Source organism: Microcoleus sp. N9_A1 (genome assembly GCF_036701795.1).
Classification (GTDB): domain Bacteria; phylum Cyanobacteriota; class Cyanobacteriia; order Cyanobacteriales; family Microcoleaceae; genus Microcoleus.
Genome location: NZ_JAUBRI010000001.1, coordinates 122,200 through 179,870 on the forward strand (window position 1 = coordinate 122,200; position 57,671 = coordinate 179,870).

General features: G+C 45.8%; 51 protein-coding genes and 1 pseudogene. 30 read left to right on the forward strand and 22 right to left on the reverse strand.

Annotated elements, in window-relative coordinates; genetic code table 11:
• The first annotated feature begins 295 nt into the window (after window positions 1-295).
• The 3 genes and pseudogenes from tatC (at window position 296) to QUA58_RS00445 (ending at window position 3,196) form a co-directional block, all read left to right on the forward strand.
• A complete protein-coding gene (gene tatC / locus QUA58_RS00435) occupies window positions 296-1,039 on the forward strand; it encodes a twin-arginine translocase subunit TatC (RefSeq protein ID WP_333392662.1) in 744 nt (247 codons plus the stop codon).
• Between the two features lie 669 nt (window positions 1,040-1,708).
• Window positions 1,709-2,266 (forward strand): annotated as a pseudogene (locus QUA58_RS00440) (calcium-binding protein); the annotation flags it as partial.
• A gap of 99 nt (window positions 2,267-2,365) precedes the next feature.
• Window positions 2,366-3,196 (forward strand): calcium-binding protein, encoded by an 831-nt coding sequence (locus QUA58_RS00445; protein ID WP_333392620.1) that lies wholly within the window; start codon window positions 2,366-2,368, stop codon window positions 3,194-3,196.
• Window positions 3,197-3,400: 204 nt separating this feature from the next.
• Here the strand turns inward: QUA58_RS00445 and QUA58_RS00450 are convergent, their stop codons facing one another.
• Together QUA58_RS00450 and QUA58_RS00455 are read right to left on the reverse strand one after the other, a co-directional pair.
• On the reverse strand, window positions 3,401-3,709 hold the full coding sequence (locus QUA58_RS00450; RefSeq protein WP_333252174.1) for a carbon dioxide-concentrating mechanism protein CcmK: 309 nt from the start codon (window positions 3,707-3,709) through the stop codon (window positions 3,401-3,403).
• Window positions 3,710-4,098: 389 nt separating this feature from the next.
• Window positions 4,099-4,416, reverse strand: a complete 318-nt coding sequence (locus tag QUA58_RS00455; protein WP_333252173.1) for a DUF3067 family protein — start codon at window positions 4,414-4,416, stop codon at window positions 4,099-4,101.
• A gap of 213 nt (window positions 4,417-4,629) precedes the next feature.
• Here QUA58_RS00455 and petC point away from each other — a divergent pair, with 213 nt between their 5' ends.
• The 6 genes from petC to QUA58_RS00485 all read left to right on the forward strand — a co-directional run bounded on the left by petC (window position 4,630) and on the right by QUA58_RS00485 (window position 9,930).
• Window positions 4,630-5,172 carry a cytochrome b6-f complex iron-sulfur subunit gene (petC, locus tag QUA58_RS00460; protein WP_333252172.1) on the forward strand — a complete coding sequence of 181 codons (543 nt, stop codon included), beginning with the start codon at window positions 4,630-4,632 and terminating at the stop codon, window positions 5,170-5,172.
• Between the two features lie 264 nt (window positions 5,173-5,436).
• Complete coding sequence (gene petA / locus QUA58_RS00465) at window positions 5,437-6,426, forward strand: cytochrome f (RefSeq protein WP_333252171.1); 990 nt, start codon at window positions 5,437-5,439, stop codon at window positions 6,424-6,426.
• A gap of 311 nt (window positions 6,427-6,737) precedes the next feature.
• Window positions 6,738-7,589, forward strand: coding sequence for an alpha/beta fold hydrolase (locus QUA58_RS00470; protein ID WP_333392621.1), 852 nt, complete (start codon window positions 6,738-6,740; stop codon window positions 7,587-7,589).
• A gap of 111 nt (window positions 7,590-7,700) precedes the next feature.
• Window positions 7,701-8,144, forward strand: a complete 444-nt coding sequence (psbQ, locus tag QUA58_RS00475; protein WP_333252169.1) for a photosystem II protein PsbQ — start codon at window positions 7,701-7,703, stop codon at window positions 8,142-8,144.
• 198 nt (window positions 8,145-8,342) lie between these two features.
• On the forward strand, window positions 8,343-9,395 hold the full coding sequence (locus QUA58_RS00480) for an FAD-dependent oxidoreductase (RefSeq protein ID WP_333392622.1): 1,053 nt from the start codon (window positions 8,343-8,345) through the stop codon (window positions 9,393-9,395).
• A 52-nt stretch (window positions 9,396-9,447) separates the two neighbouring features.
• Window positions 9,448-9,930, forward strand: coding sequence for a hypothetical protein (locus tag QUA58_RS00485; RefSeq protein WP_333392623.1), 483 nt, complete (start codon window positions 9,448-9,450; stop codon window positions 9,928-9,930).
• 66 nt (window positions 9,931-9,996) lie between these two features.
• Here the strand turns inward: QUA58_RS00485 and QUA58_RS00490 are convergent, their stop codons facing one another.
• From QUA58_RS00490 to QUA58_RS00500, 3 genes are all read right to left on the reverse strand, one after another.
• A complete protein-coding gene (locus QUA58_RS00490) occupies window positions 9,997-10,161 on the reverse strand; it encodes a hypothetical protein (protein ID WP_333392624.1) in 165 nt (54 codons plus the stop codon).
• Window positions 10,162-10,284: 123 nt separating this feature from the next.
• Window positions 10,285-10,698 carry an NUDIX hydrolase gene (locus QUA58_RS00495; protein ID WP_333392625.1) on the reverse strand — a complete coding sequence of 138 codons (414 nt, stop codon included), beginning with the start codon at window positions 10,696-10,698 and terminating at the stop codon, window positions 10,285-10,287.
• A 480-nt stretch (window positions 10,699-11,178) separates the two neighbouring features.
• The gene (locus QUA58_RS00500) at window positions 11,179-13,797 is read right to left on the reverse strand and encodes a M1 family metallopeptidase (protein WP_333392626.1); all 2,619 of its coding nucleotides are present in this window, start codon (window positions 13,795-13,797) and stop codon (window positions 11,179-11,181) included.
• Between the two features lie 224 nt (window positions 13,798-14,021).
• Here QUA58_RS00500 and QUA58_RS00505 point away from each other — a divergent pair, with 224 nt between their 5' ends.
• Together QUA58_RS00505 and cas6 are read left to right on the forward strand one after the other, a co-directional pair.
• On the forward strand, window positions 14,022-15,104 hold the full coding sequence (locus QUA58_RS00505) for a class I fructose-bisphosphate aldolase (protein WP_333252163.1): 1,083 nt from the start codon (window positions 14,022-14,024) through the stop codon (window positions 15,102-15,104).
• Window positions 15,105-15,319: 215 nt separating this feature from the next.
• Complete coding sequence (gene cas6, locus QUA58_RS00510; protein WP_333252162.1) at window positions 15,320-16,201, forward strand: CRISPR-associated endoribonuclease Cas6; 882 nt, start codon at window positions 15,320-15,322, stop codon at window positions 16,199-16,201.
• Here cas6 and QUA58_RS00515 read toward each other — a convergent pair whose 3' ends face one another.
• Window positions 16,202-16,528, reverse strand: coding sequence for an antibiotic biosynthesis monooxygenase (locus QUA58_RS00515; protein ID WP_106333591.1), 327 nt, complete (start codon window positions 16,526-16,528; stop codon window positions 16,202-16,204).
• A gap of 250 nt (window positions 16,529-16,778) precedes the next feature.
• On the opposite strand from QUA58_RS00515, the gene QUA58_RS00520 reads away from it, so the two are divergent.
• On the forward strand, window positions 16,779-17,249 hold the full coding sequence (locus tag QUA58_RS00520; RefSeq protein ID WP_333252161.1) for a response regulator: 471 nt from the start codon (window positions 16,779-16,781) through the stop codon (window positions 17,247-17,249).
• Window positions 17,250-17,349: 100 nt separating this feature from the next.
• Complete coding sequence (locus QUA58_RS00525) at window positions 17,350-17,643, forward strand: DUF2103 domain-containing protein (protein ID WP_333252160.1); 294 nt, start codon at window positions 17,350-17,352, stop codon at window positions 17,641-17,643.
• Here QUA58_RS00525 and QUA58_RS00530 read toward each other — a convergent pair.
• The 8 genes from QUA58_RS00530 to QUA58_RS00565 form a co-directional block, all read right to left on the reverse strand.
• Window positions 17,632-18,258 (reverse strand): HEAT repeat domain-containing protein, encoded by a 627-nt coding sequence (locus QUA58_RS00530; protein WP_333392663.1) that lies wholly within the window; start codon window positions 18,256-18,258, stop codon window positions 17,632-17,634. The two genes, QUA58_RS00525 and QUA58_RS00530, sit on opposite strands and share 12 nt — an antisense overlap.
• A 174-nt stretch (window positions 18,259-18,432) precedes the next feature.
• A complete protein-coding gene (locus tag QUA58_RS00535; RefSeq protein WP_333392627.1) occupies window positions 18,433-20,601 on the reverse strand; it encodes a hypothetical protein in 2,169 nt (722 codons plus the stop codon).
• A gap of 257 nt (window positions 20,602-20,858) precedes the next feature.
• A complete protein-coding gene (locus QUA58_RS00540) occupies window positions 20,859-21,698 on the reverse strand; it encodes a HEAT repeat domain-containing protein (RefSeq protein ID WP_333392628.1) in 840 nt (279 codons plus the stop codon).
• Between the two features lie 282 nt (window positions 21,699-21,980).
• A complete protein-coding gene (locus QUA58_RS00545) occupies window positions 21,981-22,253 on the reverse strand; it encodes a phycobilisome linker polypeptide (protein WP_333392629.1) in 273 nt (90 codons plus the stop codon).
• 115 nt (window positions 22,254-22,368) lie between these two features.
• Window positions 22,369-23,238 (reverse strand): phycobilisome linker polypeptide, encoded by an 870-nt coding sequence (locus QUA58_RS00550; RefSeq protein WP_333252155.1) that lies wholly within the window; start codon window positions 23,236-23,238, stop codon window positions 22,369-22,371.
• A 190-nt stretch (window positions 23,239-23,428) separates the two neighbouring features.
• Window positions 23,429-24,244 (reverse strand): phycobilisome linker polypeptide, encoded by an 816-nt coding sequence (locus QUA58_RS00555; protein WP_333252154.1) that lies wholly within the window; start codon window positions 24,242-24,244, stop codon window positions 23,429-23,431.
• A 148-nt stretch (window positions 24,245-24,392) separates the two neighbouring features.
• Window positions 24,393-24,881, reverse strand: a complete 489-nt coding sequence (gene cpcA / locus QUA58_RS00560; protein ID WP_333252153.1) for a phycocyanin subunit alpha — start codon at window positions 24,879-24,881, stop codon at window positions 24,393-24,395.
• Window positions 24,882-24,983: 102 nt separating this feature from the next.
• Entirely contained in the window at window positions 24,984-25,502 is a 519-nt protein-coding gene (locus QUA58_RS00565) for a phycocyanin subunit beta (RefSeq protein ID WP_333252152.1), read from the reverse strand.
• Window positions 25,503-26,851: 1,349 nt separating this feature from the next.
• Between QUA58_RS00565 and QUA58_RS00570 the strand changes: the two genes are divergently transcribed.
• From QUA58_RS00570 to QUA58_RS00630, 13 genes are all read left to right on the forward strand, one after another.
• Window positions 26,852-29,674, forward strand: a complete 2,823-nt coding sequence (locus QUA58_RS00570) for a cation-translocating P-type ATPase (RefSeq protein ID WP_333392630.1) — start codon at window positions 26,852-26,854, stop codon at window positions 29,672-29,674.
• A gap of 264 nt (window positions 29,675-29,938) precedes the next feature.
• Window positions 29,939-31,216, forward strand: a complete 1,278-nt coding sequence (locus QUA58_RS00575; protein ID WP_333392664.1) for a DNA replication/repair protein RecF — start codon at window positions 29,939-29,941, stop codon at window positions 31,214-31,216.
• A gap of 139 nt (window positions 31,217-31,355) precedes the next feature.
• On the forward strand, window positions 31,356-31,754 hold the full coding sequence (psb27, locus tag QUA58_RS00580) for a photosystem II protein Psb27 (RefSeq protein ID WP_006631261.1): 399 nt from the start codon (window positions 31,356-31,358) through the stop codon (window positions 31,752-31,754).
• A 466-nt stretch (window positions 31,755-32,220) separates the two neighbouring features.
• Complete coding sequence (locus QUA58_RS00585; RefSeq protein WP_333392631.1) at window positions 32,221-33,864, forward strand: family 10 glycosylhydrolase; 1,644 nt, start codon at window positions 32,221-32,223, stop codon at window positions 33,862-33,864.
• 265 nt (window positions 33,865-34,129) lie between these two features.
• Entirely contained in the window at window positions 34,130-35,026 is an 897-nt protein-coding gene (locus tag QUA58_RS00590; protein ID WP_333392632.1) for a polysaccharide deacetylase family protein, read from the forward strand.
• Window positions 35,027-35,131: 105 nt separating this feature from the next.
• Window positions 35,132-35,755 (forward strand): restriction endonuclease subunit R, encoded by a 624-nt coding sequence (locus QUA58_RS00595; protein WP_333392633.1) that lies wholly within the window; start codon window positions 35,132-35,134, stop codon window positions 35,753-35,755.
• 23 nt (window positions 35,756-35,778) lie between these two features.
• Entirely contained in the window at window positions 35,779-36,405 is a 627-nt protein-coding gene (locus QUA58_RS00600; RefSeq protein ID WP_333392634.1) for a restriction endonuclease subunit R, read from the forward strand.
• A gap of 74 nt (window positions 36,406-36,479) precedes the next feature.
• A complete protein-coding gene (locus QUA58_RS00605) occupies window positions 36,480-37,757 on the forward strand; it encodes a bifunctional sterol desaturase/short chain dehydrogenase (RefSeq protein ID WP_333392635.1) in 1,278 nt (425 codons plus the stop codon).
• Between the two features lie 654 nt (window positions 37,758-38,411).
• Window positions 38,412-38,552, forward strand: coding sequence for a hypothetical protein (locus tag QUA58_RS00610; RefSeq protein ID WP_333392636.1), 141 nt, complete (start codon window positions 38,412-38,414; stop codon window positions 38,550-38,552).
• Window positions 38,536-40,671, forward strand: coding sequence for a caspase family protein (locus tag QUA58_RS00615; RefSeq protein ID WP_333392637.1), 2,136 nt, complete (start codon window positions 38,536-38,538; stop codon window positions 40,669-40,671). Before QUA58_RS00610 ends, QUA58_RS00615 begins: the two co-directional genes overlap by 17 nt.
• A gap of 185 nt (window positions 40,672-40,856) precedes the next feature.
• Window positions 40,857-42,455 carry a penicillin-insensitive murein endopeptidase gene (locus QUA58_RS00620; protein WP_333392638.1) on the forward strand — a complete coding sequence of 533 codons (1,599 nt, stop codon included), beginning with the start codon at window positions 40,857-40,859 and terminating at the stop codon, window positions 42,453-42,455.
• A 152-nt stretch (window positions 42,456-42,607) separates the two neighbouring features.
• Window positions 42,608-44,995 (forward strand): CHAT domain-containing tetratricopeptide repeat protein, encoded by a 2,388-nt coding sequence (locus QUA58_RS00625; RefSeq protein WP_333392639.1) that lies wholly within the window; start codon window positions 42,608-42,610, stop codon window positions 44,993-44,995.
• Between the two features lie 38 nt (window positions 44,996-45,033).
• Window positions 45,034-45,186 (forward strand): hypothetical protein, encoded by a 153-nt coding sequence (locus QUA58_RS00630; protein WP_333392640.1) that lies wholly within the window; start codon window positions 45,034-45,036, stop codon window positions 45,184-45,186.
• A 165-nt stretch (window positions 45,187-45,351) separates the two neighbouring features.
• On the opposite strand, the gene QUA58_RS00635 is transcribed toward QUA58_RS00630, so the two are convergent.
• On the reverse strand, window positions 45,352-45,951 hold the full coding sequence (locus QUA58_RS00635) for a glyoxalase-like domain protein (RefSeq protein ID WP_333392641.1): 600 nt from the start codon (window positions 45,949-45,951) through the stop codon (window positions 45,352-45,354).
• A 120-nt stretch (window positions 45,952-46,071) separates the two neighbouring features.
• Here QUA58_RS00635 and QUA58_RS00640 point away from each other — a divergent pair, with 120 nt between their 5' ends.
• A complete protein-coding gene (locus QUA58_RS00640) occupies window positions 46,072-46,476 on the forward strand; it encodes a gamma-glutamylcyclotransferase (RefSeq protein ID WP_333392642.1) in 405 nt (134 codons plus the stop codon).
• 4 nt (window positions 46,477-46,480) lie between these two features.
• Here QUA58_RS00640 and QUA58_RS00645 read toward each other — a convergent pair whose 3' ends face one another.
• Both QUA58_RS00645 and QUA58_RS00650 read right to left on the reverse strand, forming a co-directional pair.
• Window positions 46,481-47,215, reverse strand: coding sequence for a response regulator transcription factor (locus QUA58_RS00645; RefSeq protein ID WP_333392643.1), 735 nt, complete (start codon window positions 47,213-47,215; stop codon window positions 46,481-46,483).
• Window positions 47,216-47,263: 48 nt separating this feature from the next.
• The gene (locus QUA58_RS00650) at window positions 47,264-47,851 is read right to left on the reverse strand and encodes an ATP-binding protein (protein ID WP_333252135.1); all 588 of its coding nucleotides are present in this window, start codon (window positions 47,849-47,851) and stop codon (window positions 47,264-47,266) included.
• Between the two features lie 222 nt (window positions 47,852-48,073).
• On the opposite strand from QUA58_RS00650, the gene QUA58_RS00655 reads away from it, so the two are divergent.
• Complete coding sequence (locus tag QUA58_RS00655; RefSeq protein ID WP_333392644.1) at window positions 48,074-50,497, forward strand: NACHT domain-containing NTPase; 2,424 nt, start codon at window positions 48,074-48,076, stop codon at window positions 50,495-50,497.
• A gap of 211 nt (window positions 50,498-50,708) precedes the next feature.
• Here QUA58_RS00655 and QUA58_RS00660 read toward each other — a convergent pair whose 3' ends face one another.
• From QUA58_RS00660 to QUA58_RS00670, 3 genes are all read right to left on the reverse strand, one after another.
• Complete coding sequence (locus tag QUA58_RS00660; RefSeq protein ID WP_333248229.1) at window positions 50,709-51,314, reverse strand: zf-HC2 domain-containing protein; 606 nt, start codon at window positions 51,312-51,314, stop codon at window positions 50,709-50,711.
• A 140-nt stretch (window positions 51,315-51,454) separates the two neighbouring features.
• On the reverse strand, window positions 51,455-52,114 hold the full coding sequence (locus QUA58_RS00665) for a sigma-70 family RNA polymerase sigma factor (protein WP_333392665.1): 660 nt from the start codon (window positions 52,112-52,114) through the stop codon (window positions 51,455-51,457).
• A gap of 100 nt (window positions 52,115-52,214) precedes the next feature.
• Window positions 52,215-52,706 (reverse strand): molybdenum cofactor biosynthesis protein MoaE, encoded by a 492-nt coding sequence (locus QUA58_RS00670; RefSeq protein WP_333392666.1) that lies wholly within the window; start codon window positions 52,704-52,706, stop codon window positions 52,215-52,217.
• 632 nt (window positions 52,707-53,338) lie between these two features.
• Between QUA58_RS00670 and QUA58_RS00675 the strand changes: the two genes are divergently transcribed.
• On the forward strand, window positions 53,339-53,722 hold the full coding sequence (locus QUA58_RS00675) for an SH3 domain-containing protein (protein ID WP_333248232.1): 384 nt from the start codon (window positions 53,339-53,341) through the stop codon (window positions 53,720-53,722).
• A gap of 137 nt (window positions 53,723-53,859) precedes the next feature.
• On the opposite strand, the gene QUA58_RS00680 is transcribed toward QUA58_RS00675, so the two are convergent.
• Complete coding sequence (locus QUA58_RS00680) at window positions 53,860-54,840, reverse strand: aspartate carbamoyltransferase catalytic subunit (protein ID WP_333248234.1); 981 nt, start codon at window positions 54,838-54,840, stop codon at window positions 53,860-53,862.
• A gap of 644 nt (window positions 54,841-55,484) precedes the next feature.
• Here QUA58_RS00680 and QUA58_RS00685 point away from each other — a divergent pair.
• Window positions 55,485-55,703, forward strand: a complete 219-nt coding sequence (locus QUA58_RS00685; RefSeq protein WP_193973492.1) for a DUF4327 family protein — start codon at window positions 55,485-55,487, stop codon at window positions 55,701-55,703.
• Window positions 55,704-55,893: 190 nt separating this feature from the next.
• Here QUA58_RS00685 and QUA58_RS00690 read toward each other — a convergent pair whose 3' ends face one another.
• Window positions 55,894-57,135, reverse strand: coding sequence for a protein kinase domain-containing protein (locus tag QUA58_RS00690; protein ID WP_333248236.1), 1,242 nt, complete (start codon window positions 57,133-57,135; stop codon window positions 55,894-55,896).
• Between the last annotated feature and the right edge of the window lie 536 nt (window positions 57,136-57,671).

A 57,671-nucleotide genomic window follows, 5' to 3' on the forward strand; every position in this document is an offset into this window, starting at 1 on the left:
TGATTCTGTAGGTGTCAGCAACTTAGAAGGTGAAGAAGTTAGCCCGGAAAATAGCATTGCACCAATCGCCGATGATTCTGTAGGTGTCAGCAACTTAGAAGGTGAAGAAGTTAGCCCGGAAAATAGCATTGCACCAATCGCCGATGATTTCACGGATGTCAGCAACTTAGAAGACGAAAACTTAGAAGACGAAAAAGTTATCCGGGAAAATAGCATTGCACCAATCGCCGACGATAACTTAGAAGACGAAAAAGTTATCCCGGAAAATAGCATTGCATCAATCGCAGACAGTTTCATGGGTTCCCGCAACCTCGAAAACGAATTTCTAGACGAACTTCCTGACGAAGTTGAAATGTCTTTATTCGACCATTTAGAAGAATTGCGGCAGCGACTTTTCTACTCGCTAATTGCCGTAGCAATCGGTGTAGTTGGTTGCTTTTTGACAGTTAAGCCGATCGTACAATTGCTAGAAGTACCCGCCGGGCCAGTCAAGTTTTTGCAACTAGCTCCGGGCGAGTATTTCTTTGTTTCGATCGAAGTCGCCGGATACTGCGGTTTGCTAATTGCAAGTCCGTTTATTTTTTACCAAATAGCGCTATTTGTGCTACCAGGTTTGACTCGCAAAGAACGTGGGTTGCTCGGGCCCGTGTTTTTGGGTTCTAGTTTCCTCTTTTTGGGCGGGTTAGTATTTGCTTATATCGCTCTGATTCCGGCGGCGTTGAACTTCTTTGTTACCTACGGGGCGGATGTTGTAGAGCAATTATGGTCGATCGACAAATACTTTAAATTTGTGCTGTTGTTAATGTTCAGCACAGGCTTAGCTTTTCAAATCCCGATCGTCCAAGTATTGCTCGGCGTTTTGGGCATAGTTTCTTCTAACCAAATGCTCTCCGGCTGGCGGTATGTAGTCTTAGGAGCCGCAGTTTTGGGAGCGGTTTTAACGCCTTCTACTGACCCTTTAACGCAAAGTCTTTTAGGAGGTGCGGTGCTGAGCTTGTATTTTGGCGGCGTTGGTTTGGTGAAGCTTTTAGGACGATGAGAATTAAGAATAGCAGACAATGTAAAAGTTACCGAACATCGGAATTTTAAATTTGTCTGCTATTTTTAGCCGAGATTGGGATTGTTGTCAACTTATCTTAAAAACATTGCTTCAGCTATTTTGAGGGCGAATTCCCTATTTACTTAAGTAAGTTTATAAACATTGTATAAAGCTAAGGTTCTCAGCTATTTGAGTAAGTTGATTGTTTTATCTGATAATCTTTGCTGATTTAGTATCTGTTTGATAAGTATTTAATATAAAATATAAAATTCACATTAGCAAAGTTTAGTGTTAGATGTCTGGGGTCAAGGTTTTGTGCCTTAATTCACACTATTTTTTAGGCGATGGGCTGGCAATCATAAGTTATTTTAATAATGTAGTTTTTAAGGTTTACATGAAGATTTGACACGAGCCGATCCTGAGTATTCGATCGAGAGATAACATACCAACACAGTGAAATTACTGAACATGAACGTAAAACTTCAGCAAGAGAGTCAACCTGGCTCACTGAAGTCTAGCTATATCTTTTGAGTTTCCTGGCTGCCTAAGATAGGAGACTTGTTGGTTTTGTGGGTGGATTTTTTAGTAAGTTCACTGGAAAAATCCACAGTATAGATTTTGACCTTTTTGACGGTTTCAGTTTCTTAATCTCAATCGGAAATTAATTATATGGCAACAATAACTGGCACTTCGGGCCCTGACAACTTATTCCCCGTCCAGCTGCCCTTTTTTCCCCGCCCGGCTAATGACATCATCTATGGCCTGGCAGGAAATGACACTCTCTCTGGCTTGAAGGGCGATGACACTCTCTATGGCGGAGTTGGTCGTGACTGCCTTTATGGTGGGACTGGCAATGACTTGCTCTATGGCGCGACTGGCAGTGACTCACTTAATGGTGGGACTGGCAATGACTCACTTAATGGCGAGGATGGCAGTGACTATCTCGATGCCGGGGATGGCAATGACTATCTCGATGCCGGGGATGGCAATGACTATCTCGATGCCGGGGTTGGTGATGACTATCTCAATGGCGGGGTTGGTGATGACTATCTCAATGGCTGGGCTGGTGAGGACTATCTGGCTGGCGGGGTTGGCAATGACTATCTCAATGGCTGGGATGGCAATGACTATCTGGCTGGCGGGGATGGCAGTGATGATCTCGATGGCGGGGATGGCAATGGCAGTGACTCACTTGATGGCGGGGATGGCAGTGACTCACTTAATGGCAGGGATGGCAGTGACTCACTTGATGGCGGGAATGGCAGTGACTCACTTGATGGCGGGAATGGCAGTGACTCACTTGATGGCGGGAATGGCAGTGACTCTTTGTGGGGTGGTGGCGGCAATGACTTGCTCAATGGCGGCGATGGCATCGACACAGTATTTTACAGCGATCAGCACATAAGATCTATCAATCTTCAGTTAGGCGAAGTCGGCGACGGTTCTGGGTTAGGCAGGGCTACTGGGCGCTTTGATATCATTGTCGGCGGGCTACGTTCTAGTTCTCAATTATCAGACTTTGTAGACTCGCTTTCGGGCATTGAAGTCGTTATCGGTTCTAAGGGAGACGACACCTTAGTGGGTGGGAGCGACAATGAAACGCTCTTGGGCGGGCGCGGTAATGACTCTTTGTCGGGTCTTGCTGGCAATGACTTGCTCAATGGCGAGGATGGCATCGACACAGTATCTTACAGTTTTGGAGGAACTGGCGTCTATCTCCAGTTGGGGGCTGTCGGTGACGGGTCTGGGTTAGGTCGGGCTTCCGACGGGCAGGGCGGCATAGACTCGCTCTCCGGCATCGAAGTAGCGATAGGGTCTAGGTATAACGATACTCTCCTGGGTGGAGACGGCAGCGAAACGCTGATTGGGGGGGCGGGCGACGACTTATTATTTGGCTTGAGCGGTGATGACTATCTGGTTGGTGGCAGGGGGGCTGACAAGTTTAGGCTTTGGAGGGGTTTGGGAATTGATACTATTGCTGACTTCAAGCAAGGTGAAGATAAACTTTTGGTACGTTCTCGCGCTCCGTTTGCAGACATAATTTCTGAGTCTGTGATTAATGGTTCAGATACCGAGATTCGTCAGAATGGCCAAATCATCGGAATTTTGAAGGGAGTTCAGATCACAATAACTGCCAGTGATTTGATTACTGGGTGATTGTATAATCTGCGTCGAACTACGTTAATCTGCGGTTAATAATTCCAAATTATTCTGCCTGCTGCTTCGGCAAAATATACCGCAGATAAACACAGCACAAAAATATATCGACTCGCCATTAAAAAAATATAGAGATGCGATCGCCCGCGCCTCTATAATTACTAAAAGTTAAAATTCAACACCAAAGTTTTGTCAAAACTTTGACTACATTCGGAACTGTTCGACTTCAGGAGTGTAGCCGATCGGCAAAATGTAATCGAGATTCTCGTGGGGACGAGCAATTATGTGATACGATAGCAACTTTCCGCCATCGACCTTTTTAACTGATTCAATTCCAGCAGCCACTGCTGCTTGCACTTCAGAAACATCTCCTCGCACTATAATTGTCCAGTAGGCGCGGGTTATTTTCTCATAGCGAACTAAAGTAACACTGGCTGCTTTCACCATTGAGTCCGCAACTTCTACTGCAGCGGGAAATCCTAAGACTTCAACCATTCCCAGTGCAACACCCATTACAACATTCTCCTAAATTTCACAAGATATCTGAACCTCATTGTATGTGAAATTGTTGACAGAAATTGGTTCCGATGATTTTGGTAAGCTAGAAGTCCGATCGCCCTAAATTAAGCAGCCCCAAAGGTTGTTGTCGCACTTCCATCCTACGGTATGGTACGCCGGAAAGCCTGCAATACAAGAGTTTGAATCAAAAAAACTGCGGAAATTAGTTGGGCGATAGCTTGATTTTTTACCGCCTGTATCTCTGTTAACAGCTTCGCATCACGATGCTTGGGACTTTGAACCCGAAAAATTGAGTCCCGGTTAGACATAAAACTTTACACGCCACGAGATGAGCAACGGACAACGGACAACTATCAACGGACAACTGACAACGGACAACGGACTCAAAACTCGTCTAGCAACCACTCCGAGGCTCTTTCACCCAAATCTAGGGGAACGCTGACAGCTTTACCCAAGCGCGGGCGATCGCGAGTAGTTACGATAAATTCTCTCACCTGTGCCGTGCTGCCCCAGCCGTTAAGGTAATTGGCCACCGCATCCAAATGCTCGAAATAATCAGCCTCCGTCATCGGAAAAGACACCTGTTCTAGATATTTCCACATAACTTGCACAAAAATCTTGCCCCGCGTTCGCCGCAATCTGATATCGTAAGACTTTCCCCATTTTTCTAGCAGTAGCTGGTGTAAATCCTTGCCCGTCATGGTTGCTCCTGAGTTAATCCATTAAACAATAAAAGACAAAGTTCAAAAAATGTAATAATACTCTAATAAAGGCTGGAAGGCGCATTCTTAAAAGGAATTTTCGCGGCCTGAAATTTGTGCTAGCAGATTAACGGCAATTATCCCAGTTGTCTGCACGTACAGGTTCGCTAACAGCTAACAAACAAACGTAACTTAAAACCGTAAAGGCAGGTCATGGCTCAATCTTCTGCTGGAAATCCCGATGTTCCCGATATGGGGCGTCGCCAATTTATGAATTTGCTGACGTTCGGTACAGTCACAGGTGTGGCACTGGGCGCACTCTATCCCGTTGTCCAATATTTTGTTCCTCCGTCGAGTGGGGCAGTTGGCGGCGGAGTGACAGCTAAAGATGCTTTGGGTAACGACATCATCGTTAGCGAATATTTGACTTCGCACCCTGCGGGCGATCGTACCTTAGCCCAAGGCCTCAAAGGCGACCCCACCTATCTTGTGGTGAAAGAAGACTTATCTCTCGCCGACTACGGCATCAATGCAGTTTGCACTCACTTGGGTTGCGTCGTGCCTTGGAATGTTAGCGAAAACAAGTTTATCTGTCCTTGCCACGGTTCTCAATACAACAATGAGGGCAAAGTGGTACGCGGCCCCGCGCCTTTGTCTCTGGCCCTGGCCCACGCCACTGTCGCAGATGACAAGATCGCTTTTACAACTTGGAAAGAAACAGATTTCCGCACCGGCGAAGCACCTTGGTGGTCTTAGTTGTTCGTCATTAGTCAGCAGTCAGCAGTCAGCAGTCAGTAGTTAGTAGCCAGTCGTTACTCGTTACTCGTTACTCGTTAGTGGTTAGTAGTTAGTAGTTAGTTCCAATAACAAATAACCAATAACCAATAACAAATAACCAATAACCAATAACCAATAACTAATGATCAATGACCAATGACCAATGACCAATGACCAATAACTAATGACCAATGACTAATGACCAATGACTAAATTGTCTGACCTTTGAGATTGAATACTCTAATGCCACAAACTAATTTATCTGCGATATTTCGCCGCAGTGCCAGGACGATCGCGAAAACAGCCTTAATTGCGATCGCAGCCGCAGGATTTTTCCTCACCAGCGACATCGCACTTCCCCAAGCAGCATTTGCTTACCCTTTCTGGGCCCAGCAAACAGCACCCGCTACTCCCCGCGAAGCAACAGGTCGCATTGTTTGTGCTAACTGTCACCTCGGTGCAAAAGTGACTGAAGTTGAAGTACCGCAATCTATTTTGCCAGATACGGTGTTTGAAGCTATTGTCAAGATTCCCTACGATACTAACGTGCAGCAAGTTGTCGGCGACGGCAGCAAAGGCGGCTTGAATGTCGGCGCAGTCGTGATGTTGCCCGAAGGTTTCAAGATTGCTCCCGCTGACAGAATTCCTGAAGAAATGAAGGAAAAAGTCGGCGATCTTTACTTCCAACCTTACAGCGAAACCCAAGAAAATATTGTTTTAGTGGGCCCAGTACCGGGAGAACAGTACAAAGAATTGGTATTCCCAGTTTTGTCGCCGAATCCGGAAACTGACAAGTCGGTTCACTACGGCAAATACCAAATTTATGTTGGTGGCAACCGCGGCCGCGGTCAGGTTTATCCTACTGGCGAAAAGAGCAATAATACTGTTTACAATGCTTCGGTAGCTGGCAGCATTTCTAAGATTGCTCAACCGGAAGCTGGCGGTTATGAAGTGACAATTCAACCGGCAGAAGGTGCAGCGGTTGTTGATACGATTCCAGCAGGCCCAGAACTGATTGTTACCGAAGGACAAACCGTTGCAGCCGGCGAACTTTTGACGAGCAATCCTAATGTGGGTGGCTTTGGTCAAAAAGATGTGGAAATTGTGCTGCAAAGTGCAGGTAGAGTTAAAGGATTGATGGCTTTCGTGGCTATAACCATGCTGGCTCAAATCATGCTGGTTCTCAAGAAGAAACAGGTCGAAAAAGTTCAAGCTGCTGAAATGAATTTCTAAGCGGGACTTTGATTAGTTGGGTAAGGTGCTCTGTCATTAGTATCAACTTAACCTCTTATGTAGTGCCAGACTACGGTCTGACGATTAGGCCTCGATCCCCCTAACCCCCCTTAAGAAGGGGGGAACAAGAGTCTTATCAAAGTCCCCCTTTTTAAGGGGGATTTAGGGGGATCGAGACTTCGATACAAAGCTGAGATACAAAAGTTTGGAGGCTTAAGTTGATACTAATGTGTGCTCTGTGCACACCCAACTATTAGGTAAGTAGGGCGGGGAATACCCGCCTTATTCTTTGATAAATAACAAGTAAAATAATGTCAATTGATGAGAAAATAGTTGAAGTAGGCCCGCTGCAATGGTTTTATCGGGAAACAAATCCGGTTAACCAAACTGAGAAACCGCCCGTACTGCTGCTGCACGGTTTGCCGTCCCAGAGTTTTACCTGGACTGTAATGATGCCGGATTTGGCGGCACAGGGATTTAGATCGATCGCGCCGGATTGGGTGGGCTACGGGCGATCGACAAAACCAGACAAGCGCGACTTTGCCTACACTCCCGATGCTTTTGTTGATGCCCTCGCTGGCTTTATTCAAGCTATAGAATTAGACCGATTTTACCTCGTTGTCCAAGGATTTTTAGCTTCAGCCGGCATTCAATACGCTTTACGCAATCCCGATAAAATTGAGCGTCTAGCCATCATAAATACACCAGTTTCAGCAGATATAAAATTGCCTTGGAAAATGCAGCAGTTGGGGCTGCCTTTTATTGGCGACATGATGACGCAAGACCCGCTTTTGGTTGACAGAACTCTCGAAGGTGGCAGCCGCCAGACAATATCAGACAAGGATTTAGATGTTTACCGTCGCCCGTTTTTGAAGAGTTCGGATGCAGGTCGATCGCTGATGAATACAGTCCGCAATATTCAATTGCCGCAGTCAATGGCAGAAATTGAATCCGGCTTGAAAGGATGGACTCGACCAACTTTATTTGTCTGGGGTTTGACAGATCCTTGGCTGAGTGTTGAACCAGTTCAAAAGCTAGTCGGTTCCCTGCAAAATGCAGAGTTAGTCACACTGGAACAAGCGGGGCATTATCCTCAAGAACATTGGTCAGAAAAAGTTGGCAATGCTGTGATCACTTTTCTGCGCCGCCAGGAGGTAAAATAATATTTTGTACATAACCCTCGGTGCTAGGTCAGTGAACCAGCTCCTCGCCGAGCTGCATTCCCAGCCTCTTCCTGAGAACGAGAAATCTAAAATCTAAAATCTAAAATCGATATGACTCGTCCCCGTTCATTTTTTGCCTTGATGATGGCGTTTTTGATGGCATTTCTGGTTAGTTGCAGCAGTGTCGAAGCAAAAGTTCCAACGACTTACACAGCAGCCCAGACCCAGCAAATTCAGCGCTATGTTCCTAGCCTGACAGAGTTCCGATCGCGCATGGATAAACTGGGAACCCTAATTCAAAAACGGAATTGGATTGATACCAGAACTTACATTCACGGGCCTCTAGGCGACTTGCGGAACACCATGAAAACCGTCTCTGCGAGTTTGTTGCCTAGTTCTCAACAACAAGCTGTTGATTTAACTAAGAGTTTGTTTACCGAGTTGGTTAACATTGATCTTGCTGCTAAAGGGCTTGACTATGCAAAAGTCACGGCCAGCTATCAAAAAGCTGTCAATGATTTCGATACCTTCTTGCAGCTAATTCCTAAAGCTTAATCACTTTAGATAAGACGGCGGTTGAAACCGCACCTACAAAAACGAAGTCTGCCTTCGCGGACTGAAGAAAATAAAGTAAAACTTAATTTTTACTGCCCGTTCTTCAACCCGCGTCGGCGGGTTTTGTTTGTATAGACGTGGTTTCAACCGCCCGGTCTTCTTCTTTTATAAAATCTAAAATCTAAAATCTAAAATTGAATGATTCGCGTTGCAATTATTGGTTGCGGTATTATTGGGGCTTCCATCGCCTTTGAACTAAGTAAATCCCCCGAACTAAAAGTCACTGTATTCGACAAACAGCAGCCGGCACAAGGTTCTACTGGTGCAGCCCTCGGCGTTTTGATGGGAGTGATCAGTCACAAAACTAAGGGCAGAAGTTGGAAATTGAGGGAAACCAGCCTTCAGCGCTACGAAACTTTGATTCCTGAATTGGAAGCAGTTACGGGGCGGAAAATTCCGTTTAACAAACAGGGAATTTTAATGCTGTGTTCGGAGGGAGAGGATTTAAGTAAGTGGGAAAAGTTGATCGCAATTCGCGAGTCTCAAGGTTGGAAATTGGAACTTTGGGATGTGGAACGAGTGCGCGAGTTTTGCCCTCATCTTTATTTAAATGATCAGATTATTGCAGCAATTTATTCACCTCAAGACCGGCAAGTCGATCCGATCGCGCTAACTCTGGCTTTGGTGGATGCTGCGGAACGCAATGGAGTGATTTTTGAGTTTGGGGTGGAAGTTGAAGGGGCCGCGATTGCTGCTAGTGGCGAGTTCAATCGCCTAATTGTGTCGGCTGGTTTGGGTTCTGCTGCTGTCACTGCATCGTTAAATCAGTTGGTTGACATTCGCCCGGTGTTGGGACAAGCGCTGCATTTGCGGTCAAAAAATCCTCTAGGAAACCCTGATTTTGCGCCAGTAATTACTTGTGATGACGTTCACATTGTGCCTTTGGCAAATCAAGAATATTGGGTGGGGGCGACGGTGGAGTTTTCGGAAAATGGCGGGGAAGTTCAGGCGAATGCTGATATGTTGGATGAAGTGATGGCAAGGGCGATCGCACTTTGTCCGGCCTTAGCAGAAGCTGAAATTATCAAGCAATGGTCGGGATTGCGCCCGCGCCCGGAAGGGCGGCCCGCCCCAATTATCGAGGCGCTTCCCGGTAACAGCCACGTTCTGATCGCTAGCGGCCACTATCGCAACGGTGTGCTGCTGGCCCCTGCAACCGCGCGATCGATCAGAGAAGCAATTTTGCAATAATTAACAAATGTTAATATAATCAATAAAGCCATTCATATCTTACATCTAAAAAATGTCCGAAAAACTCTTAGGAAAGCCACGAATTTTGTGGCAAGTAATTTTGCGGTCGGGAGTCAGCTTGCTACTATATTACGGCTGGTACAAATGGATTATTCAAGAAGAATTGCGGAGTTATAACGGCAAGAGTTGGTCGGGGACACTTTGCTTATTGCCCTTTGTTTTAGGAGTAGCCATTCCCCAAGCTTTGCGGATATTCGATCCCGACGTTCCCGGATGGTTTGGTTGGTTTTCCTTCGTGGGAATTGCTTGGATTTACATCGTGCAGTTCAAACTTTACAACACAGTTAACGAATTGTATCGCCAAGAGGGAATCAAAGAACCGCTAACTGTTTGGTGGATGTTTGTACCAGGTTTAAATTTAATTGTCGGTTTGCGGCAAATTCACTTTTTGAGTCAGTTTTGGGCGAAAAAACAGGGCATTGAAGTTAAGGACAACTTAGCCGAAAGCATTCCTTTCCTCTCCGCTAACGCCTAAATAAATTAAGCTCCAATCGCTTGGCGCTGCGAGTAAATTTCTTCTATAAGCAGGTCACGCAGTTCATCAGCAATGAGAGTGTCCTCCATCGTCGAGACAAACGGCGGCTGCATCTGCACAGATGGCTCCGAAGGTGAGTGACCGGCCTAGACGTTCGGGCTTGTTGTCGCGCAAGTCATTGAGGGAAAGAATTTTAATCGGGTTAAGGTTGGTCATCTTAGGAGATGGCATGGCGATCGCATCTCCAGAATCTTACAGAATATAGTCTTCAGTCATGTTGTTCTTTTAGCGAGTTCACCCGAATTTATGGTTGAAAACCAAAGTATTGGTCAACCCGCCCTTACCCATGACTCTTCACCAGAACCGATGCGGCAAATCACCCAAAATGAGTTTGAGTTCCGGTTCATTAACCCGCTTAATTGCTTTAGGAATACTTACCCACTGCCGCTTTCTCTTGCTAGCTTCCGGCCAATTTTCTAGAACTGCTTGCACTTGCATTAAAAATACTTCTACCTGACAAGTATAGCCAGACTTTTGATATTCGTAAGTTCCCAGCAAATCCGGGAACACTTGACCCAACAAACCTGCTTCTTCCCAAGCTTCCTTGGCGGCGGAATCTTGGGGAGTCATGTCAGGTTCAATTAACCCTTTGGGAATCACCCAGCGCTTACCGGTTGAAGAAGTAATCACCATTACTTCAATTTGTCCGTCTTGAATGCGGTAGGGAATTACTCCCGATTGTTCTATCAATACAGCGGTTATACTCATAATTTTTGCAATATTTCTGGGTGCAAAAGCTCCTGCAACTAGATTAATATAGGACTGACGCATAGGACTAAAGAAACCGGATTATTTACCGAATCTCCGGGCTACAGCGCAGGATTTTCGTAAAAAAACCCAGTTTCTCACCACCCGTGCGTAACTCCGATTAACTAAAGAAACCGGGTTTTTTGCCGAATCTCCGGGCTACAGCGCAGGATTTTCGTAAAAAAACCCGGTTTCTCGCCACCCGTGCATAAGTCCGATTAATAGTTGCCAACTAAACAATAAAAACTGCACGCCTGATTCTAGATAATTCACCATTTGAGACAACAACATAGTAGAGAACAGACATATTTCGCTTTCCCTCTGTTGAAAGTAGCAAATGTAGATGCACTGCAGCTGGAAAATAATATTGTAATACTCGCGCGCAGATAAAAGCCGATCGCCCAAATCTGCCTCTATCTGCGCCGGTATGCGGTTTTTACTCTAATCTTTCTTCGCCTTAGCCTCCAAATTTTCCATCCGACTCCTCAAATCTTGATTCTCCTTCTTCACCTGGTCTAACTCCTCCCGCAACTGCTTCACCGCTGCATCGGAACCGACATTTTTCTGCACTCTTTGCACAGCTTCATCAGCCATCATACGGACGCGGCCGTCGGGAGTTTGGTCAGCTAAAGAACGCAAAATCCGAATGGCTTTGCGAGTTTCCATCTGTCCTAAAGCCACTACCACAGATACTTGAGTCAAGAAAAACGTCTCTTTAGATAATTCTGCCAATCGGTGCAAAATTCGTTCTAAATTAAGCTTAGTTTGACCTGTAGAAATTGTCCCCAAAGAACGAATTGCAGCTAATCGCAAAGCTTGCGGAGTACCGATGGCTGTATATTTCAAAATTAGATTCAGCGCATCTTCAGAAGTTTTCATTTGCGCCAAACCGGCAATAGCACCCGATCGCACAACCTCATTCCAGCCCTGACGCTCTTTCAAAACCAATTTTAACTCTTTGAGTACCTGTTCGTCCGTCGGTTTTTCGTCGGGATTCGCCCCTGCGATCGAGCCCATAGCACTAGCTGCGGCCGCTTCTACATAATAGCTGTCGTCGCCTTTTTCGACGATCGCCCTCAGCGCCTTATAAGTCTCATGAGTCTTGATTTTACCCAACGCATTCACCACAGCGCGGCGAACCCTAGCATCTTTATCCTTCAAACCAGTTGCTAAACCATCAAAAGCTTGGTCGAGTTTAATTTCAACTAACTCACCTGCAACTTCTGCCCGCACTGCCCAAAATTGCTCTTTTTTGAGAACATCTGACAACGTTTTAACAGCTTCTAATCCTCCCTTTTTCGCCAAAGCTTGGGCGGCATAAATCCGGGAAACCGGGTCTGGATCGAACTGCAACTGAGCTTTTAATTCGGCGACTCCATACTCTAAAACAACGGTTTTTAAGTATTTATTTCCGACATCAAAACTAACAAATGCGGGCTTCTCTTCGAGGGGGAAATAGAAACTTTGCTCACGTTCATAGACTCGGACGGTGAAAGTTTTTAGGTTTAGAGAACTTCGATCTTCTGCATCTTGTTCTGGCTTATAACCGAAGCCGATCGGAATTTTTAGGTCAAAGACATCTTTGCTGTTGCCATTGCCATTTTTGCTATCTTTTATCTGAGTTTGTGTTACAGTCACTTTGGCTAATTTGCTATCGCCGTCCCAGGAATAAGCAACCTTATAATCTGGATGACCGCCGCGATAAACGTACTGATCGAACAAAAACATTAAATTGCGGCCGGTCGCCTTTTCGATCGCCCTGAGCAAATCGATCGTTTCTACAGTTTGGTGAGCGTTATCCCGCACAAAAGTGTGAATTGCTTTGTAAAATAGCTCGTCGCCTAACTCGGCATGAATCATGTGATACACGCAAGCGCCTTTTTCGTACAAATGGCGATCGTACAATTCGATCGCTTCGCGGTAAACGTGAGTAACAATCGGGCGGCGGTAGCGAGAACTGTCTTCAGCTAAATAATTGCGGGCTTCACCTAACATATAATAAGCCGCGTCTTCTTTGCCGTATTCTTCGTTAGTCCATAGCACCTCGCAATAAGAAGCCATACCTTCTTTCAGCCAAGCATGAGACCAATGTTTAATTACTACTAAATCACCGAACCACTGGTGAGCTAATTCGTGAGCAACTAAGCTTTCTGTAGCGCGATTGTCGAGGCTAGCGCGTTCATCTATCAAGCACCTATCTGTTAGCAAAGTTGTCGAAGTATTTTCCATGCCGCCGAAGATGAAATCATCGACGCAGACTTGAGCATATTTAGGAAAAGGGTAAGGATAGCCAAATGCTTTAGAGAAAAATTCAATCATTTTGGGCGTTTTGCCCATGCTGCGCTTACCGTCGGCTTCGCGGCCTTTTTCGACGTAATAATTAACTGGTTTGCCGTTCCATTCGTCTTTGATTTCGGCAAAATCTCCGACGGCTAAGGTCATTAAATAAGTTGGGTGGATCTGGGTTTGCGACCAGTGATAAATCTTATCGTCGCCCTCATTTTTTGTGCTAATTAATTCGCCGTTAGATATTGCAAAAAGTTGTTTCGGAACTTGCACTCTAATTTCGGAAGTTGCAAGTTGTCCGGGATAGTCGAAACAGGGAAACCAGAAGCGGGAATCTTCGTCTTCGCCTTGAGTCCAAACTTGGGTTGGTTTGTCGGGATAGTGTTTGTCTGGGCCGACGAAATAGAGGCCGCGCTGGGGTTTTTCGACCGAGTATGCGATCGCAATTGTAATTGGTTCGTAAGCTACTGTTGGTTCGTGCAGTTGAATTTCCAGCACTTCGCCGTCGCTGTCGAAATTTTGCTCGGTTTCGCCAATTTTTACCGATTTAATATTGAGATTTACCGCATCTAAGGTTAATTTGTCAATACCGCTGCGGACTGGATTTATGCGGATGCTGCAAGTGCCGCGAAAACTTTGTTTGGGAATATCCAGCACTAAATCGAGGAAAATATGCTCTACTTGTCCGGGGCGATCGGGGTTGTAGTGGGGTCTGGCACCGGGCATCTCGAAGGATTTGTGAGCGTTTTCAGAATCAAAGTAAGTGTGTGACATTGTGATGGCAGAGTTGTGTGTCGATAGGCGATCGCTGGTGTTTTCGCTGCTGCGGAACTGCCAGCTTATTCTAGAGTAGCGCGTCCCGCTGCTGTTGTCTCTAATCTTATTAAAAACTTGGCTGATAATTGCCTGGATCGAAAATATGAATTATTTGCTACAATATCAGCAAGGCTAATATCTGCAATCATCAGCCTGCAATTGAAATTGAGAGGGAAATCTGCATGACAGCTACACTATCAGTTCCCAGTTCGATCGCATCTTTGCTGGGCGACGAAGCCGAAGACTTGCTCACCCATCAAGCGAAAGTTTCTAAAGATTTGTTGCACCTGCCAGGCCCGGATTGGGTCGATCGCATTTTTGCTCAAACCGATCGCTCTTCTCAAGTCTTGCGATCGCTCCAGCAACTTTATTCTAGCGGACGCTTGGCAAATACTGGCTATTTATCGATCCTACCAGTAGACCAAGGAATCGAACACTCGGCGGGCGCTTCTTTTGCACCAAATCCCATCTATTTTGACAGCGAAAACATCATCAGACTAGCACTCTCCGCAGGATGCAACGCCGTTGCGACAACCCTGGGAGTTTTGGGAAGCGTCTCTCGCAAATACGCGCACAAAATCCCTTTCATTCTCAAGCTCAATCACAACGAATTGCTGACTTATCCCAATCAATACGACCAAATAATGTTTGCATCAGTCGAACAAGCTTGGAATTTAGGAGCCGTTGCAGTCGGAGCCACAATTTATTTTGGTTCGCCGGAATCGACGCGGCAAATCCAAGAAGTTAGTCAAGCTTTTGCCCACGCTCACGAATACGGAATGGCAACAATTCTGTGGTGCTATCTCCGCAACGATATCTTCAAGCAAGACAAAGATTATCACTTAGCAGCGGATTTAACAGGTCAAGCAAATCACTTGGGGGTGACAATTCAAGCTGACATTATCAAGCAGAAATTGCCCGAATGTAACAACGGTTACGGAGCAGTTGCTAAAGCCGCCGGCGAGAGTTACGGCAAAACCAACAGCCGTGTGTATTCGGAATTGACAACGGATCATGCGATCGATCTAACACGCTATCAAGTGCTCAACTGTTATGCGGGAAGAATGGGTTTAATCAACTCTGGCGGTGCTTCAGGAAAAAACGATTTTGCCGAAGCCATTCGCACCGCAGTAATCAACAAACGCGCTGGTGGCTGCGGCTTAATTTCCGGCCGCAAAACTTTTCAGCGTCCCTTTGAAGAAGGTGTAAAATTGTTCCACGCCATTCAAGACGTTTATTTGTCGTCCGAAATTACGATCGCCTAATTCATTAATATCAGCCGTAGGGTGTGTCGCCTACAATAAATTTTTGCCAAAAAATGGACAATTTGATAGCGACGCACCAGCACGGATCAAGAACTCTTGTCAACAAGCCCAAAAATGTATTGTAGGAATAATCATTAGAAATATTATAAATTACAACTTAACTGTAATATTAATAGTAACCCAACAGATATACAGACAAAATATCTAATTTTAAAATGCCCCACAGCCTCGTTTTAAACTTGCTGCCCGTTGCGCCCATTCCATCCCAATTTTTAACGGGACGGCATCTTCACGCATTATTTCTCAACCTTGTGAGTGCTGTAGACAGCGATTTGAGCGCGTACCTGCACGACCAATCGAATGAAAAAGCTTTCACATTAAGCCCCTTCCAAGTAAGCAGAAAAGAGGTTGCCAAAAGCAGCACTGCGCCGACACAAAAGAGAGTTTTGCCTGCGGTTGCGCTCCCAACTTTCCCGGCGCTACAGTGGGAACAAAAGCAAGCAATTCGCGAAAATACAGCGATTTGGTGGCGAATTTCTCTGCTGGATGACGGTTTGTTCGATCGGCTAACTGAACTTTGGCAGCAACTAAATTTTGACCGCCATTGGCATCTGGGCCCTACAGACTTGTACATTACCAATATTTTGAGCGAACCGCAATCAAACCAGCCTTGGGTCAATTTTTGCAGTTACGCCGAATTGTTCGATCGCGCTTCGGAAACACAGCGCCAAATTGCTTTTAGTTTTTGCACTCCTACTAATTTTCGGCAAGGTGTTTACGACAGTGCTATGCCAACTAGAGAGAGTATTTTTGGCAGTTTGGCGAATCGCTGGAACAAGTACAGCAATAGGGCGATCGAACCTAATTTCATAGAATCTATTTTCCCTAGTTTCTTCGATATCTGCACAGAAGTTAGTACGGATTCTCGCAGTAAATTTATTGGCTGCGTCGGCGATATTACTTACCGAATTATGGGAGATGTTGATCCCGTTACTATCAAGCAAATTAATGCTTTAGCAGATTTTGCCCTTTACAGCGGAGTTGGGCGAAAAACGCCGATGGGAATGGGAATGACGCGCCGGTTGCATAATTTTTAATCATTCACTTTTCGGCTTAATTTCACTGACGATTTCATAAACATCAGTGTCGGGAATTTTAGCAAATAAAGGCGTCATCTGCTTCAATATTTCCTGATAAGCTTCGCTTTGATTGGCGGCCATTTCTTCCACGCTTTCCCAAAAAATGATCGCAATACCTTTGTCTGTATTGGGCAATTGCAGCAGGTATGCTCCCTTAAAACCTGTAGCATAAGTTGCCACGGCTTTGGCAAAAAGTTCTTCTGCTTCTTTGAATTTTCCTGGTTTAAATTCGCCAATGGCAATGTAAGCAAACTGATGTCTGAGAAAGTCTAAAAATTCCGACATAGGTCTCTCCTAACTTAATAGCGATACACTGAGCTGCATTTTACCCGATCGCCCAAAATTTGTGAATAGTAACTTTTGGAGTTGCGCGCTCAAGCTTTGCGGCGGATTTCTGAGATACTGCACGTAGTGGCGATCGCACGCTGACGCGTAAAAAGCGGTTTTTTGCAATAACCCTATTGAATTTATTAAAAGTTACCTGCCAAAATTATCACATAGAAATACAAACACAGTCAAGAGTCAACTAAAACAAATGCCAAAGATATTAGTAATTGAAGACAATAACTTAATCCGAGAAACTGTATTAGAACTTCTAGAATCACGAGGTTTTGAAGCTGTAGGCGCGGAAAACGGACAAGTCGGTATCGAAACCGCGATCGCCCAAATTCCCGATTTAATCTTGTCTGATGTGATGATGCCGGAACTCAACGGTTTGGAAGTTTTCGCGATTTTGCGATCATACCCTGCCACCGCCAGCATTCCGTTTATTTTTATGACAGGTTCAGAAATGGAAAAAGCCCTGGAACTCAAAGCAGACGGCTATCTCAAGAAACCTTGCAGCGTCAGAGAAATGCTCGGGGCGATCGCAACTCAACTAGAAAAACCGACAGTTACCAACCCAAAACATCAAAAAGTACAGGACAATTCTGCGCCATCAAATCTCAGCTTGCGCGCCTGGAATCAAAAATCTCGGTTTGAGATTGCGTCGCTTTGCTTGCAATGACACGTACAGTAAGGTTATTGATACATAAATTGAGGGAATTTCAAATTGGTTCGGCCAGAGGGTGGCTTAGACTGGGTATGTTGAATTTGGTTAAAAAGTAATGAACCCACAACCCAAAGGCCGCCTAGTTTGGAATCACTCTACCCACCTTCCCGGTTTGATACCAATTTTAGAGCGCCTCACCCTAAAAATGGGCATTCACACCGTTACCCCAGGTGTCATCAACAAAGTTAAAGGACACATCCCCCGCATGACATTAAGAGTGTCAGTACCCATCCGCGGGGGATTTAAAATAATTGCCAGACAGGGCAAAACCGTACAAGAAGTCTTTATATTAACCACTCTCAGTCAAGGGGACTTGGAAGAGATGATCGCCCAAACCCTAGCCCGGTGACAAATTTTTCTGAGCAAGCAAAGCCCGAGCCCTAACTACCAAAGTTTCATCGCTTTGGGCTATTTCCTCAAGTTTTGCCGAAATTTCGGCTAACCAATCCGGTTTAACAGTCGCAGCACCAGCCAAGGCTTGTAAACCCCCCGCCGCTGCGTAGCGAACCACCCATTCCGGGTCTTGGGACGCTTGCAGCAGCGTTTTTACTGCGCTTCTTTGAGCATCTAAAACTTGTTCTGCTGGCATCAGTTCCCAGCAAATCGTCCCCAAACCCCTAGCCGCCGCCCGCCGCACGCTCAAAGCAAAGTCATTCGCTGCAGCATCGAGCAAAATCTCTAAACCTCTGGGGTCGCCAATTCCCGCCAAAGCCCGAACAGCCCAAGCTCTCGCTCCGTAATTGTAGCCGTCAAGCTGTTCGAGAAGCGGCAGCACGGCGGGTTCTCCGAGTTGAATCAGCCCGTCAACGGCGGCCACAGCGGCGCCTGGGTTGTTGTAGCCGAGGACTGTAATTAAGGTAGGAATTGCTTCTTTTGACTCAGCCGCCGCCAGTGCTTTGACTGCGTTTAACAAGCCTTCGGAAGAATCTGCTTGTTCGACTGCGCGAATTAGTTCTAATGCCATTGATTTGTAAGCTCTACCGTGATCATTGTAATTGTAGGTTGGGTCGATCGCGCGATCGAACTTTTTGCAGCGTCGGTGAGGCGCGGCGATCGACTTGGAAAGCTTACCATACTCGAAATAGGACAATCTTCGTTAAAGAGTCGAATCCGCCAAAAACTCGACTCCATACCTGCGCTAGGAATTCTTGCGCTGTGCATCCTCACCGTCTTGGCGCTTCCTATAAGCCTTAGCCCAAGCATAGCGCTGCGGATCTTTTTTCAGCAAATATTCCACAACTTCCCGACGCTTCTCATCCTTAGCATTTTTGACAACCCGCTTCATTTCCGCATCCTGATCTCTGGGTGAAGCACCGCGTTTAATTGCCTCGTTAAACCAACGCTCACCCTCTAAAAATTGACCCCGCTCAAAACAAATAGCTCCCATCAAAGTGTAAGGATGATGACTCTGAGGCTGATACTCAATAGCTTTGATCGCGCACTTTTGTGCATCATCTAATTTATCAATATCTCGAAAAGCACCGCCCCTCGTTGTTAACAAAGCTGACTTGAGCTTATTTTCTTTTATTTTGTCGAACTCCAGATTTTCAGTCAGCTTCAATGCACTTCTCGGTTGCCCTGCCTTGCGCCAATGACTGCTAGCATTAGGCAACTTCCATTTATTTCCAGTATTCTTGTACTCCTGTTCATAGAAAAGTGCTTCGATTTTGTGGTAAGCTGTAAAAATCTTGCCAGAGAACAGTCTCTGCCCTTGATATCGGTGTTCTTCCTGCCACCCATAATAGCTATTGCTCGGTTGAGATGCTTCAAGTTTATTCTCCTCAAGCCAAGCAACATCTGTTGGTTCCAGTCGCTCTCCTTTATCCAGTTTTTGCAGAATTGCGTACAATGGATTAGAAGGTGTCTGATCTTTATAGTCCGAGACTTCATACTTAGACTTCAGAGCAGCAAATCTATTTTTTTCGGCAAAAGTAATTATGTCTTCACGTTTATTCTGTTTGATCCAATCAAAATCAGCCTCACTCAACGGCTCTCCAGATTGGATTTTGGATTTCAGACTAGCAACATAGTTTTCAATAGCAAAAGTAATTACATCATCACGTCCATGCTGTTTGATCCAATCAAAATCAGCCTCACTCAACGGCTCTCCAGATTTAATTTTGGACTTGAGACTAGCAGCAAATTTGTCAAGCGCCAGAGTAATTGTCTCAGTCAGTTTACGTTTTTTCAGAAAGTTAACATCATGCTCACCTAGCTGATTTTCTAAATCAATTTTTTTGAGAACTTTATAAAGATGGCTAGAGAGGGATGAATCCTCATAAGTAGTAGCTTTATACTTAACTTTCAGTTCGGAAAAGTGTCGTTTTTGTTCAATCTCCAAAACAATGCTAAGCGTTTCGCTAAGTTGATTCTCTTCTAGCCAGTTAAGTTCTGACTCACTCAACTGTATATCTGCATCCAGGTTTTTCAGGATTTTATAGAGTGGACTAGAGACAGATGTTTCTGCGTATTCACTAGCTTTATACTTATCCTTGAGTTGGGCAAATTCAGCTTCCCGTCCAGCTTTTTGTTGCCCAAAAATTTCTAAAGTATCAATCAGTTGGTTGTTGACAAGCCAGTTAGCCTCTACATCACTGAATATTTCTCCTGCATCGAGTTGCTTGAGGATTTGATACAAAGGGCTATCAAGCGAACAATCTGGATATTCAGTTGCTTGGTACTTAGCCTTTAGTAAAGCAAAGTGCTGTATTTGCCGATAAATCTTTATCGGTTCATAAAACCGCCTCGATTTCATCCATTCCATCTCTGAATCACTCAGTGGATTTCCACTGTCAATTTTGCAAATAAGGTCATAAAGAGAATTTATCGTTAAATCCGAGCTACTAACTCGGTATTTTCTCGCTAGTTCAGACAAATGCCTCTCTTGTTTTATTTGTTCTTGTTGCTTTCGTTGATGCTCTCGTTCCTCTCGTTGATGCTCTCGTTCCTCTCGTTGATGCTCTCGTTCCTCTCGTTGATGCTCTCGTTCCCCAATAATCTTTACTTGTTGTTGCTCTTGTTCCAAAACTATCCTTTCTTTTACACTCAGTTTCTCACCCGAGTCAAATTTATTAATGATTTGATAAAGAGGATTGGAGGGAGAAAGATCCATTGTCCATCCCCATTCTTTTAGAAAAAGATGTTCCTCTGAAGTCAGGTTCACTCCTTCAGTACGCATATTCAGAAGTCCTCTCAACGTACAACATATACTAGAAAGAGGGACTCCCCCATATTGCTTCGCTTTATGAGTTGCTTTATACTTAACCAGGAGAAATGCAAATTCTTCACAAAAATCTTGATGCTTCATAACAGGTACTACCCTCAATATTTTTACTCAAAACTCATGAAAATTAATACTTAAAGCCTCATCCCTCATTTTATCAAATCATCAGCCACCAGTTCACCCGGAGAAAAGCGAGAAAATAGCAGTTCTCAACTCCCTGAAATACAGATAGGCGGTAAGGACACAGCAGTGCTGTTTCCTGAATCTGCTGTGTCCTGAATATATGGCAGACAATTGAGAATCGCTAAAGCAATCCTATTGCAGTTGCGAACTAATTTTTGTTAAAGTAAACTATCCATTAAGTTCATCACTTGGATAGCTTCATCGGACAAAGATAGAGATGTTTGTTGATTTAGGTGATGCTCCAAAACTCCTTTGAGGGCAATCAATTTCATGCTATTTTCTGCTAAAGTTTCAGCAATAGCTGGTGCTGACGGCAAATAGCCGATCGCCCCCAAGTCCATCAAAGCCGATCGCCTCAACTGCAAATTATCCCCATTCAAAGCACTTACCAACCGCTCTCCGTAAACCCGCTCACCAGTTAACTGATACATCGCCCGCGCCGCAGCGTACTGCACCCGCTCCACAGAATGTTCTAAAAAAGGTGAAATTAGCGGTATTGCTTCTGTCGCTTCCAGCGTTCCCAAAGCTTCAATTACCGAGTCGTAAGGCTGCACTAGATGCGCTTTTCCAGGCACTCGCACCGCCGCAGCTACGCCCCCATCTAAGACTTTCATTAGCGGATCAATAGAATCGCGATCGCCCAGCATTTCGAGAGCTTGAGCCGCCGCTTCCCGCACGTAATAATCGGCGCATTCCAAACAGTGAGTCAGCGCTGGTAAGGCTTGTTTGTCGCCCAATTTACCCAGAGCCCGCGCCGCATTTCGTAATAGGGAATAGTCGCCGATTTTTGTTTGTTCTGACTCTTCTTGTAGGGCAGCAATTAAAGCTGCAATAGCTGCCGGTTCCTTGACTCGAAATCTGCCCACCCACCAAGCAGCATAATACCGGAGACTGTAATCTTGGGAGTGCAAATTTGCGATCGCCTGTTCTACTGTTAAAGACTCGCCCTCAGCTACACCCGCCGGCGGTGAGTCGGATTCGTAATAATCCATAGTCATTAGTTATTAGTTATTAGGAAACTCGGCGATTTCAATCGCTACTACACAGACGAAACCCGCTCTTAGGCGGGTTGGGGAAACTCGGCGATTGAAATCGCCCGTTCTAACTCACATCTTGCACCATTGTCAGCAACAGGCAAGATGCCTGTTCCACAAAGAATTAATTTCTTGTGGAACAGGCATCTTGCCTGTTCATAAAAGGCTTATTGAGCATCGTGCAAGATGTGAGTTCTAACGAACTTTGTTTGTGTAGGAGCGATTTTCATCGCCCCTGCAACCAAACTATTCGTGTTCACCCGATGATTCATGGGATGATTCTGCACTCGCACTTAAAGGCTGAATGCTCACAATTTTCCCGCCCATGCGAGTAATCCGCTGCATTTCTTGATTCATCCGATTGTACGGCACGGTGATAAATGTACTCGCGCTCGATCGAATCGAATAATCAATATTTTCTGTATCATCGCTTTGGCGCAAGCCAACAACTTCGTACCGAAAACAGCGACCTGCGGAAGCTGTATTGCCACTTTTTCCAGCTACAATTTGACCCAACATAAGCTTCTTGGTAATTGGTAATTCTGACTGTTGACTGTTGACTGTTGACTGTTGACTGTTGACTAAAAGCTAGTAACTGCCAACTGCCAACTGCCAACTGCCAACTGCCAACTTACTAAATTGGAGTAATGCTGGCGATTTTCGCGCCCATGCGTTGAAATTTCTGCATTTGCGAGGACAACTCCTCAACAGGTACGATGAAAGCCTTGCTGCTGCGGCGCACGCTGGGATAGCCGCCCGTGCGAATGCCCGAAACTTCCACGCGCACCAGCCGTCCTTCTTTGCCGTAAGCTGCAGCGCCGCCGAAAGTGCTGCTGGGAGTTACGTTTCTGGCAGAAGGCCGATAAGCCCAACCTTCGTTACCGCCAGAAGGCCCAACTACAGCCGTAGCGGTGTTAGTGCCGAGTTCGACAGCTAAGCGAGAGTTATTGCCTTCTAGTTGAGATGTATCGCTGTTTGCATAGCCACGATACAACCGGAACATCCGGGTAAAACCAACGGTTTTTTGACCACGCTGGGTGTTAAAGCCGCGGTAGTAAGGGACGGTACTATCGCCAAAGTTTTCTTGATACTCTACTGAATCGATGTAAGAATCAATATCAGCGTCGTAGCCTTGTGTTTGGTACAAATCTAAGTGCTCAACTACTTCAGATTCGTCGTAGGGAGCACGACCGAGCAAGTGTTTGTAGTTTAGTTCGATCGTCCTAGTTTGGAAACTGTTGTAAAAAAACTTGGTTTTGTACAGTTCTGACTTAGCTACAGCGCGTACAAATTCTCGTACACTCAAACTGCCGTCCCGCAGCAAAGACTCGGAACTTGTAAGTCGCTCGGATTTCATTAAATAGTCGTTGCCCAGCACCTGACGGTAAACGGCACGAATCACCGTTTCAACGTCGTCTTTGGTGTAGTTCGGGCGCAATTCTACCTTCGGCGCATCGCTCAATGCGGATGTTCCTAGTCTGGACGCTGCTGTTGTAATCGCCACCAGATTTTCTCCTAAATTATTAATGACAAAAGTTTAATGCTTGGTTGCACTTGAAATTTTTAGGACTAAGGATAATATGCCTCAAAGTAGGGTGTGCACTGCACACCTTACCTATACACATAAAATTGAAAATTTTTTAGCCTTAGTCCTAATTTGCTAAAGACGTTTCAAAAAAACGTCTTTACAAACTTTAAGCTGTGGTAATACTTACCACTTTGCCGCCACGTTTGTTGATTTGCTGCAAGCGGCTCGAAAGTTGCTCGTAAGGCACAAGATATTCGGTAGTAGTCCGCCGCACTTGGGGCGAAAAATTAGCCGACCCTTGCATTGCGGTGACTCGGTAGAGTTGACCACGAGAACCGCCGGATGTGCCGCCTAGGGCTTTTCCGATGGAGGCCGTGTATATCGGCGAAGCCATATTTCTCGCTACTTCCCAAGTCAGACGGGCTTGGGTTTGGTTTTGCGATCGATCGCTAGAAGCAAAACCCCGGTACAGTTGAAACATCCGGTTAAAACCGACGGTTTTTTGACCTCTTTGAGTCGCGAAACCGCGATAGTAAGGCACTATACTTTCGCCAAAATTTTCTTGATACTCAACTGAGTCAATGTAAGAATTGATTTCAGCTTCGTAGCCTTCTGCATTGTACAAATCAACGTGGAAAGCAATTTCCGACTCGTCGTAAGGAGCGCGGCCCAACAAATGCTTGTAATTAAGCTCAATTAACCGCGTTTGCGAGTTCGGATAAAAAAACTTTTTCCGATAAGTTTCGGAATGTGCAATTGACCGCACAAAATCTTTCACTGAAATCTGCCCTTGCAGCAGCAGAGATTCAGCACTGGTAAGTCGTTCGCTCGACATTAAATACTCGTTGCCGAAAACTTGGCTGTAAGCAGCGCGAATTACTGCTTTCGCATCGTCTTGCGTCCAGTGTGGACGCAGTTCTACCCGTCCCGCTTCTTCAAATGCTTTTATTCCCAAGCGTTCTGCTGCACCTAATCCCGCCATTTTCGCTTCTCCCTTTTTTGCTTTAAAAATTGAAAACTGCTTAAAAAAGTATTTGCAAAACTAGGCTTTGATCGCAGATGCCCGGAATTGTAAACAACCGCTAACACTTAAGCTAACAGCAGCTTACAATCCCGGGCATCACGCAAATCTAGCTCAGAGCGTTGATTGCGTAGTCGATGTAGGAAGTCGCTTCAGTTGCAGCGTCGCCACTCAGACCGTGGTTGGCTTTGATGTACTTGAGAGCTTCAACGTACCAGCTAGGAGACAATTCAAATGTCCGGTTGATTTCGTCAACACCTGCAATCAGGTACTCGTCCATCGGACCGGTGCCGCCTGCAACTAAGCAGTAGGTTACCATCCGCAGGTAGTAGCCGATGTCGCGAGAGCACTTGGCTTTACCTGTTGGGGTAGAAGCGTAGTTCGGGCCTTGCATTTGTTGGGTGTACGGGAATTTGTTGTACACAGCTTGAGCTGCACCGTCGATCAAGCGCTGAGAGTTGGCGGTCAAAGCCTTGGCTGCTTCCAAACCTGCTGCTGCTTGGCGGAAACGGCCGAAGGCAACTTGTAGTTCAGTGCTGCTCAGGAAACGACCTTGAGAATCGGCTGCTGTTACTGCTTCAGTCAAAGGGGTTTTCATTGTTCTGGTTTCTCCCTAATGTTGTGTTGTTTTTGTACAAAAATGATTGTTTGCAAAAATGCGATGCTCGCTTCTTTACAAGAAAGGTTCGCTTGGCTATTTTTAGCCGACTGCACTAGCTGCGCGGTCGAAGTAGCTGCCGATTTCAGACATTAGCGAGTTGCAATCACCACGGGTAACGCCGTTGGGGTCGTTAGCGATCGCGATTGCTGCTTCCTTCATTTTTTGCACGCCGGCTGCAACTGAGCCACCGGGAACTCCCAGAGCTTGGTATGTTTCGCGCAAACCGTTCAAGCAGCGATCGTCCAAAACGCTGGCGTCGCCTGCAAATGTTGCATAGGTGACATAGCGCAAGATGATTTCCATATCGCGCAAGCAAGCTGCCATGCGGCGGTTGGTGTATGCGTTGCCACCAGGAGCGATCAGTTGTGGCTGTTCGGCAAACAGGGTGCGAGCTGCATTGGCTACGATGCTGGATGCGTTGCCGGTGATGCGGTTTACTGCGTCAATCCGCTTGTTGGCGTCGGAAACCATGCTGCTGAGAGCATCGAGTTGACCCTGAGCTAGAAATTCGCCCCGAGCGTCAGATTGGGAAACCACTTTTGTAAATGCGTCAAACATGAAAGAACTCTCCTACTTGAGTTAATTGAGTTTGGTTGCGGTATAAAACCGTTAAGTTAAATTTGTTCAGGCTACGAGTGCCTGCAAGGGTTGAAATTTGATGCCAGCTAATCTGCTGGTCCGATCGAGTTTTCCCTTTCCGCTACCTGCACTATTGTTACATCGTAACGGACATTTAAGAAACCTTAGAATTTTTTACATCTTTTATGAGATGCGACAAACCTTGTCAATCAGTGTTTTTGTTAACTTTGGCCTGTCGTTTCAACCCTCTGATAATCTTTATACAACGCTCGCCCGTCTTTGTTTATTACAAATTATTACAGACAGTTATTTCTCTAAGAAGGTAAATAACGGGGAGGAGAAGTGCGGGCAAATCTCCTTCCTGCGGTAGATGCGGGGTTGCCCAAAAAATAAAACTTTGCTTCAATAGCCCCTGCAGGGGCGGTAGAACCGAGCCGAACATTCCCGTGGCCCGATCGCCTGTGTTGGCTTTCCCACGGAAAAGCGAATTGTTAAGAATAGTTAAGCAAATTAAAGTTTTGGTAAAAGAAGGCTGGGGGAATAGGGAAAAAAGCAAAAATTCTGCCCAATGTCAGGATGGCGGCAGAATTGGGTGTGGGCAAAATCCAAAAGATTGTGAACCCCCTCGCCACAGCCTCAGCTTTTGCCGGAAATATCAGCATTTAGCGACAAAACTCAGCCTTTGGAAGTTGAAAGACCGGGCCCGGTCTTTCATAACGCGGGAATTCTCTTGTATCATGGGGAGTCCTTGGACTTGACTCAAGACCAAGCATCTACTCTGTCCCCTGCAGCGGTTGCAAAAAAACTTTCTTAATATATATATTTTGCTTCCCACAGGCTAGTCCCACGCAAGCGTGTGGGAAGCTGAGCATTGTGGAGGGTGAGAAAACCAACATAGGCCCAGACCTGTCAACGCAGCGCCATTTTTTAAAAAATGGGGAATAGATGGGTTCGGATACGAGCGTTTTATTATGTTTTTTTTAAGGTAGCTTTTAACCTGCCGCGCACGCTTGCATCCGGGCACTAAAGTCACTTTTGCTTTCAGCTTCTTTTCTGTGTAATAGCCGAAATAATTGCTAATTTTTAGTAGTAAGGTGGATAAGTGCTATCAGCGGTAGGTCTACAAACGGCGCGATCGAGCCACCAGACGCATTGAAGTTAAAAGCTTTGTGCTTCCCCGGCATCGAACCGCCCAAAACCAGTCCCAAGTTAAACAGTTTTTTATTCAGAACTCAAAACTTAAAACTCTCTCACTGTAATCAGCCAGATGGATCGGCTGTAGCTGTCCGGCCGCAACCACCTTTATGCCCCATGCTCGATCGTAATTTATGTCTTCAACTTCTCCCTCTTCTTGGCACACCGTAGCAATTGACCAAACTCTCAAGCAGCTAAGCAGCAACAAAGACGCTGGCTTGAGCAGCCAACAGGTGTCAGAACGCTTGCAGCAATACGGCCCCAACGAACTCGAAGAAACAGGAGGCCGCAGTCCGTGGTCGATTTTTGTCGATCAGTTCACCAACATCATGTTGTTGATGCTGATGGGTGTGGCCGTGATTTCGGGTTTTTTGGACATTCGGTCGAATACTTTTCCCAAAGATGCGATCGCCATTTTTGCGATCGTCATACTCAACGGCATTCTCGGCTATTTCCAAGAGCAAAGTGCTGAAAAAGCCCTCGCAGCCCTCAAAAACCTCGCTTCCCCCCTAGTCAGAGTCCTGCGGGACGGCAAAACTTCGGAAATAGCAGCCAAGGAACTCGTACCCGGAGATGTAATGCTGTTGGAGGCTGGGGTAAAAATAGCAGCAGACGCACGCTTGATCGAAACATCAAATCTGCAAGTCAGAGAATCTGCTTTGACGGGAGAAGCGATCGCAGCTACAAAGCAAGCTGATCTAGAACTGACCGAAGATGCTTCCTTGGGCGATCGACTCAACCTGATTTTTCAGGGCACAGAAGTTGTTCAGGGACGAGCAAAGGCGATCGTCACCAACACCGGAATGAAAACTGAACTGGGCAAAATTGCCACCATGCTTCAGTCAGTAGAAACCGAACCGACTCCCCTGCAACAGCGGATGAGCCAGTTGGGAAATGTTCTAGTCTCCGGATCCCTAGCCTTAGTCGCAATTGTCGTCATCGGCGGCATGATTACCTTCCAAAACGGCGGCATCGGGTTCGATACCAGCAGGTTTGAAGAGTTGTTAGAAGTTTCTCTCAGCATGGCTGTGGCTGTGGTTCCCGAAGGACTCGCAGCAGTCGTGACAGTTACTCTGGCACTCGGAACTAGGCGGATGGTGAAGCGAAACGCCCTGATTCGCAAACTGCCGGCCGTAGAAACTTTGGGATCGGTTACTACCATTTGTTCTGACAAAACAGGTACCCTGACTCAAAATAAAATGGTAGTTCAGCTAGTCTCTACGGGCGACTGCACAGTCGCCGTCGCAGGATCCGGTTATGCCCCGATCGGAGATTTTACCGATCGCCTGACATCGGCCAAAATTAATAATTTAGAGGAATATCCAGAACTCGAATCTTTATTAATTGCCTGTGCCGTTTGCAACGACGCAGTATTGCAGCACGAACAGCAAGAATGGAAGATTTTGGGCGACCCCACAGAAGGAGCTCTGCTGTCTTTAGCGGGAAAAGCAGGCATTTATAAGGAAAAACAGTGTCAATTGCTGCAACGCACGGCGGAATTTCCTTTTTCTTCCGAACGCAAGCGGATGAGCGTGATTTGCGAAGTCCCCGGCCGATCTCCACATTCGGGATTTCCCTGCGAAAACGGACAGCAGTCGAATTATTTGATGTTTACCAAAGGTTCTCCAGAGTTGACTTTGGAGCGCTGCCAAGGCATTATAGTCGGCGATCGAGTACAACCTTTAACCCAGGAAATGCGCGATCGCATCCTCGTCGAAAACAACAACATGGCAAGCGCCGGTTTGCGAGTCCTCGGATTTGGGTACAAAATCTGGGAAAACCTGCCATCCGAAGGTTCTGAGGAAACCAGCGAACAAGACATGATTTGGCTGGGACTCGTCAGTATGCTCGACGCCCCACGCCCGGAAGTGCGGGAAGCAGTGGTGAAGTGCCGCGATGCGGGCATTCGGGTGGTGATGATTACAGGAGACCACCAGTTGACAGCAAAAGCGATCGCCTACGATTTAGGTATTGCTAAAGAAGGCGATCGAGTTCTCACCGGTCAAGAATTAGAAAAGCTCAGCCAAGAAGAACTCAAACAGCAAGTCGAACAAGTTAGCGTTTACGCCCGCGTTTCCCCCGAACACAAATTGCGGATTGTCCAAGCTTTGCAAAGTTGGGGCAAATTTGTCGCAATGACCGGCGACGGAGTTAACGACGCCCCCGCCTTGAAACAAGCCGATATCGGCATCGCAATGGGAATTACCGGCACCGATGTCAGCAAAGAAGCTAGCGATATGGTGCTCCTCGACGACAACTTCGCAACTATTGTCGCCGCCGCTGAAGAAGGGCGAGTGGTTTATAGCAATATTCGCCGCTTTATTAAATACATTTTGGGCAGTAACATCGGCGAAGTTTTGACAATTGCGGCCGCACCTTTAATGGGTTTGGGAGGAGTGCCACTGACGCCGCTCCAAATTTTGTGGATGAACTTAGTAACAGACGGCGTTCCCGCTTTGGCCTTGGCTGTGGAACCAGGGGAACCGAACGTGATGAAAAAGCCTCCTTTCAGTCCGCGAGAAAGTATTTTTGCGCGGGGTTTGGGTTCTTACATCATTCGCATCGGGATTATTTTTGCAATTTTGACGATCGCAATGATGTCCTGGGCTTACGGATATACCACCAACCCTAACCATGTTGGAGATCCCGAGGCTTGGAAAACAATGGTGTTTACAACTCTTTGTTTGGCACAAATGGGTCACGCGATCGCAATTCGGTCTAACACTCAGCTAACTATCGAGTTAAGCCCCTTCACTAATCTTTTTGTTTGGGGAGCTGTGATTGTTACTACTGCTTTACAATTGATGCTGATTTACGTTCCGCCGCTGAGAGCTTTTTTCGGTACTCACTATTTGTCGGCTTTTGAATTGCTGGTTTGCTTCGGTTTCAGCGCTCTGATGTTTGTGTGGATCGAGATGGAAAAACTGTTTGTGCGCTTTTACAAATCTCGAAAATAGTGTTAACGGCTGACGGATAATGAGCGTTGTTTCATTATTCATTAAATGGCTCTAATTCCGCCCTCTTCTAAACATCCGCAAGATATCCCGCAGGGGTTTTTAACCCCTACCTAAAAGCAAAAGTCCTCGCTATGAGGACTGAAAAAACTATGTTTTAAAAATAAAAAGAAAAATAAAGATTTTTCTGGCAGGGTGATTATCAATAACCCACGTCAACAGTCAACAGTCAACAGTCAACAGTCAACAGTCAACAGTCATTATATTATGTATTTGAAAACGCTGTACTTACGGCAGTTTCGGAACTACTTCGATCAAAAGGTGGCGTTTGACGCTCCCAAAACTATTTTAGTAGGAAATAATGCTCAAGGAAAATCTAACTTGTTAGAAGCGGTAGAGTTGCTTTCCACATTAAAAAGCCACAGAGTATCGCGCGATCGTGATTTAATACTCGACTCAAAGCCGATCGCCCAAATAGATGCTACACTCGAACGTCAAACCGGAGCGATCGACCTATCTTTAACTTTGCGATCCCAGGCGCGTCGAACACTAAAGCTCAACGGTGAACCGCTGCGCCGCCATTTAGACTTTTTGAGCGTCTTAAATGTAGTGCAATTTTCTTGTTTGGATTTGGACTTAGTGCGCGGCGGGCCCGAAGGAAGGCGCAATTGGATCGATCGCTTAGTCATCCAATTAGAACCGATTTACGCTCACATTTTGCAGCAGTACAACCAAATTTTGCGCCAGCGAAACGCTCTATTGAAACGTTCTAAAGCAACCAGGAAAGCCGAATTTTCCGACAGTTTTGACAAAATGCGATTTATCGGATCTGAAACTCCCGAAGACCAAAATATCGCAGAATTCCCAATGTCCAATGCCCAATGCCCACCCTTCGACTTCGCTCAGGGCAAGATGCCCAATGCCCAATCCCCCATTCCCAGTTCAGAATTAGCTTTGTGGGACGCGCAGTTGGCGACAGCGGGGGCTCGCGTCATCCGCAGGCGCGATCGAGTTTTGGAGCGTTTGATGCCTTTAGCTCGAAATTGGCACCGTTCAATTAGCGGTTCAGCAGAAGTTTTAGATGTGAAATACGATGCTAATATTGAAGTAGGCCCGGAATTAATCGCTAAAGATAATCTTGAAGGAGTGCGACAAGCATTTTTAGAGAAAATTCAAAAAAGGGCGATCGCAGAACAGTTTCAAGGAACCACTTTAGTCGGCCCCCACCGCGACGACATTACATTTACAATTAACAATACCCCAGCTCGTCAATACGCATCCCAAGGCCAGCAGCGAACTCTGGTATTAGCATTAAAATTAGCCGAATTGCAGCTTATTGAAGAAGTCGTCGGTGAAGCGCCTTTATTGTTGCTCGACGACGTACTTGCAGAACTCGATCTGAGCCGTCAAAATCAACTTTTAGAAACAATTCAAGAACGATTTCAAACTCTGATTACTACAACTCACCTAGGCGCTTTTGATGCTCAGTGGCTGCGACAAACCCAAATTCTCTCCGTCGTTGCTGGACAAATCAATCGATTTTAGATTTTAGATTTTAGATTGACAAATCTTCTGTTTCATGGTAAGGCTACAAAAAAATGATAAATTGGCATTATTAGCTCAATTCGAGATAGGATAAAGGTTAATTTTGATTGCCGCTTTCGCTTCCATTTTTCTAAACCTTATGAAGCATTACATTTCCCGTCTGTTAGCCCTGGTATTAGTTGTTGTCATCGGCGTAGCGGGCTGTACCAATGTTCCGGCCACTCTGAGTGGAGATTATGGCCAAGACACATTAGCATTAGTGAAGAGCTTGAGAACAGCGCTCACTTTGCCAGAGGGCGCGCCGGAAAAAGCAGCCGCCCAAGCCGCTGCTCGCACAAGTATCAACGATTTTTTTGCTGCCTACCGCCGCGATCCTGCTCTTACCAAGCTGGCCTCTTTCACGACAATGCGGACGGCATTAAACTCTTTGGCAGGACATTACAGTTCCTATCCAAACCGTCCCGTTCCTGAAAAATTGAAAAAGCGTCTTGAGTCAGAATTTCAGCAGATTGAAGCTGCTCTTAACAGAGGAGCTTAATCTCAAAATTTAGGATCAAGGATAAATTTTAAGAATTCATCTTTCATCCTTGATAGCTTTGAGTGTTAACAATTTTTAGTAGAAATATCAACTGCTTTTAGCGCCCACTGTACCCCGGCGCTTTTTTATGCAGGATTTAGTGAAAAAATACTGAAAAATCGAACTGGATATGATACTAAATCCGGGCTTTTTACCCCCTTTATTCTTTAGTCCGCGAAGGCGGACTTCGTTTGTCTAGTCGCGGTTTCAACCGCCGACTCTTATCTTGATCTTATCTTGCCCGATCGCCCTTATTCGATCGCAGATGATATAAATAGCCGCCAGATAGAATTTGCATTGTGCGATCGACTTGTGCCATAACTAAGTCAACCGAAAAAAGTAGAAAATTTGTAGCTGCTTGTTGAGCGCGATCGCAAAAATGCGATTGCCACCCAATTTAAACCAGAAAACCCCATTCAATTCTCCCATGAAAATTGCACCAACTCGCATCGCGAATTTTCAACACCAGCGACGCTTTTTAAGTGCGGTAACTGCTGTTTTAACCAGTAGCTTCATCAGCCAGCTTGTTTGGCCGTTTATCGAAACTCAACCAGCTTTTGCCGAAACATCAGCCTATTGCCAATTATCCCAAGAACAGGTCAATCAAAAAGAAGACTTGCGCCGCGCCGCGTTGTCAGGAAAACGGGAATCTCAGCAAGCATATTTTGCTGTTTTGAACAAACACGCGCGGGAAATAGCAGAATGCCGCCAAAAAACTTGGCCCGAAACCCAAGCTGTTTGGCTGCGTTTGTATCCCTGCGATGTCAGGCCCGGAGAACTCGATCGGGTATTAGACAAAGTTGTGAATAAAGGCTACAATCAAGTCTACGTCGAAGTGTTTTACGATGGTCAAGTGCTACTCCCAGCAGCAGACAATCCGACTGCTTGGCCTTCTGTTGTCAGAAATCGTGGCTACGAGAAATATGATTTGTTGGAAAAGGCGATCGCCAAAGGCAAACAGCGAGGTTTAAAAGTATACGCCTGGTTATTTACCATGAACTTTGGCTATACCTATGCTCAGCGTCCCGACAAACAGCAAACCCTCGCTATCAACGGTAAAAATCAGACAAGTTTAACAGTAAGCGAATACGCAGCAATTAACGAGGACTTCGGAGAAGTTCCGGGCAATCAAGCCTTTATCGATCCGTACAACTCACAAGCACGGCAAGACTATACTTTGTTAGTAAATCAAATAGTCAAGCGCAAGCCACAAGGAATGTTATTCGACTACATTCGCTATCTAAGGGGCATCGGACCCGCTTCAGTTGCTACCAAAGTTCAAGACTTGTGGATTTACGGCCCAGCATCCCAGCAAGTTCTTTTGCAGCGGGCTAACAATCAGCAAGGCCGAGATTTAATTCAGCGATATTTGACTAAGGGATTTATCAATCCTAATGACGTTCAAGCAGTAGTAAAACAGTATCCAACTGAGCGAGAACCTCTTTGGCAGGGCCGAATTCCGCAGGTGATGTCAGTAGCAACTCCACCTTCTAGAAGCCAGAATGCCGCATCAAGATCGGCCTCAACAAATCCCGCCCCTAACAAGCCAAACCCTGCAACTCCCACACCAAAACCGACACCGCGGCTTCCCGATACCGGCACTCTGCAAAAAGACCTCTGGAAACTCAGCGTTGCTCACGCAGTCCAAGGGATTTTAGATTTTTTGGGGATAGCAATTCAACCAGCTCAGAGGATGGGAATTCCTGTAGGAGCAGTGTTTTTTCCCACTGCAAATCAAGCGATAAATCAAGGGGGATATGATTCGAGATTGCAGCCTTGGGACACATTTCCGGCTACTATAGAATTCCACGCCATGTCTTACGGAAATTGCGGGGATGTAAGCTGCATTGTGCCACAGGTGCAGCGGACAGTAAGTTTAGCGCCTGCGGGAGCAAAAATCATTCCTGCCATTGCTGGAGATTGGGGAAAACCTCTGAAAAATCGGCCGTCTTTGGAGATTCAAATGGCGGCAATTCGCTCTGCGACGCCGCAAATTAATGCGGTGAGTCATTTTGCTTTTGGGTGGCAAGAACCGGAGGATGAAAGGGCACGGCAAACTTGCCGGTTGTAGATACATTCCTGGACGCATAGGGTGTCATCACCTTGTTTTTTGGTCGCGGAAAGAGCCTGAAAGCGTAGATTTTTGATCGAGAAACCGGGTTTTCCTATCGAAATCGGTGGCGAACCACGATTGATTTGCCTAAAAAAACCCGGTTTTTGCCTCAGTCTTGCTTTAATGCGATCGACCTTTTGCCAAAAAAAATTAATTTACCAAATTTTCAAGCTAGCAGAACAATCAGGCATAATGAGATTGTTCAAAATACATCGCATACCTGATGAGTCCCAAAGGCAATAAAAAACGGGTTATTAAAACCGTTATACTTATCGGATTGATCCTCACAATTTCCCTGTTGTGGGAAAACAGAAAAACCGCCAATTCAAATCCGCTAAAACCGATCGCACCCGTTGAAAATCCCCCGCCAAACCTGCTGAAACCCCCAAAACTCAAAACACCCCATTCTCCCCCCGCAACTCCCTCTCCCAAACCTCCCGAACAACCTTTAGTCTTCGCACCGCCCGCGCAATTTCGCAGCCAAATTGTTTATAAAGCCACTATTAACAACTCAAAAGTTATCGCCCTGACATTTGACGATGGCCCAACGCCTGAAACTTTGAAAATATTAGAAGTTTTGCACAAACATCAAGTTGTGGGCACATTTTTCTGCTTGGGTGCCAATTTGCGGGAGTATCCAGAAATTGCGAAAAGAGTTGTGCAAGCGGGAAATGCGATCGGCAACCATACTTGGCATCACTATTCTCACAATATTACCGAAAAAACAGCATCAGATGAAATTGATAATACTGGGGTTCATATTTATCGATCAACTGGGGCAAAAAGTTTCTTGTTTCGCCCTCCCGGCGGCCGCTTAAATAACGGTTTGGCAGATTACGCTAAAAAGAAAAATTATGTAGTGGTGATGTGGTCGATCGACCCTAAAGACTTTCTGCAACCTCCGGCCGCTGCGATCGCCCGTAGCGTGATATCCCAAGCGACATCGGGGGCGATCGTATTGTTGCACGACGGTGGCGGAAATCGCCAGCAAACAGTCGAGGCGCTATCTGCAATTATTCCCAAACTCAAACAGCAGGGATATCGTTTTGTTACCGTGCCGCAACTACTAGAAATGCAAGCTGGACAAAAACAGCGAATTGCTGACCTGGAACCTAAATAAATTGCACGGTATACAATTTATAAAATGTGAAAAATTACCTGTAAAAATATCAAGATGTAGAAAACTAGCAGTATAATAGGACTATCGTCATATAAAAATAAAACCATGACACAAATACTCGCAGGAAAAGATATAAACATCCGTTACTTAATAGACAACTTCGGTCTTCAGCTAGCGGAAGACGAGCAATTTTTTGGAGAATGGCAATATGATTTGCCCGAAATCACCGAGTTAGAAAAACAATTGTTAGATCGGCTCAGAACCGGATTTATCAATTTACTTACATATCCACCATTACTGGAAAATGTAGTTAAGCTGTCAGTAGTAGGGCCGCTGTTGTTTATTGCCGGTTTTTACCTATCTCCTTTTCAGGTAAAAGCTGAAAAATCCATTCAAATTCAAGATGAAGACGATGGCGTTATCATCGAAGGCAGACTTGATATATTACTCTTAAAAGACCAATTTTGGGTAATGGTAATCGAGTCGAAAAAACTTTCTTTTTCTATTGAAGAAGGATTGGGGCAACTCCTAGCTTATATGTGGGCAGATCCTCATCCAGACAAACCAACTTTTGGGATGATTACTACGGGCGGTAACTTTGTCTTTGTCAAGTTGGTCAGAGGGAAAAATCCCCAGTATGCCTTATCCAATCAATTCACAACTCGCAACCGTGGCAATGAATTGTACAGCGTTTTGCAGATATTCAAACGCCTGAGTCAACTAGCTTAAAATAGTCAATTATGGTGCAAATTATGCTGCAAAAACTTCAAGCAAGAGACATCAACCTCCGCTATCTAATCGATAACTTCGGTTTACAGCGAGTTCGCAACAGCGAATTTTTCCGAGAATGGCAAGAAAACTTACCCGAAGTAACAGACTCAGAAAAACAATTGCTCGATCGCGTCCAAGACATATACTTCAACTTGGTAGACACCCCGCCTGTATTGGAAAATGCAGTCAAGCTAACAATCATCAGCCCCATTTTGTTTATTGCCGGTCTGTATGAGTCTCCTTTTCAAGTCAAAGCCGAAAAGTCGATCGCAATTCAAGAGGAAGACGAAGGCAGAATCATCGAAGGCAGAATAGATATCCTGATTATGAAAGCAAACTTATGGGTGACAGTAATTGAATCCAAACAACTTGCTTTCTCCACAGACGAAGCACTTGCCCAACTCCTAACATATATGCTGGCAGATGCCGATCCCGAAACTCCTACTTTTGGGATGATTTCCACAGGTGCTAACTTCAGTTTTGTCAAATTAGTCAGAGGGGAAACTTTACAGTATGCGCGATCGGCTGAATTTGTTGTTTCTAATCCCGGCAATGAATTGTACCGCGTTTTGCAGATTTTAAAACGGCTGAGTCAATTGCCAGACTAGCAATAAAAGCCATTTTGAGTTATCTTTCAAAGCAGACAATATCTCAATATCTCAAATTTCAAACTGGTGCGAGCATGGTAAATTACTCGATAGTCGGCGCTGTGGCAATAGCTTCTGTCTGCTGGGCAGAAATAATACGAGACTTTTATCACGTCGCGTCTCATTATGTGCCGCCTTTGCAAAAGCTGCACAATTGGCATCACCGCGTTTTCCGCCCGAATTTAACCCCCGTCAGCGAGACAATTTACAAGCAAGCGCACTGGCGTCACGACGTGCCCGAAGCTGCGGCGATGATGGTTTTGGGCTTGTTGCTGTGGGTTTTAGCTTATTTTGTGCTGCCGGCATATCACTGGGGCGCAGCAGCAGGTTGTATTTATACTTTAGGCTTTTTGTTGAGTGCGATCGCCCGCGGGTGCGGCATCAAAGGTGCAGACGAATTAACCGACATCACCCACCAACCGGGAGACTTCCTGACTCCCCCTGGCAAGTGGTTAGTTAATAAACCTTATCACTGGCGGCATCACTTCGACAATCAAAATGCTTACTATTGCGGTACTTTCACCTTAATAGATCAACTTATGGGTACAGCACTTTCTCTCAAAGGCAAAACTGTAGCCGTCACCGGTGCATCGGGAACTTTAGGGCGTTTGCTACTCAAACACCTGCACAAAGCTGGTGCAAAAGTGATCGCCCTCACCTCTGGAAATGAGGAAATTACTTTGGATGTAGACGGCGAAAATTTACCTGTAAAAACCGTAACTTGGCAAGCTGGCCAAGAGGCAGACTTAGCCCTATTGTTAGAAAAAATCGATATTCTCGTCATTAATCACGGGATTAATGTACAGCGAGAAAGAACAGGAGAGGCGATCGCCAACTCATACGAAATTAACACTTTTTCCGCGTGGCGGCTGATGGAACTCTTTTTCTTAACAGTCCGCACTAACGAAAACATCGCTTGCAAAGAAGTCTGGATAAACACTTCCGAAGCAGAAGTGATTCCCGCTGTCAGCCCGCTGTACGAACTCAGCAAACGCGCCTTGGGAGATTTAGTCACTCTGCGCCGGCTGGACGCGCCCTGCATCGTTCGCAAACTGATTTTAGGGCCGTTTAAAAGCAACTTAAACCCGATCGGCATTATGTCGCCCGACTGGGTAGCGCAGCAAATTGTCAAACAAGCTAAAGCTGATGCGCGAAATATCATCGTCACAATTAATCCTTTGACTTTTATCGTTTTTCCAGTCAAAGAGTTTTTTGTTTCTCTCTACTTCCAAATTTTCAGCCGGAAAGCCATTTCAGAGATAAAGGAAGCTGCGGCATCTGAAAAATCTAGCGCGGAAGCAAAGATTAATTGACCAACTAAAACCGGGTTTCTGCAGGGGCGGCGGCTGTGACTGTCCGCCCTGCTGCTAAATTCCACAAAACTAAAGCCTTTGTCATATCGTCACGAGTAAGCTCACGCCCCCACTCCCACAGCCGCAAATCCACTCTTCTGACTCATTGGGCAAAAACTGTTGGGGGGGAGTGGAATCGAGAGCTGTTTCGGGCCCCATTGTCAACATGGTTATGCTTACTGATATAAATTATTAAGTATTTTTACTAACTACGGTCTCTCCTGAGTCACTTCTATCCGCAATAGCACTGTAAGTGCCAGTTGCGGGTGCTGAATATAGTTGTCAACTATGCTCGTTGCTTAGTTGATACGTCCAGGACTCATAAGTGTGATTGGATAGTGGTGGAATTGGTCGCTCGCGATCGGTAAAGAGAACAAGCAGCACACCGTTCTCGATCGGCAAAAATAAACTTTTGTAAAGGTTCCAGAAAATCCCGGAACTTACTTTGGGACAGGCGTAATCAGTGAAATCACCCAGCAAACAAAGACTTTTGATAACAAGTATCAATTGATAAACTCTTTTCACAGGTTGTGAGAGGCAGGCACAAGTTTGGCGATCGGGATCTTCAGGATGCGTCTTTCCAGTTCATCTACCTTTTCAAAAGAAAAAAATAAAATGCCAAGATCACTTGAAATCTTCGGCGATGGTCGCGTGTACGAAATAAAAGACGACCTAGCCGTTAAAGTCACGGAGACAAACGGGCAAGTAAAAGCATTAATCGATGGAGTAATGAATAAAAATGACCGAGCTACCTGAGAAAAAACCGAATATTTATGCCTTATTAATTGGCATTGATGGCTATAAGCCGAATCGGTTGTACAAGGATCTTAAAGGATGCGTGCGTGACATCAATCTTGTAGCCGACTACCTTTTAAAGACGGTTAAAATTCCATCCGAACGGATTTTTAGGCTGACTTCTCCGAATCCTGAAGTTGCTCAAACGATCGCAACCAAAGACCCGGAACCAACTTATGCAAACATTGTGGCGCAGTTTAAAGCCATTACAGAACTAGCGCAAGCGGGAGAGCAAGTATACATTTACTACTCCGGCCACGGAGGACGGGCGACAACCATCTATCCAGAACTCAAAGGCGTTGACCAAGAAGATGAAGGTATTGTGCCCTCAGATATTGGCGCTGGAGGTCGTTACCTACTCGATGTGGAATTGGCGATGCTGTTGAAGCGGATGACAGACAAAGGGTTGATTGTCACACTTATTATGGATAGCTGTCACTCTGGAGGAGTAACCCGAGGTGATGGTGCTATCCGAACTGCACCAGAAAGCGACAAAACACCGCCAAACCAGGAAAGCTTGGTTGCTTCGCTTGAGGAGTTGAGCAAAAACTGGAAAACTCTAACTGAAAAAGTAGATGGTGACATTGCATGGGTTCCTCCCATAAAGAATTACCTTCTTTTAGCAGCCTGCCGCCCCAATGAGTTGGCTTATGAGTATGCGTTTGACGGTAAAGAGCGACATGGAGCGCTGACTTACTGGCTAATTCAGACTCTGGCGACGAGTTCTACAGCATTGAGTTTCAGCAAACTGTACGATCGCGTTTGTGCTCAAATTCAGAGTAAGTTCCCCCAACAGTTACCCATGTTAATAGGTGACGGCACTCGCGCAGTATTTGGGAACGAGCACTTACCGCCTCAGTACAGCGTGACAGTTATCAATGTAGATGCCAAACAAAAGCAAATTACCTTGAATGCCGGATTAGCTCAAGGACTCAGCAACGGTACGCGATTTGCTATTTATCCACTGACTGCCACAGATTTTTCCAACAGGCAACAACAACTGGCGATCGTAGAAATTGTAGAGGTTCAAGCTTCAAAATCAGTGGCTAAAGTTCTCGAACCAAAAGACGGAGGCATTGAGGTTAGAGGAGAGATCAAAATCGAACCGGGCGCTCCTGCTGTCCTGGTAGCTGCACCAGTCGCTCTGGTGAGTCGAGTCCTCTTGTTAGATAACAAAGAAGCAGGTGATAAGGAGCATCAATTACCAACCGAGTTAGTTGACAAACAACAGGCAGCTTTAGAGAAAGTTCGGCAAGCTTTGACAGGGAATGGTTGGGTTGTTGAAGTGAAAGCAGGCGATGAGCTAAAGTCTCACTATCAAATTGCGGTTGGCAGAGATGGTGAGTACGAAATTTCTCGTGAAACTCCCGTGAACAACTTAGGAACTCCACTACAAATTGACGCTTCAGAGGCGGCGATCGCAGTTGTCAAGCGCTTAGTTCACTTGGCAAAATATCAAACGGTACAAACACTAGATAATCCATCTTCAGAACTTGCAACACACGTTGAATTTGAATTAGTAGACGAGAACAGGCAACCATTTGCCGAGCCGAGTAACATCGTCTTAAAACAGGGTAAAATCGTATTCTTACGTGTTAAGAATACATTTTTTCAACCGCTCAATATTGCTGTTCTCGATCTAGAGTCCACTTGGGCTATTTCTCAATATCCCATCGATGGAAATCCAGATATCTTCTTTCCACTAGATGACAATCAACAAATATACCTCAAAATGCGTCCTGCTTTGCCAGCAGGAGATGATGACAAGCCAGCCAAAGAAACTCTCAAGTTGTTTGCAACTCGCGGCCTGGCGAACTTCCAGTGGCTAACTTTACCTGCTCTTGATGTAGATTTGGGCCAAAGAGGAGGAAATCTTGAAGAAAAGCTCGATCGGAAAGTAGAAGAACTTGAAGGAAAGGGAAAATCTACCAATATCAGTCCTCTCAACAATCTGTTGAGTATTATCGGTGCTGATGTTGATAAGGCGCTGCCGCCTAAGTTAGCCCGTGCGATGGTTTACGAACCCGATCCGAATGCTGAGTGGCTAACCAAGCAGGTGACATTTACTATCACAAAATAATAGTTTCGGAAAGAAGCTGTCAAATAGCTGAGAGTTTAAAGTGGCTAATTTTAGCGAGCTACTTTTTAGATTTTGACAGCCTCTTCAACCGTGAGATTTTGTGCGATGCAGAATAGCTTGAAAGTTAAAGATCGTGTGGAGCGATCGCCCTCAATTAGATTTCCTCAAAACATAAGGAGTAAAAAATGACTACAGTACAGCCGACAGGTTTTGGGTTCCCCGAACAGGAATTACCCTGCACAGCAGATATTGGCTTGACTGACGAAGAAATCGATCAGTTTAGTTGGGGAACTAGGGGTATTTTTGAACCAATGCCCAGCGTCGGTCCCGGATTTGAGTGTTATGGAATACTTGAAAAGCGGTTTGGGCGGTTGGAAGTGATTCAAGCGCTTAGACACGTATGTTCCCAATGGGCTAAGGCATTTCCCAACGGGCCTCGAATTGGTATTGGCAATATTAGTTTTGCCGGAGGCGGACTAATGCCTCCTCATGTCTCTCATCAGCAAGGAGTAGATGTTGACCTTGCACCTGTTGCCAATACGGAAGAAGAGATTCCACTCACCTGGAATCACCCTAAATATTCCCGTCAACGGACTCAGAAACTTGTAGATTTGCTCCGCAGCAACCCGATTTTAGATATTCGTGCCATTCTTTTTAACGATCCAGATATCACAGGGGTAGAACCTTGGCAAGGACATGACAACCACTTGCACGTCAGTTTCTTCCCCTCCGGAATCAGTCCAGAATCTCACAGTAGCGACCAACAAGGAGATCTCCGGCTCGTTGTTCCCAATATGGAAGGAGCGCGAGTACGCAAACTTCAGGAAGATTTGGTAGAGATTGGAATCAACATCAAGATAGATGGTATTTTCGGGTCAAACACAGATGCTGCCGTTCGCCAGTTTCAACAAAATCATGGTCTTGAAGTTGATGGCATTGCTGGGATAGTCACTCAGGCAAAACTAGCGCAAATCATTCGGGGACAGAAAGGCATTTCTAAAGGTTCGGCGATTAGTCTCCAAGACATCATCGACCAAAACAAATTCATTCCCTTTGACGATCTGAACTCTGGTTTGTTAGTTGACGATCTGGACTTGTGCCAGGAAATTCAAACTATCTTGCGCGCCAATGGTTTCCTGAATGTTGTTGATGGTCTTTACGGCCCTATGACGCGGGAGGGATTGCGTCGCTTCAAGGCTAGCCGTCAACTCGGTGGTGGGGACGTACTTGGTCCCACGACTGTTAAGGCTCTGCTCGATGCTAAACCCGGTTCTGGAATCTTGCCTAACTGGCCCGGAGGCGACAAGAAGGCTGCTATTCAAGCAATTATCAAGGAAGCACGTCGGCAAGGTATTACCAACAAATCTCAAATTGCCTATATCCTCGCAACAGTTCAGCATGAAACAAATGATTCTTTTCAACCTGTTCGAGAAGCCTATTTCTTGGGTGAACCAAAAGCGGAAAATCATCGTACAACTCTACGCTATTACCCCTATTATGGGCGGGGCTATGTTCAGTTGACATGGGATTACAACTATCGAGAGTATTCAACTCTGCTCGGATTGGATTTAATTAATAAACCTGATTTGGTCATGCGCCCTGACATTTCACTATTCATCCTGATTGATGGCATGAAGCGAGGAGTTTTCACTGGCGTTAAGCTAGATGACTACATTGATGGCAGCTTTGTGGACTTCTACAATGCTCGGCGAATTATCAATGGTGAGGATGAAGCACCTCGAATCGAAAATTATGCTGTGAGCTGGCAGACAAACTTGGCTTAGACGCAGACATTTGCGATCGCCAAACAATAGTTTCCGAAAGAGGCTGTCAAATAACTGAGAGTTGAAAATTGCTAATTTTAGCGAATTAATTTCCAGGTTTTGACAGCCCCCTCAGCTTAAAAAGTAATTTGTAAAACCACCCAAAACCAGATATGAATAGTTACGAAGAAATCGTATCACTGGCAAATCAGGCAGGTATAGCTATGGTAAGACAAGACTACCAAGCTGCAATAGCAGCCTATGCCAGTGCCTTGAAAATAGCCAAGAATCTGAGGCGATCGCGCCTGGTTGCAGTTCTCTTCTATCGCCTCGGAGATACCCTGCAAGTCAAGGGCGAGATTCAGGATGCAGTGATTGCTTATGAAACTGCCCTGCGTACTTTAGAGGAAGGGACTGGCTCTGATGCAGACTCTATTGTCGATCGCCTGAGCCAAGTTGGTAAAGGCTTCTACAACAATCCTCAACCTGTTCCCGATCTCTACCGTCCCAAAGTTGCTGAGACACTCAAAGCTGATGAAGACGACCCTACACTAGCTATTAAGCTCTGGCTGAATATTGGTAACACCTATCTTCAGCAACCTCAGGAAGGACCTGCACTGAACGCCTATGAACAGGCTCTTAAATATCCAGAGATGGCTGCAAACCCACTGCTGAAAGCTTACGCGATCGCCAACATGGGAGAGATTCATCGCCGACAAGGAAAAGTGGATATCGCCGAAACTGAACTCACTGAAGCGATTCAACTTCTCGATCGACACGGCGATGCCCTAGAGAAACGTCGGGCACTAGCATTTTTGGCTGGAATTGCCCGCGATCGCCTACAGTTTGACGAAGCGATAACGCTTTACCAGCAGGCGTTATCACTCTATCAGAAGGCAAACAATGCGCTGGGCATGGGAAGAACTTATGCAGGATTAGCGCGAGTCTATTTGGAACAGAAACGCTACCCAGATGCACAACAAACCTTCCAACAGGCTTTACAGTTGGCGCAAGCTCAAAACGATGGGGAAACTTTGTGGCTTTCGTATTGGGGTTTAGGCTGTTGCCAGCATATTGCTGGAGAATTCAAGGAGGCGATCGTCTCTTTTGAAAAGAGCTTATATTTGATTCACGAACGGCAGGGGGCTCTTCGCACCGATGAGGGAAAAGTGACGTTTCTCGATAGTGTGAAAGATGTCTATGACAGGCTGCTGACAGTACATTTGGAACTTGCCAAAACCGGAGGCGAGAACTACCAAGCTGCTTTGGAGGTTGCTGAAAATGCACGGGGACGATCGCTACTAGACTTGATGGGGGGAAACGAACGCCGCTCTTGGCTTACCGGTCTGACGAAATTAGCTCCGGGAATCGACGTGAGGCAATCAGCTAGAGGAAGCGGCTCCAATCCCCCAGATTTAGAAGCTGAGGAAAATCAGCCAATCCGCGAATTATTGCCACTAGCGAGATTAATCTTTTATGTTCTCCTCGATCGCACAGCCGTCTTTGCGGTAACACCTAATGGTGAGGTGTACGGTCACGTTGTTCAAGTAGGATGTCATGAAATTGAGGCTCGTGTTGCTCTTCTGCGAAGGGCTCTCAAAGTCGATGAAGCAACTCGTGGACTTGAAGTCCGGCTAATGGTTCCAGTGCCCGACGATCCGGCGCTGGATGTTGCACCGATTAACTATGAAATACTCCTCCAAAAGCTGTACGCTGAACTGATTGCTCCAGTTGCAGATAAATTGCCCACAAATGGAACTCCTCTTGTGATTGAACCCCATGAGGCATTGTGGCTAGTTCCCTTTGCAGCGCTTCAGCTTGCCGATGGCACCTGGATGGGCGATCGTTGGCCGCTTTTGTACGCTGCCTCAGCCCAAACCCTGGACGAAATTCGTCGGGAACCGTGTTATGCCACTCTGGATCAGTCCAAAATTCTGGTTGTGGGCAATCCAGTCATGCCGAAAGTGACAACTCAGCAGGGTTATGAAATTACGCTGAATCCCTTGCCGGGTTCCGAACAGGAAGCTCGATCGATCGGGGAATTCTTAGGTGTGCGCGAGCATAAGTTACTAATTGGGGCTGAGGCAACCGAAGCCTCTGTGAAGACTTTAGCCTTAAACCACAATATTCTACACCTTGCTACACATGGCTTTGCATACACAGAAGATCCTCTAGCATCGTTCGTGGCATTGTCGCCCACTCAAACTGAAAATGGATTGCTCACAGCTAGAGAAGTGGCATCGAACGCATTGCTTCCTGCTGACTTGGTGGTTCTCAGTGCCTGCCAGACTGGGCTAGGGCGAATCTCAGGTGATGGAATGTTGGGACTGAGTAGGGCATTTTTGATTGCAGGAGCCAGAACGATTTTGGTGAGTCAGTGGAGCGTCAGCGACGAAGCAACCGCCCATCTGATGGTCGCTTTTTACAAGCACTACTTCTCCTTAGAAACACCAAATAAGGCTGTGGCACTCCAGAAGGCGATGCAATCTTTACGATTACACCCAGAGTACAGCCATCCCCGCTACTGGGTACCGTTTGTGTTAGTTGGAGCTGAAATCTAGTTTTTATCAGAAATTAAGTTAAGCGATCGGAAACAGTTATGACTGAGCTAACCCAAGAAACAAAAAACCTCGATCGAGCAATGATTTTGGAAGCCGTAGAATTTGAACCTGTCAAGCTCTTGCGATTGCTCGTAGTAGTAATTGGCATTAACGAGTATGTACACTGGCAAAAACTCAAGAATGTGGTCTGAGAAATCACTCAGCAGTGTCACTAAGCTACTTCAAGTTATTATTACCAAACCCTCAATGTAAAGATGGAGTGATATCAATTCCGGCACAGCCGGAATGATATTACTTAACAAAAGAAGCCAGGGGCAGCGCGCGAGATCGTTTTACCTTTAATTAGAACGACCTACTTAATTACTAACCTCAGCCATTTCAATCACGCGGCCGTCATAATCCTTGACCAAAAAATTCAGTGGCTTTTCCCGGCGAATTTTATAACTAATGCCGCGAGTTTGTACCCTCATCAATAGCTGATCCAAACAATCGCGATCGAAACAAACATGACGTTCGCGATTTTTTTCCCCTACACCGGCCCCGCTAATAATGTGCAGTTGGGTATTTTTCATCAACTGATACCACAAACCCTCGGGACTCCCCATCGTTTGAGAGCTCGTTGCCCTCCCGACATTCGGCGACAAATACAGCGGATCGATACCAGTTGTCCCCAAAGTTTGCTCGTAATTGTAGTAGTAGTGCAGCGGCACTTCTGCTACGGGCAGGTTTAGCATACCTTCATAGAACTCCCTCGCTTGTCCGAGATCCGATACCATCACCGTGTGTACCTTCGGAGCACTGGTGAGAAACATCCACATCGCCCCCGCATAAGCGGCCAGCAGCATCACCATAATCCCTTGAGTCGAAAACAAGCTGTCGAGGGGCAGGTCTGGCAAAAAAGAGCTCACGTACAAGGGCTGAAGTCCAAAAGCAATAAAACTAACTGTTAGAGTCATGAATTATAAGAAAGGGTAAACAACGAAATTTATCAAGATTGCCGTCGCGATCGCCCGCGAGACTTAAACTATTAGCTTAGCCATCTATGTTAGCAAAAACTAGCGGTTAAGCCCTACCCGATGAAAGTCTTTGTCTACGGCACTCTCAAACCCGGGGAGTGCAACTACCTCCGCTATTGCGAAGGAAAAGTTGTGGATGCTTGCCCCGCGATCGCCCGCGGTCAACTTTTTGCCCTGCCGATGGGCTATCCTGCGATGATGGCCGGAGATGGCACAGTCTGCGGTTTTCTCCTCTGTTTCGCAAACTCGGCTATTTTGGACGATTTAGACCGATTGGAAGACTATCATCCGCTGCGGGAACCGACACAAAACGAATATCAGCGACAGGAAATTGAAATCTTAGATCGACAATTCAAACCTCTAGGCACGGCTTGGGCTTACTTCATGCTACCCGATCGCGTTCGTGCTCTAGGAGGCATCTGGCTGCCCGATGGGACGTGGGAAAATAGGTTTTTCACAAAATAAGGCGTTAATGCCGATGAGCTGAGGAAATTGCCATTGCCGCGGGCGAGGGCGGCTCGAACCTGTAACCAAAACCCCGAACCGTTTTAATCAACTGCGATCCTGTAGCATCAACTTGAATCATTTTTTTGCGAATCTGACCGATATGTACGCTAACAACTTTCTCTTCTTCTGTGCTGTTGCAGTTCCAACCCCAGATTTTTTCGATTAGCTGTTGGCGACTCCAAGATTTACCGGGATGACTTGCCAAAAAATACAAAATATTAAATTCCAAGGTTGTTAACTTGATAATTTTGTCGTTGAGTGTTGCTTCTCGACGCGCTGAATCGATCGCGAATCGATCGAATACAATACGTGATGGAGTAACACACCTCATCCGTCTCAACACCACTTCTATACGAATTGCTAACTCCGCCAGACCAAATGGTTTGCAGATATAGTCATCAGCACCAGCGGACAGGACTTTAATTTTATCAGCTTCGTCTGTGCGGCTGCTGAGCATTATCACAAAAACATTAGTACGGCGCTGCATTTCCTGGCAGAGGTGATAGCCTGTAGTATCCGGTAAATTCCAATCGAGAACTACTAGCAGTGGCTGGAATTTCTCAAACAATGTTAAAGCCATTTCGCCATCTGCTGCCGAATCTACTTGATATTTCTGATTTAAAAAACGATGAACTAGATTGCGAATGGGTGGATCATCATCCACAACTAGAATTTTGGGAGCAGTATTAGTAGTCATCACAAAAGAAATATTTTTCTTATTAGTTAAAGGTTGAAAATTACAGATTTAGTCAAGCATAAATCCCAGCTCGCTCCAAATAACAGGCAATTCTTCAAGCAACTTAGCTTGGAGGTCAAAAGGCTCTCCCATATCCCAAATTTTGACTTCTAGGCGTTCGTTAAATACGGTGATTTCAAGGTCTATCGGAGTTTGAAATGGCAGATTTTTGTGTGCGTGGCGAACAGCATTTGTAAATCCTTCTATCGTAGCAAGTTTGCACTGCTGCAAAACTGCTTCGGGAATGGGTAGATCCTCTAACTGCTCGACCCACCATAAAACTTGTGCAACACTATTGAGGTCAGTGTTTAGTTGAAGGTGAATTGTTTTAGTTGGCTGATTGTAACTTCGATAAAAGTGGCGATTGTGTCCTTTTTTAAATCCAAAATTCAAGCTGTTTAAAAAATTAACTATCCCCTGCAAATAACCAGATAGATTCGTCTGCTGGGGTGGTATTATGTCGGGCTGAAAGTTTTTCACAATTAACAGACAGTTGCGATTGTCAGAAGTGCGTGTATAGCTTAGCTTGTCGGCAATTTTGCTAATAAGTTTTATGCCAATTCCACGGGACGGAATTTCATTAATATTATTTCTCATGTTGCTATCCTTTCTCATCATTTAATAGGTGATTTTTAGAGACACAAGAGAGTTGCATTCTGAAGGATTAATTTTGCATGATTTATGCCTGACTTGTCTCCTATGCCGTGCAGTTGTTGTCCTTATCATTTTCTCTTGGTTGCTCGGGTATTGACAAACTCAGTTTGCGATCGCTAAACTGATCTAAAATTGACATTGACAAATACAAAAGTAAATTATATAATGACGACCCTCAAAGCCTCTGACGAGGGATTAGTAAAAATTAGGCAAGCTAGAAGAGAAAGGGGATCGACGATAGAAGACCCCAGATGGCTAGTAGAAGCTAGTCAAATATTAGAACCCGATCGCGCTTGGACAGAGGCCGGGCCCTATGCTGATGGCCTATCGCTGCCAACTTGGAGGCGTTTTTTAGCAGGAAGAGAACCAATTAAAGCCCATGCTTTTAGGGCTTTCTGCACGGTTTTGCAGTTGGATTGGGAAGAAATTGTCGATCGTCCTCCTTTAGCCTCCCCTTACCAAGGGGGGGTTGGGGGGGTTAGAGATTTTTGCCAACAGCCTATTGATTCGGTAGTGGAAGAGATACGGCAAAAATGCCACAGCAAAATCCAACAGCTTTACAGCAAAATGCAACTGTTGGATATTGCACAGCCCGTTGATGTCAGCAACCTCTACGTTGAAGTCAACATTTTGGAGGAAATTACCAGTTGGCAGCCGGGAGAAATTCGCGATTTATTGAGAGACTTCAACCCAGATGCGGATAATTTTAATCGCTTGGGATTGGGTAAAGTACGCCAGAAACGAGTACCAGGATTGGATGCGGTGAAATCTCACTCTAAACTGATGGTACTCGGCAAACCGGGCTCCGGTAAAACTACTTTTTTGAAACACATTGCCATTCAGTGCGATCGGGCAAAATTTGAAGCAAACAAAATACCGATTTTTATCCCTCTCAAAACCTTTGCTGAAATCGCTAATTTTGATTTATTAGAATATATCAGCGACGAATTTGCCAGTTGCGGAGTAGAAGGGCGATCGCAAACTGAATTCGCACTCAGTCAAGGCAGAGGTTTGATTTTATTGGACGGCTTAGATGAAGTGCCAGAATCAGATAGCGATGCAGTCGTCAGACAGATTCGTCATTTTGCCGGAAAGTATTACAACAATCAGTTTATTATTACCTGTAGAATTGCCGCTGCTAAGTACCGATTTCACGACGAAGCTTTTACCTGTGTTGAGGTAGCCGATTTTAATGATAAGCAAATCGCTGCCTTTGCGCTCAATTGGTTTGTGGCTTTTTCCCAGAATCTGGAGGCAGGGAAAGCTTTAGCATCTCAATTTGTAGAGAAGCTGACACTGCAAAAAAATCAGCAAATCAGAGAACTGGCAGTAACGCCTATCTTGTTAAATTTGACTTGCTTAGTATTCCAATCCAAAGCGGATTTTCCATCCAACCGAGCCAAGTTGTATGAGGAAGGAATGGAAATAATGCTCAGAAAATGGGATGAAACTAGAGGCATTCAACGGGATGAAGTTTATCGCGATTTGAATTTGTGCCGCAAGAAACATTTACTTGCTTTTGTAGCAGCTATTACTTTTGAACGGGGGGATTATTTTTTTGAAAAAAACACAGTTCAGCAATTGATTGCCGACTATCTAGCTAATTTGCCCGATGCCACAAATGACTCCGTTCAGTTGGAGATCCATAGTGAGGTTGTGCTGAAGGCGATCGAGGCACAACATGGCTTATTAGTGGAAAGGGCAAGAGGGATTTATTCGTTTTCTCATCTAACATTCCAAGAGTATTTTACTGCTAGAGAAATAGTTAACAATTCTGCTCCACAAGCTTTGGAAAAACTGGTCAGCCACCTAACCGAGAAGCGTTGGCGAGAAGTATTATTCTTAGCAGTTGGGATGTTGGAAAACGCTGATGACTTGTTACTGTTAATGAAACAACAAGTTGATGGACTGGTCGCTGAGGATGAGCAGTTACAGCAATTCCTACTGTGGGTAAACCACAAATCCCTTTCTGTTGATTTTCCCTACAAACCTGCGGCAGTGAGATTCTTTTACTTTTCTCTTCTCCCATCCCTTGAGCTTGCTCTTAATCGTAACCCTGAACGTTTCCTTGACCCAGCTCTTTACCTTGCCGTTAAACATACCTTTGACCCTGCTGTTGAACTTACCCTTGACCTTGTTCTTGACCTTGCCATTTTGCCTGTACTCGACGGTGCTATTGACCCTGCCCTTAGTCTTGCCCACGACATTCTTCTTATCCCTGTTGTTGAACCTGAATTGATGCAAGCACTGCAAGAACTTAAGAAACAACTACCTCGATACCCTGGTCACAAGGAAATATTTAGAGAATGGTGGCAGGCTAACGGACAAGTTTGGACTAGGGAATTAAGACAAATCATAATTTCCTATCGCAATATAGGTCACGATTGGCAATTTAGCGAACAGCAGAAGTCATTGCTGAGGAAGTATTACGATGCTAATAAATTGCTGGTATATTGCCTCAATAGCGGTTGTAATGTATCTCCTGCTGTGCGGCAGGAAGTTGAGGAGACATTGCTGTTGCCGATCGCAAATCTGCAAAAAATGGGTGACAAGTGCGATCCTCTTCGAGGGCTGCGCGATCGCGCTTAATTGCCAAACTTGCCAACAATCTTAAGATTTATCTGCGTTGCATCTGTCTCGATCTGCGGTTTCCCTATCAATCACAAAATTAGGCAATTAGCCAATCAAAACCCAGAGATTGTCAAAGGATAAATCCACCTTAAAAAACCGCGAAAAACAGCAAAAAGCCCCCGTTTTTCAGGGAGCTTAATAACTTTCGTTATTGCTCAAAACAGAAATCCTACTGCGCCTTTGGCAGTGACTTTTGAGGGGTTGCTACACCAACTTTCGGAATATCCATTATCGGTGCATTCACCCCAAGCATCAAATCGTTAGGATTAACAATCTCCACCAGAGGCTCGTTCAAAGCCACAATCAAACCGTCAGATTCACCAGGAAGGGGCGATCGAGCAAACTGGGGAGCAAACAATTGGCGGCCGCCACCGACAGCAGACACGATCGCAATCAACAAAGCTGCGATCGCACCTCCACCCCAAATCCAAGTTTGTTTCGGCTTGCGTTCCACCCGCTGCAAAACCTTCGCGGCCAACTCCTGTGCAGATTGTTCCGCAGCAGGCACCGGCATTGCCTGAAAACTCTGCTGCATCATCAGCAGTCGCGAGTACAAACGTTTCGTAGTGGGGTCATTTGTCAGCCACTCCTCAACTTGCCGGCGTTCTGTCGCCGTCACTTCACCGTCGAGGTAGGCACTTAGCAATTCAAAGCGATCGCGCATCATAGTAGTTACATTGCCCTGGGCATAATTGTTGTTAACTTGAGTTTCAGCGAGTGAATCCCCGACACCCTGCTGATTCTGATTTTTATCGGATTCAAAGTTACCACTCATAATTTCAGACTTGCTCTAATTGGGGAATCACGCACTCGCTATTAGAATGATTTACTGCTTATTTATATTTTAAAAGAGAAGTTTTGATGTCACAGCAAACATCACCAAATCTTCTTAACCCGCCTCTAAAATTACTCTTGCTAATTACCATCGAGATATTTTTGCAATTCCAACTGCAATCTTTGGCGAGCTCTAGCAATTCTAGACTTGACAGTTCCCAGAGAAACTCCGGTCATTTCGGCTATTTCCTCATAGGCTAAACCTTCTATTTCTCTCAAAACAATTGTTGTGCGGAATACTTCCGGCAAATCTGCGATCGCCACCCGCAACTGGTCGTAAAATTCTCTCGTCGTCAAATCTTCATCAGGCCCCGGACTGTCTGCCGGAATTTCCCAATCAACCTCGCCATCTTCCAGAGTACGAGGTACGTCGAGCGACAGCGGAGTTCGCACCCGCTTGCGCTTCCGCAACTCATCGTAAAACAAATTAGTGGCGATGCGGCTCAGCCAGCCCCGAAATTTAACAGGCTCTTGCAAGCGGTTAATATTGCGGTAGACCCGAATCCACACTTCCTGAGCCAAGTCTGCTCGGTCTTGCCAGTCAGGGGCCAAGTGATAGAGAACCCTGTCTACGTGGGACTGATACCGCTTCAACAGTTCTGAAAAGACCGTGGTCTCAGGTCGATTTCCTTCCTGACACCGTAACACCAAGTCATAATTAGAGAGTTTTTCGGCTGGCAATTGCACTCTTTGAACGGTCGCCACAACCGCAGACCAGGACACGGAAATAAAGTCGCTCATCGGTGGAATTGGCTCATCGAACATTCCACACTTTTTGACGCTAGCAGATCGTAACAAGTTCCCATCTTCAATCTAAACTCTAAAATCTAAAATCGATTGACTAATGCCCGACAACCTCGCACGCTCCAATACTAACCCAACTGCTAGAACCGTCGGCCCAATGTTCCTTTTTCCAAATCGGTACATTGTGTTTGAGCGTATCTATGGCGTACTGGCAAGCTGCAAAAGCCGAGTCCCGGTGGGGACAGCCAACAGCCACCAGTACGCTGATTTCGCCCACCTGCAAGTGTCCGACGCGGTGGTGAATGGCAACCCGATTGACATCGGCCCACTGGCGACGGATTTCAGTAGCGATTTGCTGGAATACTCGCACGGCCATCGGTTCGTAGGCTTGATATTCTAGGGAAACTACAGCTTGACCGTCAGTTTGGTTGCGGACTGTACCGCTCATAATTACCACGGCTCCGTTGGCGGGGTCATCTGCCAAAGCGTATATTTCCTCTACACACAACGGCGCTAAGGTAATGGCGAAGCTGTCTGATTCATGGCGTTGAGGAATTGTGGCGATCGAAAGTGCAGCGAAGGAGTTCATTGCCAAAAAAGTGGTGCTGGATAAGTTAATTGATCTTGACACAAATCAAGTCGCGATCGATCTTGCATCCTTGTCCGGGAAACTGGGTGGTGAATCTTGAGCCATATTTCGTAGCATGGGTAAGGGTTAGACGCTATTGCCCCGAACTTCTGCACAAGTGCGATCGGCTACACTATGACTGGCCCGAAGCAAATTAAGATTGTGCTTGAAGACGAGCCGGATGCTTGTTCGAGCGAGTTAACTGGCGATATTGCTGTAGCAATTCAATAAATAAACACCCAAATAAGTAGTGTCATTCGCAACTCAGTACAAGCAATCTCACACCCCAAACGATTACTTCCTCCCCTTTTGAATGAGACAGTTAAGTTTAATTCTGCCCGGAGTTCTGATCCGCGTCGGCAAAATGTTTAGCAGTGGATGTAAACTTTATTTATTTTTTTGTTCCGGAAAGCTACATAGATGACATGATATACCTGTGCAGGGTTCAGGAACATTAGCCAATACTCGGCAAAAGCAAGACCTTAACGCCCTTTTGTGGCTTTTATGAAACATAAGTTAATGGTTTGGGCTGTTAATTGAGGTTTCGACCTGAGTCTGCACCAAGAAAGGTTAACAACAATCACGAGGAAACTATGGAAGCACTAGCATTGAGCCACTCTTTTGTTGCTTATGAATCTCCAGAGTCCGAACTCCAACTGGAATTTAAAATTCCTAAATCGGCAATGGTAGGCGTTGCAGGTATGGCAGTAGCCCTGTCTGTTCTGAGTGTCGGTGGTGAAGCGCAGGCCGCAAGTTGCTACTCCCGCTGCGGCAAGAAAAGCCATCACGGCCATCACAGCTACGCCAAAGTTGTCACTAATGGCGGCCGACTGAATATCCGCAACCGTCCCAATGGCTGTTCTCATGTAATCGGCAAGTTATATTATGGAGACCACATCAAATTGACCGGTCGTTACAGAAACGGCTGGGCCCAAGTCAAAGGTGGCGGCTGGGTGTCTGCGTCCTGGATCTCCTAACTCTTAACTAGATCACTTTACATTTCTAGAAAGAGTTTTAATCGTTACCCGGCCATACTGGGTAACGATTATTTTAAAGAGGCGATGGAGACTGAAAATAATCGAATATCCGAAATTAATCACTAACAAATAACAACCTAAACTTTACCGCCGCCGATCAGATACAGTAAGGCCATCCGCACCGCCACGCCGCTGGTAACTTGCTGAGAAATCAGGCTAAACTGGGGATCGTCCATCAAATCCGAACTAATTTCCACGCCGCGGTTAACCGGGCCCGGGTGCAACACCTTCACATCCGGCTTGCAGAGTTTCAGCCGATCGCGCGTAATTCCGTACAAAGAATGATACTCTCGTAAACTCGGCAGCAAATGCTCGCTCATCCGTTCCTTTTGCAGCCGCAAAGTCATCACAAAATCAGCATCAGCCAAAGCAGGTTCAAGCTGCCAGTGCAAAAATAATTTGCCTTCCCTACCGTCGCCACACTCAGCAAACAACAGCGGTAGCAAAGTCGGCGGCCCGGCCAAATGAACCTCGGCCCCAGAAGCCGTTAGACTCCAAATATTAGACCTAGCCACTCGCGAATGCAAAATATCCCCCACCACAGCAATTTTTTTGCCCGCTAAAAGTTCCAGCCGCGGACGTTCGGTATCTAACAGAGCACAAATAGTAAATAAGTCTAGCAAACCTTGCGATGGGTGTTCGTGCTGGCCGTCTCCAGCATTGAGAACGCTGACTCTCGAACCCAAGCGATCCATTTCCGAAGCAATTGTGCTGGGAACTCCAGCTTGTTCGTGCCGGATCACCATCAAATCCGTTCCCATCGCCAGATAAGTCTTAGCCGTATCCAGAATAGTCTCCCCCTTCGTTAGAGAAGAACTTCCCGGCGTAAAATTTAGCGTATCCGCCGACAGACGCTTAGCCGCCAACTCAAAACTATTGCGAGTCCGGGTAGAAGGTTCAAAAAACAAATTCGCGACCACTTGACCCTGCAGGGCCGGCACTTTCTTCGTGCGGCGGCCGAGCACCTCCCGAAAACTGGCTGCTGTTTGCAGCACCGTATCGTATTCGTCCGAGGTAAAATCAGCCAGAGTGAGAATGTGTCGCCTTGTCCAAGTCATACAATTTTAGATTTGAGATTTGAGATTTGAGCTTTTAGATTTATTGAATCAAGACGGACGATGGGTTTGAAACTTGCCTGCTGGCCCACGTGGGGCAGCCTAGAATGTTCGAGCGACATTTAGGGATGGCGATCAACAGTATCCAACAATTTTTGATCGCTTTTGCGGTGAGTAGAGTTATAATCAGTTTATGTAGCTCAGACCCCACTTTCACAGCGAACCCAGCGTCGAAGGTGAAACAGGTGTGGTTTACCCGCAGGAAAGCGGAAATTACGCTGTAGCAGCGAAAGCGCAGTAGTTGCAGTTTCTCCTACGCAAACTCAGCCTTTTCAAGAACAAGCCGAACGCAGCCCTTGCATCTACCACTATGTGGAAACAATCGAGGCGGCAAACCTCCCACTGTCGATCGACAGCATATAGCGGGACATTTTAAAGATGATTAATTCTTTGAAGTCGGTCTTGACTCTTCAGTCCTGCTTATAGGCCCTTGTCAAAACGAACTCTGTTAAGATACAAGTTGAATATGTAGCTTCCCGACAAAAATCTACACGTATCTTGGCGAGACTGTTCTTGGCGAAACTGCGGTAAAAAGTGAGAGCTGGGAAGTGGTAATTACACAAAATTTAAACAATTCAAGAGGTATTATGAGCCAGAAGGTTATACAGCCGATGGTTAAGTTCCAGCGTCAGGTGCATTCTCTCGTCACGTCTGACATTATCAAGCCCACAGACAGCATTTGGAAAATTGCTCTGCTTTACGGCGACGAATGGCCGTACTGGAAACAGCAATTGCTAGAGTTTGATTTTTCTATGCAAGACCCCGTGAGCGAGTTGATAGCTGTAGAAGCTTGGGACGAAGAATAACAGTTGACAGTTGACGGTTGACAGTTGACAGTTGACAGCTTGCCCTGAGCTTGTCGAAGGGTTGACGGTTGACAGCTTGCCGTGAACTCCGTCGTTCGGTTGACAGATAACAGCTTGCCCGAAAGCCGGTCGTTCGGTTGACGGCAGGACTCCTAACTAATGACTAACGACCAATGACTAATGACTTCTTTTAGAGGCAAGCTGCTAAAGCTCGAGCTAATTGTTGAGCTGTTTGAAAGCGATCCCCAGGCTTAGCTGCCGTGGTTCGCAAAATGGTGTCCCGCAGCTTGGGGGCGATGGTCGGAATATTTTCGAGCTTAAACCCGTAACCTCCAGCTATTTTCCCGTAAAAGTTTTGAGGGCTTTGGGCCGTCAGCAAAAAAATCAAAGTAGGCCCAATAGCATATAAATCCGACTGAGGCAGAGGCTGTCCCCGGTCTTGTTCTGGTGCGGTGTAGCCTTCAACGCCGATGCGAGTGCCCGGAGGAGTGCCGATTTCTTTAACGGCGCCAAAATCCAGCAGTGTAATGCAATTGTCCCGGTGGCGCACTAGCAAATTAGCAGGTTTAATATCCCGGTGGACGATCGGGGGTTTTTGAGAGTGAATGTAGTCCAAAACCTCACAGGTTTGGATCATCCACTCTATTGCTTGTTGGGGAGCAACAGGCCCGCGGTTGTAGATGCGTTTTTCTAAATCCTCGCCGTGGAGCATTTCCATCACCAAGTATTTTTTGCCCCCTTCCACAAAAAAGTCAAAAAACTGAGGAATTCCTGGATGGTGGAGGGCCTTGAGAGTTTTAGCTTCACGTTCAAACAGTTCTTGAGCTTTGGCGATTTGAGCCATGTCAGCATTCATTTCCTTGAGGACTACCAGAGAAGCTGCTGGGGAACTTCCGGGTTGTTGAGCTTTCGCGAGCTCTCGATCCCAGGCTAAAGTCGTTGTCCCCATACCGCCTTGGCCCAAAGTTCGCAACACTTGGTAGTGTCGCACAGTGCGATCGACTTTAATCGGTTCGCCACAGTGGATACAGAATAAATTCTCCGGCGGGTTTCCCGCGTGGGTACACCGCGGGGCGGCGAGATTGACGTTGGGGTTCGCCTTAATTTTGCCGCCGAGTTCAATAGTAATAACTTGGAATTGCAAAATTGGGCCGCCCCGCGCCAACTGGATCAGGGCACCGTCGGATATCCAACCCTGAGACATCAGAATACCGTTAACCAAAGTCCCATTTGTCCCGGAATTGACTAAGTACCACTGACTTGACGTGCCGCTATTAACTCTTTGCAATTCCAGATGCTGCCGTGACACTAGAGCATTGGGGATCACAACGTGATTTTCAGGAGAGCGGCCGATGCGAATAATGGATTCGCTCTCGAAACTCCACTGTTGCAGGGGGGTCTGTTTGTCTGGATCTAAAAGAGTCAGCAGCATTTTCGATTGATGTGGTTGAACTCCCTGATGTGGCAGTGAGAGTTGGCGGGAATTTACAGATTAGGGGCGTAGGGCTTTGAAAAATTAGAAATTAAAAATTAATTATGAGCTTCACAGGTGAGTTTCACTAAAACTTTATAATATCCTGATTGTGATTAAAGATTCCATAAACAATTAAGTTATAAATAGTTTTTTGGGAACAATTATCCGTAAAAATTAAGAAGGGTCGAGCGCTCCTCAAAATATACTCGATTGATTTAACACTTGAAACTACAAAAACTAGGTAAACAATCACTAAACTTTTACGTAAATTTGATGTTGCAGCAGATTGTGATTTACGTCCCACATCATGTAGGGCGGGCAATTCCCGCCTAGACCACCTTGCTCCGAGAGCGATCGGGTATAAAACAGATTTCGCATCAGCCCACCTGCTGCCTACTTCATTTTAGTTTATTTTTTTTTATTAAACTAACTCTTTCTGTAGGAGAAAGCTCTTTCAGCTAGGATGAATCCACTTACTATCAAGCCAGTTTTCC

What these genes read in the sequence shown, in the direction of transcription:
- psb27 (WP_006631261.1), top strand. Translation starts at nt 31,356, where the DNA reads ATGAAGCATTACATTTCCCGTCTGTTAGCCCTGGTATTAGTTGTTGTC.
- QUA58_RS00505 (WP_333252163.1), top strand. Translation starts at nt 14,022, where the DNA reads ATGACAGCTACACTATCAGTTCCCAGTTCGATCGCATCTTTGCTGGGC.
- QUA58_RS00500 (WP_333392626.1), bottom strand. Translation starts at nt 13,797, where the DNA reads ATGTCACACACTTACTTTGATTCTGAAAACGCTCACAAATCCTTCGAG.
- petC (WP_333252172.1), top strand. Translation starts at nt 4,630, where the DNA reads ATGGCTCAATCTTCTGCTGGAAATCCCGATGTTCCCGATATGGGGCGT.
- QUA58_RS00635 (WP_333392641.1), bottom strand. Translation starts at nt 45,951, where the DNA reads ATGACTCTAACAGTTAGTTTTATTGCTTTTGGACTTCAGCCCTTGTAC.
- petA (WP_333252171.1), top strand. Translation starts at nt 5,437, where the DNA reads ATGCCACAAACTAATTTATCTGCGATATTTCGCCGCAGTGCCAGGACG.
- QUA58_RS00470 (WP_333392621.1), top strand. Translation starts at nt 6,738, where the DNA reads ATGTCAATTGATGAGAAAATAGTTGAAGTAGGCCCGCTGCAATGGTTT.
- QUA58_RS00590 (WP_333392632.1), top strand. Translation starts at nt 34,130, where the DNA reads ATGAGTCCCAAAGGCAATAAAAAACGGGTTATTAAAACCGTTATACTT.
- QUA58_RS00595 (WP_333392633.1), top strand. Translation starts at nt 35,132, where the DNA reads ATGACACAAATACTCGCAGGAAAAGATATAAACATCCGTTACTTAATA.
- QUA58_RS00655 (WP_333392644.1), top strand. Translation starts at nt 48,074, where the DNA reads ATGACGACCCTCAAAGCCTCTGACGAGGGATTAGTAAAAATTAGGCAA.
- QUA58_RS00640 (WP_333392642.1), top strand. Translation starts at nt 46,072, where the DNA reads ATGAAAGTCTTTGTCTACGGCACTCTCAAACCCGGGGAGTGCAACTAC.
- QUA58_RS00530 (WP_333392663.1), bottom strand. Translation starts at nt 18,258, where the DNA reads ATGGCATTAGAACTAATTCGCGCAGTCGAACAAGCAGATTCTTCCGAA.
- psbQ (WP_333252169.1), top strand. Translation starts at nt 7,701, where the DNA reads ATGACTCGTCCCCGTTCATTTTTTGCCTTGATGATGGCGTTTTTGATG.
- QUA58_RS00615 (WP_333392637.1), top strand. Translation starts at nt 38,536, where the DNA reads ATGACCGAGCTACCTGAGAAAAAACCGAATATTTATGCCTTATTAATT.
- QUA58_RS00525 (WP_333252160.1), top strand. Translation starts at nt 17,350, where the DNA reads ATGAACCCACAACCCAAAGGCCGCCTAGTTTGGAATCACTCTACCCAC.
- QUA58_RS00520 (WP_333252161.1), top strand. Translation starts at nt 16,779, where the DNA reads ATGCCAAAGATATTAGTAATTGAAGACAATAACTTAATCCGAGAAACT.
- QUA58_RS00450 (WP_333252174.1), bottom strand. Translation starts at nt 3,709, where the DNA reads ATGGGTGTTGCACTGGGAATGGTTGAAGTCTTAGGATTTCCCGCTGCA.
- QUA58_RS00515 (WP_106333591.1), bottom strand. Translation starts at nt 16,528, where the DNA reads ATGTCGGAATTTTTAGACTTTCTCAGACATCAGTTTGCTTACATTGCC.
- QUA58_RS00680 (WP_333248234.1), bottom strand. Translation starts at nt 54,840, where the DNA reads ATGACTTGGACAAGGCGACACATTCTCACTCTGGCTGATTTTACCTCG.
- QUA58_RS00650 (WP_333252135.1), bottom strand. Translation starts at nt 47,851, where the DNA reads ATGAGAAATAATATTAATGAAATTCCGTCCCGTGGAATTGGCATAAAA.
- cas6 (WP_333252162.1), top strand. Translation starts at nt 15,320, where the DNA reads ATGCCCCACAGCCTCGTTTTAAACTTGCTGCCCGTTGCGCCCATTCCA.
- QUA58_RS00625 (WP_333392639.1), top strand. Translation starts at nt 42,608, where the DNA reads ATGAATAGTTACGAAGAAATCGTATCACTGGCAAATCAGGCAGGTATA.
- QUA58_RS00660 (WP_333248229.1), bottom strand. Translation starts at nt 51,314, where the DNA reads ATGAGTGGTAACTTTGAATCCGATAAAAATCAGAATCAGCAGGGTGTC.
- QUA58_RS00620 (WP_333392638.1), top strand. Translation starts at nt 40,857, where the DNA reads ATGACTACAGTACAGCCGACAGGTTTTGGGTTCCCCGAACAGGAATTA.
- QUA58_RS00610 (WP_333392636.1), top strand. Translation starts at nt 38,412, where the DNA reads ATGCCAAGATCACTTGAAATCTTCGGCGATGGTCGCGTGTACGAAATA.
- cpcA (WP_333252153.1), bottom strand. Translation starts at nt 24,881, where the DNA reads ATGAAAACCCCTTTGACTGAAGCAGTAACAGCAGCCGATTCTCAAGGT.
- QUA58_RS00630 (WP_333392640.1), top strand. Translation starts at nt 45,034, where the DNA reads ATGACTGAGCTAACCCAAGAAACAAAAAACCTCGATCGAGCAATGATT.
- QUA58_RS00690 (WP_333248236.1), bottom strand. Translation starts at nt 57,135, where the DNA reads ATGCTGCTGACTCTTTTAGATCCAGACAAACAGACCCCCCTGCAACAG.
- QUA58_RS00685 (WP_193973492.1), top strand. Translation starts at nt 55,485, where the DNA reads ATGAGCCAGAAGGTTATACAGCCGATGGTTAAGTTCCAGCGTCAGGTG.
- QUA58_RS00585 (WP_333392631.1), top strand. Translation starts at nt 32,221, where the DNA reads ATGAAAATTGCACCAACTCGCATCGCGAATTTTCAACACCAGCGACGC.
- QUA58_RS00535 (WP_333392627.1), bottom strand. Translation starts at nt 20,601, where the DNA reads ATGAAGCATCAAGATTTTTGTGAAGAATTTGCATTTCTCCTGGTTAAG.
- QUA58_RS00570 (WP_333392630.1), top strand. Translation starts at nt 26,852, where the DNA reads ATGTCTTCAACTTCTCCCTCTTCTTGGCACACCGTAGCAATTGACCAA.
- QUA58_RS00540 (WP_333392628.1), bottom strand. Translation starts at nt 21,698, where the DNA reads ATGACTATGGATTATTACGAATCCGACTCACCGCCGGCGGGTGTAGCT.
- QUA58_RS00485 (WP_333392623.1), top strand. Translation starts at nt 9,448, where the DNA reads ATGTCCGAAAAACTCTTAGGAAAGCCACGAATTTTGTGGCAAGTAATT.
- QUA58_RS00480 (WP_333392622.1), top strand. Translation starts at nt 8,343, where the DNA reads ATGATTCGCGTTGCAATTATTGGTTGCGGTATTATTGGGGCTTCCATC.
- QUA58_RS00455 (WP_333252173.1), bottom strand. Translation starts at nt 4,416, where the DNA reads ATGACGGGCAAGGATTTACACCAGCTACTGCTAGAAAAATGGGGAAAG.
- QUA58_RS00555 (WP_333252154.1), bottom strand. Translation starts at nt 24,244, where the DNA reads ATGGCGGGATTAGGTGCAGCAGAACGCTTGGGAATAAAAGCATTTGAA.
- QUA58_RS00605 (WP_333392635.1), top strand. Translation starts at nt 36,480, where the DNA reads ATGGTAAATTACTCGATAGTCGGCGCTGTGGCAATAGCTTCTGTCTGC.
- QUA58_RS00490 (WP_333392624.1), bottom strand. Translation starts at nt 10,161, where the DNA reads ATGCCATCTCCTAAGATGACCAACCTTAACCCGATTAAAATTCTTTCC.
- QUA58_RS00600 (WP_333392634.1), top strand. Translation starts at nt 35,779, where the DNA reads ATGCTGCAAAAACTTCAAGCAAGAGACATCAACCTCCGCTATCTAATC.
- QUA58_RS00670 (WP_333392666.1), bottom strand. Translation starts at nt 52,706, where the DNA reads ATGAACTCCTTCGCTGCACTTTCGATCGCCACAATTCCTCAACGCCAT.
- QUA58_RS00665 (WP_333392665.1), bottom strand. Translation starts at nt 52,114, where the DNA reads ATGAGCGACTTTATTTCCGTGTCCTGGTCTGCGGTTGTGGCGACCGTT.
- QUA58_RS00575 (WP_333392664.1), top strand. Translation starts at nt 29,939, where the DNA reads ATGTATTTGAAAACGCTGTACTTACGGCAGTTTCGGAACTACTTCGAT.
- QUA58_RS00645 (WP_333392643.1), bottom strand. Translation starts at nt 47,215, where the DNA reads ATGACTACTAATACTGCTCCCAAAATTCTAGTTGTGGATGATGATCCA.
- QUA58_RS00565 (WP_333252152.1), bottom strand. Translation starts at nt 25,502, where the DNA reads ATGTTTGACGCATTTACAAAAGTGGTTTCCCAATCTGACGCTCGGGGC.
- QUA58_RS00495 (WP_333392625.1), bottom strand. Translation starts at nt 10,698, where the DNA reads ATGAGTATAACCGCTGTATTGATAGAACAATCGGGAGTAATTCCCTAC.
- QUA58_RS00675 (WP_333248232.1), top strand. Translation starts at nt 53,339, where the DNA reads ATGGAAGCACTAGCATTGAGCCACTCTTTTGTTGCTTATGAATCTCCA.
- tatC (WP_333392662.1), top strand. Translation starts at nt 296, where the DNA reads ATGGGTTCCCGCAACCTCGAAAACGAATTTCTAGACGAACTTCCTGAC.
- QUA58_RS00545 (WP_333392629.1), bottom strand. Translation starts at nt 22,253, where the DNA reads ATGTTGGGTCAAATTGTAGCTGGAAAAAGTGGCAATACAGCTTCCGCA.